The sequence below is a fragment of the Halobaculum sp. P14 genome (assembly GCF_051195155.1).
In the GTDB taxonomy this organism is placed as follows: domain Archaea; phylum Halobacteriota; class Halobacteria; order Halobacteriales; family Haloferacaceae; genus JBNTKA01.
Genome location: NZ_JBNTKB010000007.1, coordinates 108,787 through 163,320 on the forward strand (window position 1 = coordinate 108,787; position 54,534 = coordinate 163,320).

58 protein-coding genes (2 of these 58 cut by a window edge) are annotated in these 54,534 nt (G+C 72.3%); 20 read left to right on the plus strand and 38 right to left on the minus strand.

What is annotated here, in order from left to right:
• On the plus strand, nucleotides 1–132 hold the 3' end of the coding sequence (locus tag ACQUS7_RS13500) for a hypothetical protein (RefSeq protein ID WP_435147693.1). It extends 756 nt beyond the left edge of the window; the window shows 132 of its 888 coding nt (coding positions 757–888); its start codon lies beyond the left edge, outside the window; its stop codon occupies nucleotides 130–132.
• Between the two features lie 5 nt (nucleotides 133–137).
• On the opposite strand, the gene ACQUS7_RS13505 is transcribed toward ACQUS7_RS13500, so the two are convergent.
• Nucleotides 138–452 carry a hypothetical protein gene (locus ACQUS7_RS13505; protein ID WP_435147695.1) on the minus strand — a complete coding sequence of 105 codons (315 nt, stop codon included), beginning with the start codon at nucleotides 450–452 and terminating at the stop codon, nucleotides 138–140.
• 114 nt (nucleotides 453–566) lie between these two features.
• On the opposite strand from ACQUS7_RS13505, the gene ACQUS7_RS13510 reads away from it, so the two are divergent.
• Both ACQUS7_RS13510 and ACQUS7_RS13515 read left to right on the plus strand, forming a co-directional pair.
• A complete protein-coding gene (locus tag ACQUS7_RS13510) occupies nucleotides 567–3,146 on the plus strand; it encodes a PAS domain S-box protein (protein ID WP_435147697.1) in 2,580 nt (859 codons plus the stop codon).
• A 77-nt stretch (nucleotides 3,147–3,223) separates the two neighbouring features.
• On the plus strand, nucleotides 3,224–3,778 hold the full coding sequence (locus ACQUS7_RS13515; RefSeq protein WP_435124555.1) for a peptidylprolyl isomerase: 555 nt from the start codon (nucleotides 3,224–3,226) through the stop codon (nucleotides 3,776–3,778).
• Between the two features lie 190 nt (nucleotides 3,779–3,968).
• Here the strand turns inward: ACQUS7_RS13515 and ACQUS7_RS13520 are convergent, their stop codons facing one another.
• The 22 genes from ACQUS7_RS13520 to ACQUS7_RS13625 all read right to left on the minus strand — a co-directional run bounded on the left by ACQUS7_RS13520 (nucleotide 3,969) and on the right by ACQUS7_RS13625 (nucleotide 25,656).
• The gene (locus ACQUS7_RS13520) at nucleotides 3,969–4,856 is read right to left on the minus strand and encodes an ABC transporter permease (protein WP_435124552.1); all 888 of its coding nucleotides are present in this window, start codon (nucleotides 4,854–4,856) and stop codon (nucleotides 3,969–3,971) included.
• A complete protein-coding gene (locus ACQUS7_RS13525; RefSeq protein WP_435147700.1) occupies nucleotides 4,853–5,971 on the minus strand; it encodes an ATP-binding cassette domain-containing protein in 1,119 nt (372 codons plus the stop codon). The genes ACQUS7_RS13520 and ACQUS7_RS13525 overlap by 4 nt, the downstream gene beginning before the upstream one ends.
• A 287-nt stretch (nucleotides 5,972–6,258) precedes the next feature.
• On the minus strand, nucleotides 6,259–6,855 hold the full coding sequence (gene trpG / locus ACQUS7_RS13530; protein WP_435147702.1) for an anthranilate synthase component II: 597 nt from the start codon (nucleotides 6,853–6,855) through the stop codon (nucleotides 6,259–6,261).
• The gene (gene trpE / locus ACQUS7_RS13535) at nucleotides 6,852–8,552 is read right to left on the minus strand and encodes an anthranilate synthase component I (protein ID WP_435147704.1); all 1,701 of its coding nucleotides are present in this window, start codon (nucleotides 8,550–8,552) and stop codon (nucleotides 6,852–6,854) included. Before trpE ends, trpG begins: the two co-directional genes overlap by 4 nt.
• Entirely contained in the window at nucleotides 8,549–9,208 is a 660-nt protein-coding gene (locus tag ACQUS7_RS13540; RefSeq protein WP_435147706.1) for a phosphoribosylanthranilate isomerase, read from the minus strand. Before ACQUS7_RS13540 ends, trpE begins: the two co-directional genes overlap by 4 nt.
• A complete protein-coding gene (trpD, locus tag ACQUS7_RS13545) occupies nucleotides 9,205–10,206 on the minus strand; it encodes an anthranilate phosphoribosyltransferase (RefSeq protein ID WP_435147708.1) in 1,002 nt (333 codons plus the stop codon). The genes ACQUS7_RS13540 and trpD overlap by 4 nt, the downstream gene beginning before the upstream one ends.
• 264 nt (nucleotides 10,207–10,470) lie before the next feature.
• Nucleotides 10,471–10,752 (minus strand): ribbon-helix-helix protein, CopG family, encoded by a 282-nt coding sequence (locus ACQUS7_RS13550; protein WP_435147710.1) that lies wholly within the window; start codon nucleotides 10,750–10,752, stop codon nucleotides 10,471–10,473.
• Between the two features lie 164 nt (nucleotides 10,753–10,916).
• Entirely contained in the window at nucleotides 10,917–11,969 is a 1,053-nt protein-coding gene (locus ACQUS7_RS13555) for a hypothetical protein (protein WP_435147712.1), read from the minus strand.
• The gene (locus tag ACQUS7_RS13560) at nucleotides 11,966–13,195 is read right to left on the minus strand and encodes a Glu/Leu/Phe/Val dehydrogenase dimerization domain-containing protein (protein WP_435147714.1); all 1,230 of its coding nucleotides are present in this window, start codon (nucleotides 13,193–13,195) and stop codon (nucleotides 11,966–11,968) included. The genes ACQUS7_RS13555 and ACQUS7_RS13560 overlap by 4 nt, the downstream gene beginning before the upstream one ends.
• Entirely contained in the window at nucleotides 13,188–13,604 is a 417-nt protein-coding gene (locus tag ACQUS7_RS13565; protein ID WP_435147716.1) for a PadR family transcriptional regulator, read from the minus strand. The genes ACQUS7_RS13560 and ACQUS7_RS13565 overlap by 8 nt, the downstream gene beginning before the upstream one ends.
• Before the next feature lie 204 nt (nucleotides 13,605–13,808).
• A complete protein-coding gene (locus ACQUS7_RS13570) occupies nucleotides 13,809–14,009 on the minus strand; it encodes a hypothetical protein (protein WP_435147718.1) in 201 nt (66 codons plus the stop codon).
• A 269-nt stretch (nucleotides 14,010–14,278) separates the two neighbouring features.
• The gene (locus ACQUS7_RS13575) at nucleotides 14,279–14,452 is read right to left on the minus strand and encodes a hypothetical protein (protein WP_435124522.1); all 174 of its coding nucleotides are present in this window, start codon (nucleotides 14,450–14,452) and stop codon (nucleotides 14,279–14,281) included.
• The gene (locus ACQUS7_RS13580; protein WP_435147720.1) at nucleotides 14,449–14,763 is read right to left on the minus strand and encodes a hypothetical protein; all 315 of its coding nucleotides are present in this window, start codon (nucleotides 14,761–14,763) and stop codon (nucleotides 14,449–14,451) included. The genes ACQUS7_RS13575 and ACQUS7_RS13580 overlap by 4 nt, the downstream gene beginning before the upstream one ends.
• Nucleotides 14,764–14,871: 108 nt before the next feature.
• On the minus strand, nucleotides 14,872–16,662 hold the full coding sequence (locus tag ACQUS7_RS13585; protein ID WP_435147722.1) for a cbb3-type cytochrome c oxidase subunit I: 1,791 nt from the start codon (nucleotides 16,660–16,662) through the stop codon (nucleotides 14,872–14,874).
• Between the two features lie 108 nt (nucleotides 16,663–16,770).
• Complete coding sequence (locus ACQUS7_RS13590; RefSeq protein WP_435147724.1) at nucleotides 16,771–17,991, minus strand: hypothetical protein; 1,221 nt, start codon at nucleotides 17,989–17,991, stop codon at nucleotides 16,771–16,773.
• Between the two features lie 59 nt (nucleotides 17,992–18,050).
• Nucleotides 18,051–19,718 (minus strand): permease, encoded by a 1,668-nt coding sequence (locus ACQUS7_RS13595; RefSeq protein WP_435147726.1) that lies wholly within the window; start codon nucleotides 19,716–19,718, stop codon nucleotides 18,051–18,053.
• A gap of 330 nt (nucleotides 19,719–20,048) precedes the next feature.
• A complete protein-coding gene (locus ACQUS7_RS13600; RefSeq protein WP_435147728.1) occupies nucleotides 20,049–21,191 on the minus strand; it encodes a WD40/YVTN/BNR-like repeat-containing protein in 1,143 nt (380 codons plus the stop codon).
• Nucleotides 21,192–21,296: 105 nt separating this feature from the next.
• Nucleotides 21,297–22,238, minus strand: coding sequence for a DUF2182 domain-containing protein (locus ACQUS7_RS13605; protein WP_435147730.1), 942 nt, complete (start codon nucleotides 22,236–22,238; stop codon nucleotides 21,297–21,299).
• A gap of 215 nt (nucleotides 22,239–22,453) precedes the next feature.
• Nucleotides 22,454–23,737, minus strand: coding sequence for a hypothetical protein (locus tag ACQUS7_RS13610; protein WP_435147732.1), 1,284 nt, complete (start codon nucleotides 23,735–23,737; stop codon nucleotides 22,454–22,456).
• Nucleotides 23,734–24,804, minus strand: a complete 1,071-nt coding sequence (locus tag ACQUS7_RS13615) for a TIGR00341 family protein (protein ID WP_435124502.1) — start codon at nucleotides 24,802–24,804, stop codon at nucleotides 23,734–23,736. The genes ACQUS7_RS13610 and ACQUS7_RS13615 overlap by 4 nt, the downstream gene beginning before the upstream one ends.
• 147 nt (nucleotides 24,805–24,951) lie before the next feature.
• Nucleotides 24,952–25,155: a heavy-metal-associated domain-containing protein gene (locus tag ACQUS7_RS13620; RefSeq protein ID WP_435124499.1), complete on the minus strand. Its 204-nt coding sequence runs from the start codon at nucleotides 25,153–25,155 to the stop codon at nucleotides 24,952–24,954.
• Nucleotides 25,156–25,437: 282 nt separating this feature from the next.
• A complete protein-coding gene (locus ACQUS7_RS13625) occupies nucleotides 25,438–25,656 on the minus strand; it encodes a heavy-metal-associated domain-containing protein (protein WP_435124496.1) in 219 nt (72 codons plus the stop codon).
• A 170-nt stretch (nucleotides 25,657–25,826) separates the two neighbouring features.
• Between ACQUS7_RS13625 and ACQUS7_RS13630 the strand changes: the two genes are divergently transcribed.
• Entirely contained in the window at nucleotides 25,827–26,264 is a 438-nt protein-coding gene (locus ACQUS7_RS13630) for a hypothetical protein (RefSeq protein ID WP_435124494.1), read from the plus strand.
• Nucleotides 26,265–26,271: 7 nt separating this feature from the next.
• On the opposite strand, the gene ACQUS7_RS13635 is transcribed toward ACQUS7_RS13630, so the two are convergent.
• The gene (locus tag ACQUS7_RS13635; RefSeq protein WP_435147735.1) at nucleotides 26,272–26,676 is read right to left on the minus strand and encodes a hypothetical protein; all 405 of its coding nucleotides are present in this window, start codon (nucleotides 26,674–26,676) and stop codon (nucleotides 26,272–26,274) included.
• Between the two features lie 62 nt (nucleotides 26,677–26,738).
• The gene (locus tag ACQUS7_RS13640; protein ID WP_435124489.1) at nucleotides 26,739–27,638 is read right to left on the minus strand and encodes a ubiquinol-cytochrome c reductase iron-sulfur subunit; all 900 of its coding nucleotides are present in this window, start codon (nucleotides 27,636–27,638) and stop codon (nucleotides 26,739–26,741) included.
• 417 nt (nucleotides 27,639–28,055) lie between these two features.
• Here ACQUS7_RS13640 and ACQUS7_RS13645 point away from each other — a divergent pair, with 417 nt between their 5' ends.
• Both ACQUS7_RS13645 and ppc read left to right on the plus strand, forming a co-directional pair.
• Nucleotides 28,056–29,327, plus strand: a complete 1,272-nt coding sequence (locus ACQUS7_RS13645; protein ID WP_435147737.1) for an MFS transporter — start codon at nucleotides 28,056–28,058, stop codon at nucleotides 29,325–29,327.
• Nucleotides 29,328–29,519: 192 nt separating this feature from the next.
• A complete protein-coding gene (gene ppc, locus ACQUS7_RS13650) occupies nucleotides 29,520–32,213 on the plus strand; it encodes a phosphoenolpyruvate carboxylase (RefSeq protein ID WP_435147739.1) in 2,694 nt (897 codons plus the stop codon).
• Between the two features lie 440 nt (nucleotides 32,214–32,653).
• Here the strand turns inward: ppc and ACQUS7_RS13655 are convergent, their stop codons facing one another.
• Complete coding sequence (locus tag ACQUS7_RS13655) at nucleotides 32,654–33,457, minus strand: aldo/keto reductase (RefSeq protein ID WP_435124480.1); 804 nt, start codon at nucleotides 33,455–33,457, stop codon at nucleotides 32,654–32,656.
• Nucleotides 33,458–33,623: 166 nt separating this feature from the next.
• Between ACQUS7_RS13655 and ACQUS7_RS13660 the strand changes: the two genes are divergently transcribed.
• Together ACQUS7_RS13660 and ACQUS7_RS13665 are read left to right on the plus strand one after the other, a co-directional pair.
• Nucleotides 33,624–33,980 (plus strand): DUF5802 family protein, encoded by a 357-nt coding sequence (locus ACQUS7_RS13660; RefSeq protein WP_435126087.1) that lies wholly within the window; start codon nucleotides 33,624–33,626, stop codon nucleotides 33,978–33,980.
• 147 nt (nucleotides 33,981–34,127) lie between these two features.
• Nucleotides 34,128–35,030 (plus strand): Vms1/Ankzf1 family peptidyl-tRNA hydrolase, encoded by a 903-nt coding sequence (locus ACQUS7_RS13665; RefSeq protein WP_435147742.1) that lies wholly within the window; start codon nucleotides 34,128–34,130, stop codon nucleotides 35,028–35,030.
• A gap of 24 nt (nucleotides 35,031–35,054) precedes the next feature.
• Here the strand turns inward: ACQUS7_RS13665 and ACQUS7_RS13670 are convergent, their stop codons facing one another.
• Both ACQUS7_RS13670 and ACQUS7_RS13675 read right to left on the minus strand, forming a co-directional pair.
• Nucleotides 35,055–36,320: a carboxylate--amine ligase gene (locus ACQUS7_RS13670; RefSeq protein WP_435147744.1), complete on the minus strand. Its 1,266-nt coding sequence runs from the start codon at nucleotides 36,318–36,320 to the stop codon at nucleotides 35,055–35,057.
• Between the two features lie 102 nt (nucleotides 36,321–36,422).
• Nucleotides 36,423–36,707, minus strand: a complete 285-nt coding sequence (locus tag ACQUS7_RS13675) for a hypothetical protein (RefSeq protein ID WP_435147746.1) — start codon at nucleotides 36,705–36,707, stop codon at nucleotides 36,423–36,425.
• Nucleotides 36,708–37,244: 537 nt separating this feature from the next.
• Between ACQUS7_RS13675 and ddh the strand changes: the two genes are divergently transcribed.
• Together ddh and ACQUS7_RS13685 are read left to right on the plus strand one after the other, a co-directional pair.
• On the plus strand, nucleotides 37,245–38,165 hold the full coding sequence (ddh, locus tag ACQUS7_RS13680) for a D-2-hydroxyacid dehydrogenase (protein ID WP_435147748.1): 921 nt from the start codon (nucleotides 37,245–37,247) through the stop codon (nucleotides 38,163–38,165).
• A gap of 96 nt (nucleotides 38,166–38,261) precedes the next feature.
• A complete protein-coding gene (locus ACQUS7_RS13685) occupies nucleotides 38,262–38,450 on the plus strand; it encodes a hypothetical protein (protein ID WP_435124465.1) in 189 nt (62 codons plus the stop codon).
• A 454-nt stretch (nucleotides 38,451–38,904) separates the two neighbouring features.
• Here the strand turns inward: ACQUS7_RS13685 and ACQUS7_RS13690 are convergent, their stop codons facing one another.
• The gene (locus ACQUS7_RS13690; protein WP_435147750.1) at nucleotides 38,905–40,266 is read right to left on the minus strand and encodes an LLM class flavin-dependent oxidoreductase; all 1,362 of its coding nucleotides are present in this window, start codon (nucleotides 40,264–40,266) and stop codon (nucleotides 38,905–38,907) included.
• Nucleotides 40,267–40,366: 100 nt separating this feature from the next.
• Complete coding sequence (locus ACQUS7_RS13695) at nucleotides 40,367–40,561, minus strand: hypothetical protein (RefSeq protein WP_435147752.1); 195 nt, start codon at nucleotides 40,559–40,561, stop codon at nucleotides 40,367–40,369.
• A gap of 185 nt (nucleotides 40,562–40,746) precedes the next feature.
• Here ACQUS7_RS13695 and ACQUS7_RS13700 point away from each other — a divergent pair, with 185 nt between their 5' ends.
• On the plus strand, nucleotides 40,747–41,769 hold the full coding sequence (locus ACQUS7_RS13700) for a DUF1611 domain-containing protein (RefSeq protein WP_435147754.1): 1,023 nt from the start codon (nucleotides 40,747–40,749) through the stop codon (nucleotides 41,767–41,769).
• Nucleotides 41,766–42,806 (plus strand): dipeptide epimerase, encoded by a 1,041-nt coding sequence (locus ACQUS7_RS13705; RefSeq protein WP_435124453.1) that lies wholly within the window; start codon nucleotides 41,766–41,768, stop codon nucleotides 42,804–42,806. Before ACQUS7_RS13700 ends, ACQUS7_RS13705 begins: the two co-directional genes overlap by 4 nt.
• Nucleotides 42,807–42,867: 61 nt before the next feature.
• Here the strand turns inward: ACQUS7_RS13705 and ahbB (ACQUS7_RS13710) are convergent, their stop codons facing one another.
• Nucleotides 42,868–43,941 (minus strand): siroheme decarboxylase subunit beta, encoded by a 1,074-nt coding sequence (gene ahbB / locus ACQUS7_RS13710; protein ID WP_435147757.1) that lies wholly within the window; start codon nucleotides 43,939–43,941, stop codon nucleotides 42,868–42,870.
• Nucleotides 43,942–44,128: 187 nt separating this feature from the next.
• Between ahbB (ACQUS7_RS13710) and ACQUS7_RS13715 the strand changes: the two genes are divergently transcribed.
• Nucleotides 44,129–45,190 (plus strand): anthranilate phosphoribosyltransferase, encoded by a 1,062-nt coding sequence (locus ACQUS7_RS13715; protein ID WP_435124447.1) that lies wholly within the window; start codon nucleotides 44,129–44,131, stop codon nucleotides 45,188–45,190.
• Between the two features lie 73 nt (nucleotides 45,191–45,263).
• A complete protein-coding gene (locus tag ACQUS7_RS13720; protein ID WP_435124444.1) occupies nucleotides 45,264–45,800 on the plus strand; it encodes a hypothetical protein in 537 nt (178 codons plus the stop codon).
• A 43-nt stretch (nucleotides 45,801–45,843) separates the two neighbouring features.
• On the opposite strand, the gene ACQUS7_RS13725 is transcribed toward ACQUS7_RS13720, so the two are convergent.
• Nucleotides 45,844–46,824: a succinylglutamate desuccinylase/aspartoacylase family protein gene (locus tag ACQUS7_RS13725; RefSeq protein WP_435124441.1), complete on the minus strand. Its 981-nt coding sequence runs from the start codon at nucleotides 46,822–46,824 to the stop codon at nucleotides 45,844–45,846.
• 162 nt (nucleotides 46,825–46,986) lie between these two features.
• Here ACQUS7_RS13725 and ACQUS7_RS13730 point away from each other — a divergent pair, with 162 nt between their 5' ends.
• Nucleotides 46,987–48,033, plus strand: coding sequence for a thiamine pyrophosphate-dependent enzyme (locus ACQUS7_RS13730; protein WP_435147762.1), 1,047 nt, complete (start codon nucleotides 46,987–46,989; stop codon nucleotides 48,031–48,033).
• A gap of 80 nt (nucleotides 48,034–48,113) precedes the next feature.
• Here ACQUS7_RS13730 and ACQUS7_RS13735 read toward each other — a convergent pair whose 3' ends face one another.
• On the minus strand, nucleotides 48,114–48,347 hold the full coding sequence (locus ACQUS7_RS13735) for an Lrp/AsnC ligand binding domain-containing protein (protein ID WP_435124435.1): 234 nt from the start codon (nucleotides 48,345–48,347) through the stop codon (nucleotides 48,114–48,116).
• 84 nt (nucleotides 48,348–48,431) lie between these two features.
• On the opposite strand from ACQUS7_RS13735, the gene ACQUS7_RS13740 reads away from it, so the two are divergent.
• Entirely contained in the window at nucleotides 48,432–49,163 is a 732-nt protein-coding gene (locus ACQUS7_RS13740; protein ID WP_435147765.1) for a potassium channel family protein, read from the plus strand.
• The gene (locus ACQUS7_RS13745) at nucleotides 49,160–49,393 is read left to right on the plus strand and encodes an Lrp/AsnC family transcriptional regulator (protein WP_435124429.1); all 234 of its coding nucleotides are present in this window, start codon (nucleotides 49,160–49,162) and stop codon (nucleotides 49,391–49,393) included. The genes ACQUS7_RS13740 and ACQUS7_RS13745 overlap by 4 nt, the downstream gene beginning before the upstream one ends.
• 93 nt (nucleotides 49,394–49,486) lie before the next feature.
• Here ACQUS7_RS13745 and ACQUS7_RS13750 read toward each other — a convergent pair whose 3' ends face one another.
• The 3 genes from ACQUS7_RS13750 to ACQUS7_RS13760 all read right to left on the minus strand — a co-directional run bounded on the left by ACQUS7_RS13750 (nucleotide 49,487) and on the right by ACQUS7_RS13760 (nucleotide 51,597).
• Nucleotides 49,487–49,987 carry a DUF5813 family protein gene (locus tag ACQUS7_RS13750; protein WP_435147767.1) on the minus strand — a complete coding sequence of 167 codons (501 nt, stop codon included), beginning with the start codon at nucleotides 49,985–49,987 and terminating at the stop codon, nucleotides 49,487–49,489.
• Between the two features lie 105 nt (nucleotides 49,988–50,092).
• Nucleotides 50,093–51,169, minus strand: a complete 1,077-nt coding sequence (locus ACQUS7_RS13755; RefSeq protein ID WP_435147769.1) for an archaeosine biosynthesis radical SAM protein RaSEA — start codon at nucleotides 51,167–51,169, stop codon at nucleotides 50,093–50,095.
• A 44-nt stretch (nucleotides 51,170–51,213) separates the two neighbouring features.
• The gene (locus ACQUS7_RS13760) at nucleotides 51,214–51,597 is read right to left on the minus strand and encodes a VanZ family protein (protein ID WP_435147771.1); all 384 of its coding nucleotides are present in this window, start codon (nucleotides 51,595–51,597) and stop codon (nucleotides 51,214–51,216) included.
• 483 nt (nucleotides 51,598–52,080) lie between these two features.
• Here ACQUS7_RS13760 and ACQUS7_RS13765 point away from each other — a divergent pair, with 483 nt between their 5' ends.
• On the plus strand, nucleotides 52,081–52,467 hold the full coding sequence (locus ACQUS7_RS13765; RefSeq protein ID WP_435147773.1) for a hypothetical protein: 387 nt from the start codon (nucleotides 52,081–52,083) through the stop codon (nucleotides 52,465–52,467).
• Between the two features lie 12 nt (nucleotides 52,468–52,479).
• Here ACQUS7_RS13765 and ACQUS7_RS13770 read toward each other — a convergent pair whose 3' ends face one another.
• On the minus strand, nucleotides 52,480–52,815 hold the full coding sequence (locus ACQUS7_RS13770) for an AzlD domain-containing protein (protein WP_435124415.1): 336 nt from the start codon (nucleotides 52,813–52,815) through the stop codon (nucleotides 52,480–52,482).
• On the minus strand, nucleotides 52,812–53,543 hold the full coding sequence (locus ACQUS7_RS13775; RefSeq protein WP_435124412.1) for an AzlC family ABC transporter permease: 732 nt from the start codon (nucleotides 53,541–53,543) through the stop codon (nucleotides 52,812–52,814). The genes ACQUS7_RS13770 and ACQUS7_RS13775 overlap by 4 nt, the downstream gene beginning before the upstream one ends.
• Nucleotides 53,544–53,669: 126 nt before the next feature.
• Here ACQUS7_RS13775 and ACQUS7_RS13780 point away from each other — a divergent pair, with 126 nt between their 5' ends.
• Entirely contained in the window at nucleotides 53,670–54,083 is a 414-nt protein-coding gene (locus ACQUS7_RS13780; protein WP_435124409.1) for a DUF5778 family protein, read from the plus strand.
• 94 nt (nucleotides 54,084–54,177) lie between these two features.
• Nucleotides 54,178–54,534: the beginning of a siroheme decarboxylase subunit beta gene (gene ahbB, locus ACQUS7_RS13785; RefSeq protein WP_435147776.1), read on the plus strand. 768 nt of this gene lie beyond the right edge of the window; the window shows 357 of its 1,125 coding nt (coding positions 1–357); it begins with the start codon at nucleotides 54,178–54,180; the stop codon falls past the right edge of the window.

Below are 54,534 nucleotides of genomic sequence, written 5' to 3' on the forward strand. Positions count from 1 at the left end.
GGGGTTCGGGCGACGTCGACGGCCCGGTTCCGCGTGACCGGCGTCGGGACGACGACGGTCGACCGGCCGGCGTGGGTGGCCGACGCCGTGGCTGCGGCGGCGAACGGCTCGCAGAACGTGACCGCCGACTGAACCGCTCAGTCCGCGGGTTCGGGGAGTTCGTACTCCTCCGGCGGCGGCACGTACAGCACGTCGATGGTGAACCCGAGCGCGAGCGGGACGCCGACCATGACCGCGAGCAGCAGCGGCGCGCTCGTGAACACCGGCGGAATCACCATCCCGGAGACGATGGTCAGGAACACGAGCACCAGCGGCGTAATCATGAACGAGTACGCCACCCAGCCCCACCGGGTGTTCAGCCGGATGCGGAAGAACCGTGCGAGCACCGCGGCGACCAGCGTGTGAACCGCGACGGCGACCACGAGCAGCCCGAACGCGAGGAGCGACGCCATACCGGACGGTCGGGCCGCGGCGCCTTTCACGTTGTCGGGTAGCGCGGCGGAGGCGGTGGCCGTGCGGCGGGAACGGCGAAAACCTTGATTGGGCTCTCTCCTGTGTCTCGCCGCATGACAGTTCGGGGGCGCGTCAGTCGGCTGTTCGGTCCGTGGGTCGTGAGCGCCCTCGGCGTGGCGCTGCTCGGCGTCCCGCTGTACGACATGTACGAGGACGCCTACGTGCCGCCGCAGAAGTCGCTGCACTCCACCGTCGTCGAGAACAGCGTGCTGATACTGCTCGCGCTCTGTATCGTCGCGGCCGGCGTCTGGCTGGCCCGGCAGCCGTGGAGCGACGACCGGAAGCGCAGCGTCGTCCGCTGGACGGTCGCCGGCGCCGCCGCGGTCGGCCTCGTGTTCGGCTGGATTCTCGGCGTCCAGTACTTCGCCCAGCACGACCTGAAGCCGGTCATCATCGCGATGGACGCCGTCGTCGTCGGGTCGCTGGCGACGTTCGGCGTCGGCGTCTACCACAGCCGCGAGCAGCAGCGCCGCGAGGAGCTCGCCGAGAGCGAGCAGCGCTACCGGTCGCTCATCGAGGACGTCCTCGACTCCCAGGAGGTCGCCCAGCTCATCGTCGGCGACGACGGCCGCGTCGTCTGGGCGAACGCCGCCATCGAGGAGTACTTCGGGCTTGACCGCGACGCCGTCGTCGGCCGCGACCGGCTGGACCTGCTCGGCGAGCGCGCCGACCTGTTCACGGTTCCCGGCGACGGCGACATCGGGCGCCTGCTTCGGGACGCCTACGACGAGGACGAGGTCTGCGAGTTCGAGTTCCGGATGGACCCCGGCGTCCGCGGCGACGCCGGCGGCGACGCGGTCGCCGACGGCGGCGTCGACCTCGCGGACGCGCCGTCGGACGCCAAGTGGTTCGAACACTGGAGCAAACCCATCGAGACCGGGCTGTACGCCGGCGGCCGCGTGGAGCGGTACGTCGACATCACCGACCAGAAGCGGCGGGAACGGGAGCTGGAGCGCCGCGAGTCGATGCTGCGGGAGCTGTACGACGTCATCTCCGCGAAGGACCGCGAGTTCGACTGGAAGGTCAGGGAGCTGCTCGAAATCGGCGAGCGGCTGCTCGACACCGAGGTGTCGGCGTTCGCCACCGTCGACGGCGACGACTTCCGGTTCGAGGTGGTGCGCGCCGGCGGCGACGTCGACGAGGACGCCGTGTTGCCGCTCGCGGAGACGCACTGCGCCGAGACGGTCGCCGCCGACGGCGCGATGCGGTTCGACGCGCCGGCGAAACTCTCCGAACACGACGGCGGCGACATCGAGTCGTACCTCGGCGCGCCCGTGACGGTCAGCGGCGAGCTGTACGGCACCGTCTGCTTCATCGCGCCCGGCGAGCGCCGCGACTTCGAGAACTGGGAGCTGACGATGGTGGAGCTGATGGCGAGCTGGCTCGGCTACGAGCTGGAGCGCCGGCAGCGCGAACAGCAGCGGGAGGCGGAGCTGCGCGAGCAGCGCAGCGTCTACACGTCCGTCGTCGAGGCCGTCACGGAGTACGCCATCTTCACGCTCGACGAGGACGGCCGCGTCACGAGCTGGAACGAGGGCGCGCGCCGCCTCAAGGGCTACGACGAGGAGGAGGTGCTCGGCGAGCACCTGTCGACGTTCTACCCGCCCGAGTACCGCGAACAGGGCCGCGCGGAGACGCTGCTGGAGACGGCCGCCGAGAACGGCCACGCCGAAGACGAGGGGTGGCGGGTCCGGAAGGACGGCTCGCGGTTCTGGGCGAACGTCGACCTGACCGCGCGGTACGACGACGACGGCGACCTCGTCGGCTACACGAAAATCACGCGCGACATGACCGAGCGCCGCGAACGCGAACAGGCGCTCACCGAGCAGCGCGAACAACTCGAGTTCATGAACCGCATCCTGCGGCACAACCTCCTGAACGGGCTGAACGTCGTGAACGCCCGCGCCGACATCCTCGGCGGCCACGTCGACGACGACTACGAGGAGCACCTCGACACCGTGACCCAGCGCGTCGACGACATGGCGGACCTCATCGAGACGATGCGGTCGTTCGTCGAGACCGTCGTGGAGGGCGACGAGCGCGAACTCGAAGCGGTCGGCCTCCGCGACGTGCTCGCGTCAGAGGTCGAAAAGACCCGGACCGGCTACGACGACGTCGACGTGTCGTTCGACGAGCCGCCGGACGTCGCGGTGCTGGCGGACGACCTGCTCGGCGAGGTGTTCGAGAACGTCCTGACGAACGCCGTCGTCCACAACGACGCCGACGTCGCCGAAATCGACGTCTCCGTCGACGTCGACCCGGAGACGGTCCGGGTCCACGTCGCCGACAACGGCCCCGGCATCCCGGACGACGAGAAACGCGAGGTCGTCGAGAAGGGCGTGAAGGGGCTGCAGAGCCCCGGCAGCGGCTTCGGCCTCTACCTCGTGAAGGAGCTGCTGGAGGCGTACGGCGGCGACGTCGACATCGCCGACAACGACCCGCGCGGCACCGTCGTGACCGTGACGCTCCGGCGCGCCGACGAGGAGCCGACGGAGGAGTCGGAAGACGGCTCGGCCGCCGGCGGCAGCCCCGACGCGGACGCGGATGCGGACCCGGACGGCGACGGCGACCCCGACGCGGCCGGCGAGTCCACCGCGGGCTCCGCACCCGAATCCGGGGCCGAGTCGGCCTGAGCGGCGTTCGAGGCGGCGGGGCGGCGGCGGCGACGCGGACGGAACGACTTTTCCGCGTCGGCCGCCGAGACGGAGCCATGAGTGACGACCTGCCGACGGCGACGCTGCACACGAACCACGGCGACATCACCGTGGAGCTGTACGCCGACCGCGCGCCCCGCACCGTCGAGAACTTCATCGGCCTCGCGGAGGGCGCCGACGACTACGAGAACACGGAGGTCGCGCCCGGGACCGGCGCCTGGGAGGACCCCGACTCCGGCGAGAAGCGCATCGACCCGCTGTACAGCGACGTCGAGTTCCACCGCATCATCAGCGACTTCATGATTCAGGGCGGCGACCCGACCGGCACCGGCCGCGGCGGCCCCGGCTACGAGTTCGACGACGAGTTCCACGACGAACTCCGCCACGACGACGCCGGCGTACTCAGCATGGCGAACTCCGGCCCGGACACGAACGGCTCGCAGTTCTTCATCACGCTCGGCGCCCAGCCGCACCTCGACGACCGCCACGCGGTGTTCGGGAAGGTCGTCGACGGCATGGACGTCGTCGAGGAAATCGGCTCCGTCCCGACGGGCCGCAACGACGAGCCCCGCGACGAGGTCGTCCTCGAATCCGTCGACGTCGACCGGTAACCAAGGACGCGACGCCGACGTCGACTCGGCGACTCAGCAGCGACTCGGCCACTGGGCGACCCGGCGACCCGACGGCGGACGGCCGGCGGCGAGCACGGCCGCGACTCGGCGCTGTTCTTCGGACCCGCAGCGAAGCCAGCGGCGGCGCCGGGACGCCTCGACGCGGAACGAATCGCGCGCCGCGCCGCGGTCAGCGCGCCTCGGCGCTGGTGGCGCGGGCCATGAAGTAGACGGCGACGCCGCCGAGCGCGAGGTCGAGCGCGCCGAGGACGGCGACCGCGGGGACGAGCGTGTTCCAGACGCCGCCGAACGCCGTGACGTCGATGACGGTCATGACGTCCTGCCCGAACATCAGGGCGCGGGCGGCGTCGACGCCGTACGTGATGGGGTTGAGCGCGGCGACGGTCTGCACCCAGCCGGGGAGAATCTCCAGCGGCAGGAACGCGCTGGAGAGGAACAGCAGCGGGAACTGGAGGATGTTCACCGAAATCATCGTGGACTCCTGGTCGCGCGTGACGAGCGCCATGATGTTCGAGAACGCCGTGAACCAGACGGCGAACAGGATGCCGACGAGGACGATGCCGACGCCGCCGAGGAGGCCGGTGGCGACGTACTCGCCGGGGTTGCCGCCGGTGTCGAACCACAGCAGCACGTAGCCGAACGTCAGGATGATGCAGATCTGGACGACGATGCGGAGCACCTCCGAGAGCGACTTGCCGAGGAAGACGGCGCCGCGGTGCATCGGCGAGACGAGCGCCTTCTCGAACATCCCGGACTCGATGTCCTCGACGAGGCCGATACCGGAGGTGGTGGCGGCGATGAGCGACACCTGAATCGCGATGGCGGGGACGAGGTAGGTGACGTAGCTGACGTCCGCGCCGAGGCTCTGCCCGATGGCGCCGCCCGTGATCTGCCCGAACACCTCGGTGAACAGCACGAGGAACATGACAGGGTTCAGCAGCGAGAACGTCATCACGAACGGGTTCCGGACGGTCTTGAGAATCCACCGGCGGAGGTTCACCCAGGTGTCCGTCAGGAACCCGTTCCCCGCCGACTTCCGCCCGCGTTCGGCGCTCATCGGGACACCTCCGTCTCCGCTGCGTCGCGGTCGGCGTCAGCGGTATCGGTGCCGGCGGTACCGGTGTCGGCGGCGCCGTCAGTGGCCGCGTCCCGGGCCGCGTCGCGGTCGGAGGTGCCGCCGGCGTCCGAATCCGCGTCGTCCGCGTCGGCGTCCGGGTCGGCGTCGTACTCCTCGCCGGTCACCGCGAGGAACACGTCGTCCAGCGTCGGGCTTCGGACGTTGAAGCCGACGATGGTGAGGCCGGCGTCCCGGAGCGCGACGAGCAGGTCGGTGCCGTGTCGCCGCGCCTCCGAGGACGTGACGAGGACGCCGGTATCGGTCGGTTCGACGGCCTCAGGGCCGTCGACGAGCCGCGAGTCGACGGCGATGTCGCGGGCGCGTTCGACGTGCTCGTCGGTCGGGTCGTCGAGTTCGACTTCGAGCACGTCGCCGCCGACGCGGGACTTGAGTTCGGCCGGCGAGCCGGTGACGGCGATTTCGCCGTCCCTGATGACGGCGATGCGTTCACAGAGCTGGTCGGCCTCCTCGAGGTACTGGGTCGTGAGGAAGATGGTGGTGCCGCGGTCGTTGATGCGCTCGAAGTAGTCCCACAGCCGGTTCCGGGCCTTCGGGTCGAGCCCGGTGGTCGGCTCGTCGAGGAACACGATCGGGGGCTCGTGGACGAGCGCGGTCGCGACGTCGAGCCGCTTTTTCATGCCGCCGGAGAAGTCCTTCGCCTGCTTGTCGGCGACGTCCGCGAGGTCGACGAGCGCGAGCAGGTCGTCGATGCGGTCGCCGCGTTCGCTGCGGGGGACGCCGTAGGCGCCGCAGGCGTACTGGACGTTTTCGCGCGCCGTGAGTTCGGGGTCGATGCTGGTCTCCTGGGCCATGTAGCCGATGGATTCGCGGACCTTCCGCGGCTCCGACTCCACGTCGAAGCCGTTGACGGCGACGCTGCCGCTCGTCGGCTTCAACAGCGTCGTCAGCATCTTGATGGTCGTCGTCTTCCCGGCGCCGTTCGCACCGAGAAACCCGAAGAACTCGCCCTCCGGGATGTCGAACGAGACGTCCGTGACGGCCTCCGTCCCGTCGGAGTACGTCAGTTCGAGGTGCTGTGCGTCGATTGCGTTCACGGTCGCCGGAACGACACTCGGACACCTAAACCTTTTGAATGAACGTTCAATCAGCACGCCGTCCGGCGATTATCCACCGACGCGTCCACCGTCGATCCCGGTACCGCGGCGGCGACCGGGACGACGGTCCCGGAGGCGACCGCGACCGCGACGACGCCGATGAGACCGCGACTGCAGCAACCAGAGAGACGATGACCGCAGCAGCGACGACGGCGGAAGGAACCGCAGTTACTGGTGGCGAAGAGAACAGCGGAAGAACCGGGCGGGCGGCGGGCGACGGCCGCGGCTCAGACGCACTCGACGAGGAAGTTCCGGATGACGTCGTGGCCGACGGCGGTCAGCACGGACTCGGGGTGGAACTGGACGGCCTCGATCGGGTGCTCGCGGTGGCGGACGCCCATCACGAGTTCGGTGCCGTCGTGGTCGGTGGTCGCGGTCACGTCGAAGCAGTCCGGCACCGCGGTGGCGACGAGCGAGTGGTACCGGCCGGCCTGAAACCCCTGCTCCAGGCCGGTGTAGACGCCGCGGCCGTCGTGTTCGACCGGGTACGCCTTCCCGTGAATCGGCTCGGGTGCGTGGCCGACGTCGCCGCCGTACTCGTAGACGGCGGCCTCCAGTCCGAGGCAGACGCCGAGCGTCGGGACGTCCGGCGAGAGTTCGCGCAACACCGGCATCGTGACGCCGACGTCGCGGTCGTTCCGCGGGTGGCCGGGGCCGGGGCTGACGAGGATTGCGTCCGGGTCGGTCGCGGCGACGTCGTCGAGCGACGCCGCGTTCTTCAGCACCGAGACGGTCGGCGCGCCGTCGTCGAGCCGGAGGTCGGAGACGTACTCGACGAGGTTGTAGGTGAACGAGTCGTAGTTGTCGACGACGGTGACGTTCATCCGTCCACCTCCGGGTCGCCGCCGTCGGTCGCGGCGTCGCCGGCGAGCGACTCCGCGTCGACGGCGACGCGGTCGACCGCGTCGAGCACGCCGCCCATCTTCTGTTCGGTCTCGGCGTACTCGCTCGCCGGGTCCGAGTCCGCGACGATGCCGGCGCCGGCCTGCACCGTGAGTTCGTCGCGGACGGCCGCGTCCTCGCGGGCCGCGTCGTCGGCGGCGGCGTCTCCGCCGGCCGCGACGTCGACGCCGTGGTCGACCGTCGCGGTCCGGATGACGATGGCGAAGTCGGCGTCGCCGCTCCACGAGTAGTAGCCGACGCCGCCGCCGTAGACGCCGCGCGGCGACAGCTCCAGGTCGTCGATTATCTCCATGGCGCGGACCTTCGGCGCGCCGGTGAGCGTCCCGGCGGGGAACGTCGCGCGCGTCGCGTCGAAGGCGTCGGCGTCCGCGGCGAGCGTCCCGGTCACCGTGGACTCGATGTGCTGGACGTGGCTGTACTTCAGGACGTTCATGAACTCCTCGACGCGGACGGAGCCGGCCTCGGAGACGCGGCGGACGTCGTTGCGCGCGAGGTCGACCAGCATCGTGTGCTCGGCGCGCTCCTTCCCGTCGGCCAGCATCTCGCCGGCGAGCCGGCGGTCCTCGACCGGCGACGCGCCGCGCGGGCAGGTGCCGGCGATGGGGTTCGAGACGACCCGGTCGCCCTGCACCGACACCAGCGTCTCCGGCGACGCGCCGACGACCGACCGGTCGCCGTGCCGCAGCAGATACATGTACGGCGAGGGGTTGACGTCGCGCAGCGACTCGTACAGCGCGAGGTCGTCCACGTCGCCCTCGACGGTCCGGGTCCGCGAAATCACGCCCTGGTAGATGTCGCCGTCGAGGACGTGCGACTTCGCCTCCCGGACCGCCGCCTCGTACTCCGGTTGCGGGCCGGCGGTCTCGGCGGTCCGCCGGATGCCGTCCGGGTCGGGCGGCGACGCCGACGCGAGCGTCCCCGCGACGTCTGCGGCCTCCGCGGCGAGTTCGTCGTAGACGGCGCCGGCGTCGGCGTCCGGCGCGACGACCGGCGTACACACCAGCGTCACCGTCCCCTCCCGGTCGTCGAACGCGACGGTCTTCGTGGTGAGGACGAACTCGGCGTCGGGCACCACCGGGTCGGGCCGGTCGACGCCGACCTCCTCCAGCCAGAGGTCGTAGACGGCGTCGTACGCGAGGAAGCCGACGAGGCCGCCGTCGAGGAACTGCCGGTCGGCGTCCGGGAAGCCGACGCGCTCGACGTCCGGGAGCGCGGCGCGTACGCGGTCGACCACGTCGCCGTCCGCGACGTCGACGTAGTCCGCGGCGGGGCCGAGCCGTTCGACCTCGGTGCGGTCCGGGTGGACCGTCACGACCGCCTCGGGGTCGTAGCCGACGAACGAGAACCGGGCGTGGCGGTCCGCGCCGGTGTCGGCGTCGCCGGCGTCGCGGCCGCCGTCCGTGGACGCCGAGAAGGCGCCGGCGGGGTCGCTGGAGGCGACTTTCTCGGCGCTCTCCAGCAGGAACGAGTGCGTCGAGCGGTCGGCGAGCGCGGCGTAGGCGGTGAGCGGCGCGACGTCGACGTCGAGGTCGGCGGTGAGGTGGGCGACCGCGGCGCCGTCGGCGTCGTCGACGAGCGCGACGAACTCCTCGCGGTCGGGGCGCAATGACGGCGTCACTCGTACACCTCCTCGGCCTCGCCGAGCGACCGGCCGGCGTTCCGGACGAACCGGGCGACAGCGGTGTGGTCTTTCACGCCGCCGTCGCGCTCGACGCCGGTGGCGACGTCGACGGCGAACGGCTCGACGGCCTCCGCAGCGCTCGCGACGTTCTCCGGGGTGAGGCCGCCGGCGAGCACGACCGGCGAGACGAGGTCGCGCGCGAGGTCAGCGGTCGCCGCCCAGTCGTGCGTCTCGCCGGTGCCGCCGGCGCCGGATTCGTCGGTGGAGTCGACGAGGATGGTGTCGGCGGCCTCGTCGAGTTCGTGTGCCCGGTCGGGGTCGTCGGCGTCGACCACCGGGACGACCTTCGTGTCCGTCTCGGCGCGCAGGTAGCCGATGTCGGTCTCGTCGACGTCGCCGTGAATCTGCACCACGTCGGGCGTGACGAGCCGGACGGCGTCGACGGCCTCCCCGACGGAGTCCGGCATCGTCACGAGCGTCGTCGTCAGGAACGGCGGCGCCGCGGCGGTCAGGGTCGCGGCGTTCGACAGCGACACCTCCCGCGGCGAGTCGACCGGGACGTCCGCGATGACGCCGACCGCGTCGGCGCCGGCGTCGGCGACCGCGCGGAGGTCGGTCTGGTTCGTGACGCCGCAGATCTTGACGCGCGTCATGCCTCCCGCATCGCGTCGAACGTCTCGGCGGCGTCGCCGTCGTCGATGGCGGCGGCGGCGCGCTCGACGCCCTCGGCGATGCTGTCGGCCTCGCCGGCGACGTAGACGGCGGCGCCGGCGTTCGCGAGGATGACGTCGCGTTTCGGCCCGATGACGTCGCCGCGGACGATGCCTTCGAGGTCCTCGGCGTTCTCCTCGGGCGTCCCGCCGGCGATGGCCGAGACGGGCGCCTGCTCCAGCCCGAGGTCGTCGGGGGTGAGCGTGAACTCGGTGACGTCGTCGCCGTCGACCTCCGCGGCCGTGGTCGGGCCGTGCAGCGCGATTTCGTCGGCGCCGTCGCCGTGGACGACGAGCGCGTGCTCGACCGGCATGTGCGTGAGCGCCTCGGCGATGACCGGGACGAGGTCGGGGTCGTAGACGCCGAGCACCTGCGCGTCGGCGCCCGCCGGGTTCGTCAGCGGCCCGAGGACGTTGAACAGCGTCCGCATCCCGAGTTCCTTCCGCGGGCCGATGACGGCCTTCATCGCGGGGTGGAACACCGGCGCGAGCATGAAGCCGATGCCGTCGCGCTCGATGGCCGCCTCGACCGCCGGCGGTTCGGCGTCGACCTCGACGCCGGCGACCTCGAGGACGTCCGCGCTCCCGGACGAGGAAGAGACGGAGTAGTTGCCGTGTTTCGCGACCGTGACGCCGGCGCCGGCCGCGACGATGGCGGACGTCGTGGAGACGTTGATGGTGTTGTAGTCGTCGCCGCCGGTGCCGCAGGTGTCGACGAGCGGGTCGCGGTCCGGGTCGATGGTGCGGGCCGCCTCGCGCATCCCCTGGGCGAACCCCGCGATTTCGGCCTCGGTTTCGCCTTTCGCGCGGAGCGCCGCGAGCAGCGCGCCGATCTGTGCCTCGGTCGCGTCCTCGAAGACGAGCGTCGACGCCTCCCGCGCCTCCGCGACGCTCAGGTCCTCGCCGTCCGTCACCCGCCGGATGTAGTCTTGTATCGTCATGAGTGGAACACTGGTAGACGAGTTCGTCGTACGATGTACAAGTGTGTTCATCAACTTAACCCTGTCGCGACCGTGCGGATCCGTGCCAGTCGGACGGCGGCACCAGGTCGAAAATTGGTGGAGTCGCCGGCGACGACGCCGGAACGAGCCCCGCCGTCCGGTTCGGTCGGCGAGGGACGCACCGCGTCCCGCCGGTCAGCGACAGGGGAACCGGTTTGGGAAAGTCGCATCGGCGCCCGAGTCGGGACGCACGCAGCCGTGGCGTCACCGGCCGGAGTCGAAGCCCGCATCGGCGTCGATGCCGGCGTCGGCGTCCGTGCCCGTGTCGGCTCCGGCGGTCGTGTCCGCGTCCGCGCGGGTCCTCGCGTCGCCGTCGCGTTCGCGCGCGAGGAGCAGCCGTATCGCCGCTCGGATGGCGGCCGCCCGGTTCGGGTAGACGCCGTCGTCGACCAGCGCCTGGAGCGCCTCGGTCGTGGACCGAGGGAGCCTGACCGTGACGCGGTCGACACAGGGCTCGTCAGATTCGGGGGGAACGTCGACAGACATGTGAAACCAGCCCGCTGCTGAGCGGGCGCGGACTTCTCTACAGCGGCTGCGAGGGTAAATACCCGCCTCAAGGTGGAAGTAATCAAACCCCGGAAGCGGCCGGCGGACGTCGCCCGAAACCGTGACCGTGCCGCGGTTCTCGCCACCGGTTTCCGTTCCGGTGGCTACGTCCCGTCGGCCGCGTCGCCGGCGGCGTCGCGTTCGAGGATGACGCCGCTGGCGCCGACGGCGACGTCGAGGCCGTCGGAGACGGCGACGTCGAGGAGGTTCTGCTCGGTCATCGTCGCCTGCGGCCGCCAGCCGACGACGGGCGCCCGCTCGTAGATTCGGCCGTCGTCGGCCGCGACGGTGAGGTCGTCGCCGGCGGCGTCGACGGCGTTCAGGTCCGCCTCGCCGACGCGCACCGGCGTCCAGTTGTCGCGGCCGCGGTCGTAGCGGTGCGCGAGGCCGTCGCCGCCGACGACGAACAGTCGGCCGTCGGTGCCGACGACGTCCGCGAAGTCCGTCTGCGCGCCGTCGACGCCGATTTCGACCCAGTCGTCGCGCCGCGCGTACGCCTTCCCGTTCGTGTCGATGGCGTACGCGACCGCCGCGTCGCCGCCGCGGCCGCCGGAGTCGTCGGAGGCGCCGGAGACGTCGGCGCCGCCGGGGCCGTACGTGACCGCGTAGATGGAGGAGCCGCCGCCGGCTTTCACGACGTCGCGCCACTCCGGGGCGTCGTCGTCGCCGATTTCGGCCTCCAGGAGTTCGCCGGAGCCGTTCGCCGCGACGACGCGCTCGTCGCCGCGGACGCCCGCGACGGCGACGTCCTCCCACGTCGACGTCTTCTCGCCGGGCGCGGAGTAGTCGATGGTTCGGCCCTCGACGAGGTCGTACGCGCCGAGTGCGCCCGAACTCCCGGCGAACCAGACGCGCCGCCCGTCGTCCGTCACGTCCATCCCGAACAGGGTGTCCCGCTTCGCGTTCACGCCGGCGTCGAGCACGACGACCCACTCGCCGCGGTGCCTGAACAGCACCTGCCCGTCGCCGCCGGACACCATCGGCCCCTCGGCGGTGACCACAACGCCGTACAGCGTCTCCTCCGTCGGCGACTCCACGCGCCGCCAGTCCCCGTCGAAGTCGGCGTACTCCTCGCGCCAGTCCGGCGGGTCGGCGTCGCCACCGGCGGCGTCTGCGGTTCCGGCTGCGGGTCCGTCTGCGTCGCCTGCGGCGGTCATCGGGCGCCTCCGCGGGCCTGCCGCGCGGCGGCGACCCGTTCGAGCGCGAGCGCGCCGGCCGCCTCGCGGTACCGGAGGTCGTCCGCCTCGGCGCGGGCGTGGACGGCGTCGAAGGCGGTCCGCAGCCGCTCGTCGAGCTCGTCGACGACGCGCTCGCGCGACCAGTAGTTCCGGGTGCGGTTCTGCACCCACTCGAAGTAGGAGACGGTGACGCCGCCGCTGTTCGCGAGCACGTCCGGGACGACCGCGACGCCGCGCTCGGCGAGCACGTCGTCGGCGTCGGGCGTCGTCGGTCCGTTCGCGCCCTCGACGACGACGTCCGCGCGGACCGCCTCGGCGACGTCGTCGGTGATGACGCCGCCGAGCGCCGCCGGAATCAGGACGTCGACGTCCAGCCGCAGCAGGTCGGCGTTGCTGATGCGGTCGGCGTCGTGGTCCGTGACGGCGGTCGGCCGCTCGGCGAAACTCGGGACGGCGTGCGCGTCGAGCCCGTGCGGGTCGAAGACGCCGCCGCCGGCGTCCGAGACGGCGACGACATCCGCGCCCCAGTCGTCGAGGAGCCGCGCGGCGTTCGCGCCGACCGCGCCGTACCCCTGCACGGCGATCCGGGCGCCGTCGACGGAGCGGCCGCGTTCGCGGAGCGCGTGCCGGGTCGCGAGCGCGGTCGACCGGCCGGGTGCGCTCGCGCGGCCCTCCGAGCCGCCGGCGACCGGCGGCTTCCCGGTGACGACGGCCGGCTCGTACGGGTCGGCGTACTGGTCCGCGAACCAGCCCATCTCGCGGGCCGTCGTCCCGACGTCGGGCGCCGGGACGTCGCGGTCCGGGCCGACGACCGGCGTGAAGGCGTCGGCGACGGCGCGGGTGAGCCGCTCGGACTCGGCGGCCGAGAGCCCCTCGGCGTCGACGGCGACGCCGCCTTTGCCGCCGCCGAACGGGACGCCGGCGATGGCGCACTTCCACGTCATCCACGTCGCCAGCCCGACGCACTCGCCGCGGTCCACCGCGGGGTGGAACCGGATGCCGCCCTTGTACGGGCCGCGAGCGTCGTCGTGCTGCGCGCGGAACGCCGGCAGGTGCTCGATTCGGCCGTCGTCGCGCTCCAGCGGCACCGTCGTCTCGAACACCCGGTCCGGGCGGCGCAGGCCGCGCAGCACCGCCGGGTCGACGTCGACGTGGCGGGCCGCCCGGTCGAGCCGTCGACGCGCCGCGCCGGCGGCGTCACTCATCGGTCTCCTCCGGCGGGTTCGCGGCGCCGACGGTTCCGCCGGCCGCCTCCTCGGCGCCGGCGGCGAGCAGGCACTCGGCCTCCCACTGGTGGTGAGCGGCGAGCGCGCGCCGGCCGTCGTCGGTGACGCTGTACGCGTTCGTCCGGCCGTCCACGGGGCGCTTGTCGACGAGGCCGGCGTCGACCAGTTCGCCGAGGTTCTGGTACAGCCGGCCGTGGTTGATGGCGTCGTCGTAGTGCGCCTCCAGCGCCGCCTTGAGGTCGAGGCCGTGCGGTCGTTCGCCGTCGAGGCGGGCGACGCCGCGGAGGAGGTTCCGCTTGAAGCCGGTCATGTCGGTGAGCGGCGCCGGGTCAAGGCGCTCCTCGCGGGGCGAGACGTCGATGGGCGTGCGGGTGTCGTGGGTGTCCATGGATGGAGGGGCGGGACGGCGGCGGGTCGCCGTCGAAGCCGCGGCCGGGGGTCGAACCCGGCGTCGGGCCTGCGTACCCGGCGCGGCGTCGCGGAGCACGGCGGGAAGGCGCGGGAGGGGCGAAGCGGATAGCGCGGAGCGGACGGAGGGCGGAGCGGACGGAGGGCGGAGCGGATGGCGTGGAGCGGACGAGCGGCGGGTGCGTCAGCGGGGGTCACCGACGAGCGCGGCCGCGAACGTCGCCGCCGCGAATACGCCGGCGTCGAAGCCGGCTCCCCAGAGCGCTGCGGCGGCGGCGACTGCGGCCAGCCCGGACGCGCCGGCCACGCCGGCGGCGACGACCAGCGCGGCGCGAGCGGCGCGTGGGTTCGACGTCGGTGGGGATGGAGCGGGGTGTCGAGTCACGGCGAGTCGGTCAGAGGCGGTGAGCGGGCGGAGCGACGGAACGGCGGAGCGGCGGGGTGGCGAGGTGGTGGAGCGGCGGGGCGGCGGGACAGCGATGTGGTGGAGCGGTGGAACGCTCCACGCGGATAGACAACCGGAGGGGAAAAAGCGGTTCAGAATCCCGCTTCTGCCGCCTTTCGAGCAGTACGGTCGGCGGCGGCCGACGTCTGCCGCCGGCGTCCGAGCGCGTCACGGCGACGCGGGCCGTGGCCCGTCAGCCACCGACGGAGTCATCGGAGCGTCAGCGGGTCGTGGTGCAGGCTGTACGCGGCGCCGACGCCGGCGACCACGAGGAACGCGCCGCGCACCGACGCAGGGACGCGTCCGACGACCGTCAGTCCGACCGCGGCGGCGAGCGTCACGCCGGCGACCGCGGCCGCGACCCGGCGCCTGTACGCCCTCATCGGTCGTCGCTCCCCGGATTCGACGCGTCACCGCGACGAGCCGCGTCGCCGCGGTCGCCGAAGTCGGGCGCGGCGCCGTACAGCCCCGCGAGGGCGACGCCGAACCGTGTCGCGTCGCGCTCGTCGAGGACGGCGACTCGCTCGGCGGCGTCGTCGCGGCATCGGTACAGTTCCCGACGGCCGTCGCGGCGGACGACGGCGACGAGTGACTCCGCGGCCGGCGTGCCGTCTGTCGCGTCGGCGGCGTCCCCGACTCCGTCGAGCGTGAATCGTCGGCCGACGCCGGGGACCGTGGTGGAGGTGAACGTCATGGAGGGCTCTCGTCCGTCCGTTCGGCCCGGCGGCCGGTCGGCGTCCGGATTTCGCGAGTGTCCCGGGGACGCCGACGGCGACACCCCGGCGCCGTCCGCGGTGGCCGGTCATCGACGTGAGTCGCCGTCGCCGGTGTCCTCGTCGGTGTCGTCGCTGTCGTCGGCGGAGCGGTCGGCGTTCTCCGGCGTCGACGTGGTCGGATGCGTCGCCCGCGGCGGCTCGGCGGCGGCGTCGTCGTCCGTGGCGTCGGCCGCGGCGTCGGCCCGCGCCCGTCGTCGTTCGGCGAACCACGCCCACTCGCGGCTGTACTGGCCGTGCTCCGCGAGGTCCCACGGGTCGGCGCTCGTCACCGGGTCGCCCGCGACGGCCGACCGAAGCACGTTCCACAGCCACAGGAGCTGGGCGACTCCGAGGACGAACGCGAACACGGTGACGAGCTGGTGCAGCGGCGCGAACCGCGGGAGGTACGTCGCGTACCGGCGCGGCCCGCCCATGGCGCCGACGACGAACATGGCGTCGAAGGCGACGAACACGCCGACCGACGTCGTCCAGAAGTGGAGTTTCGCGAGCCCGCGGTCGTACCAGCGGCCGGTGAGCAGCGGGAACCAGTAGTACGACGCGGCGAAGGCGGCGTACACCGTGACGCCGACGAGCAGCAGGTGGAAGTGGCCGACGACGACGTAGGTGTCGTGGTAGAGTCGGTCGACGGGGACGGCGGCGAGCAGGACGCCGGAGACGCCGCCGAGCACGAAGAAGAAGACGGCGCCGACGCAGAACAGCATCGGCGCGGTGAGCCGAATCCGGCCGTTCCACATCGTCGCGATCCAGTTGAACGTCTTCACCGCGGACGGGACGGCGATGGCGAGCGACACCGCCATGAACGATGCCTGCAGCCGCGGGTCGATACCGGTCGCGAACATGTGGTGCGCCCAGACGCCGAACGACAGCACGCCGATGGCCAGCGTCGAGTAGACCACGAACGTGAACCCGAACAGCTTCCGCCCCGAAAACCGCGGAATCAGGGTGCTCAGCACGCCCATCGCCGGCAGCACGAGGATGTAGACTTCGGGGTGGCCGAAGAACCAGAACAGGTGCTGCCACAGAATCGGTCCGCCGCCGCCGACGGCGAAGAACGTCGTCCCGAAGTTCCGGTCGAGCAGCAGCATCAGCAGCGACGACCCGAGCATCGGGAACGCGAACAGCGCGATGCCGGCGGTGGTCAACATCGTCCACGAGAAGATGTCGAGGCTCGCCCACGGCACGTCGTCGCCGCGCTCCTCGACGACGGTGACGACGAAGTTGATGGCGGCGGCGACGGTGGAGACGCCCGAGAGGTGGATGCCGAGCAGGAGCAGGTCGACCTCGACGTTCGGCATCCGGACGCTCAGCGGCGGGTAGAGCGTCCAGCCGACCGCCGGCGGGTGGAATGCCGTGTCGGGCGCGACGACCGCGCCGGCCAACTCGGCAATCAGGCCGGCGCGCATCAGCAGCGCCGCGGGCGGCAGCAGCCAGAAGGCGACGGCGTTCACCCGCGGGAACGCCATGTCGTCGGCGCCGACGAGCGGCGGGACGACGACGTTCGCGAACCCGAACAGCGCCGGTGTCGCGAACAGGAACAGCATCGTGAGGCCGTGCGTCGTGAACAGCGCGTTGTACGTGGCGGCGCCCCAGACGTCGGCCTGCGGCGTCACCAGTTCGGCGCGGAGCAGCATCGCGTCGAGCGCGCCCCACAGCCCCATCGTCGCCGCGAACGCGAGGTACAGCACGCCGATGTCGCGGTGGTGCAGCGTCGTCAGCCACCGCGTCGGGTTCGACGGCACCGCGTCTGGCGCGTAGTGGTACGCGTCCCGGGCGGCGCGCCGGGCGCGCTCGACCAGCCGCTCCGCCCGACTGCTCATATCCGGGCCACGGCGGACGGCCACTTCACGGCTCGCAATCCGTGAACCGCCCACCCGGCCGGTGTTCAGCCGTCGGCGACCGGCAATCCGCAGCCAGCCCCGCGGCGACTACTCGGCTCGGACGAACCGGACGTACAGCCAGAGGCCGGCGGCGCCGACCAGCGACGCGAGTCCGAACGCGGCGAGGGGGCTGGCGCCGTACAGGACGCCGGCGGCGAACGCGGCCGGGACGGCGGCGCCGCGCCGAACCAGCCGGGAGGCGCGGAGCGCGTCGCGCACGGATTCGTCGTCGCCGAGCGCGGCGCGGAGCCGGCCCGCGAAGAGCGCGTCGCGCGCGGGCCGGCCGACGAACCGGGCGCCGTAGGCGGTGAACAGCGCGAGCAGCAGCGGCGGGTTCGACGGAGCGAGCACGAGCGCGGCGGGGAACGCCGCGGTCGCGGCGGCGCCGGCGGCGACGACCGGGACGGTGCCGGCGGCGCGGACGAGCCGCGACCCGAACGCGAGCGATGCGAGCGCCGCGGTCGTCTCGGCGGCGACGAGGACGCCGAAGAAGGCCGTCGGCGGCACGTCGACCAGCGGCGTCGCGAGGCCGACCGCGTGGTACTCGACGACGACGATGACGAGGAACGCGGACACCATCCCTTCGGCGGCGGCGACGAGGCCGCCGGCGGCGACGCCGCGCCACAGCGGGACGGTGAGGTCGTCGAGCGCGGCGCGGACCCCGCCGAGTTCGGGGCGCGGCCGGTCGACGGCGGGAGTCTCGACGTCGCCGGAGCCGCCGAGCACCGCGAGCGCGACCGTGGCCGTCGCGCCGAGCGCGGCGACGACCGCGGCGTAAACGCTGAACGCCGTGACGAACGGCGACACCGCGGTGAACAGCGCGGCCGTCGGCGCCAGCACGGCGAGCAGCCCGGCCTGCTTCAGCGCGCCGACCTCGGTGAGCGTCTCGGTGACCCGGGCGTGTTCCGCGTCGACGAGGGCGTCGTCGAACAGCGCGCCGGGGCCGTGGGTGCCCCAGGTGCGGGCGAGCAGCGACCCGGCGGTCGCGACGACGACCCCGGAGACGCCGAGTACCGCGCCTGCCGCCCCGGCGAACAGCCAGAGGAACGCGCCGAGCGTCGCGGCACAGCCTGCCGCGAGCAGCGCCGCGACCGAGTCGACGCCGCGGCGCTCCGCCGACAGCGACGGCACCGCCTCGACGAGCAGCGCGAGCGCCGCGTAGCCGCCGAGGGAGGCGGCGGAGGCGCCGAGCAGATTCAGGTACTGCGGGACGTACAGCTCCGCGACCCGGACGGCGACCGTGAACAGCAGCGTCAGTCCGCCGAGCACCGTGACGGCGGGCGAGCGGTCGCGAAAATCGCCGACCGACGCCGGCCACCGCTCCACGGCTACGCACCGTCCGTCGCGCCGCCGGAGTCGGTGTCGGCGTCGGCGTCGCCGGAGTCAGTGTCGGCGTCGGTGGCAGCTGAGTCACCGGATTCGGCGTCGGTGGCAGCTGAGTCACCGGATTCGGCGTCGGCGCCGGCGGTGCGCACGTCGAGGTCGACCGAGCGGTCCGAGTCCGGCTCCGGGTCCGACCCCGCACCCGGGTCCGGGTTCGCGTCGCCGGGTGCGGCGCCGGTAGTCGCGGCCGGCCCGCCGTCGTCACCGGCTGCGTGGGGTTCGGCGTCGACCGCGGCGTCGGTCACTGCGTCGCCGACGAGGTCCGCGGCGGCCGCGGCGCCGGTCGCGACGACGCCGGCGGCCGTTCGGAGCGCGGCGGCGAGCAGCAGCAGGAGTTCGCCGACCGGGCCGACGACCCGCTCGACGCGGTAGTACCACGTGCCGAAGCGGCCGATGGCGTCGAGGAGCCAGTTTCCGACGGTTTCGCGGCCGTAGGCGGCGGTGAGCTGCGCGACGAACACGGCCGTGAACAGCAGATTCAACACGACCGTGTACTCGCCGGGCGCGGTGCCGCCGGTGACGCCGTGCGGCGGAATCAGCCCGAGCAGGCCGAAGACGTAGTGGACGACGACGCCGGCGACGACCGCGGCGCCGGCCATCGCGCCGAACAGCACGGCGGCGATGCGGCCGCCGTAGTACGTCCGGTAGGCGTTGACGATGGGCGGGATGACGAGGTCGGCGAAGACGAACGACAGCACGGCGCCGAACGGGACGCCGTTCGCCCACAGCACGAGCGCGAACGGGACGTTTCCGACCGAGCAGATGAACGTGACGACGCCGACGAGCGTCGCCATCAGCGCGCCCCAGAGCACCCAGAGGAACCCCTCGTTCGTCGTGAAGACGACGGCCCAGGCGCTCCGCGGGACGACGCCGGCGATGAGCCCGGCGAGCAGGAAGCCGACGGCGATGTCGTCCCACAGCATGTCCCACTCGCGCATCGACGCCGAGGCGGCGCGGACCCAGCCGTCCCGCGACAGCCAGCTCGGCGACTCGTCGTCGCGGACGGCGGCGTCGGCGTCGTGCATCGCCTCCCAGGCGTTCAGGCAGCCGCCACAGCAGAAGTACAGCGTCTCGTCGCGGTGGGCCGCGACGACGGTTTCCTCCTCCTCGGGCGGCGCCGCCATGCGGCACGCTTCGCACTCGTGCTGTTCGAGTTCGAGGACGTTCCGGTAGGCGACGTCCCACCACTCGTCGGGGACGCGCCGGTAGGCGAGCGTGAGGACCGCGATGGCGACGAGGCCGCCGAGGAAGTCGGCGGCGACGAACTGCCAGCCGAGCAGCACCCACATCACGAGGCCGAGTTCGACGACGAGGTCGGTCGCGGCGAACATGAACGCGCCGAGCGCCGCGACCGGCGAGGCGCCCTTCTTGAACAGCTTCCGCGCCATCGCGATGGCGGAGTAGCTGCACGACGACGAGGCGACGCCGAAGGCGGTGCCGTAGCCGACTTCGCGCCAGCCGTCGCCGCCGAGGTAGTCGGTCATGGCGTCCTCGGAGACGAACACCTCGACGGCGCCCGTGATGGCGAAGCCGAGCACGAGCGCCCACCAGGAGTCGAACGCCATGTCGAACGCGAGCGTGAGGCCGTGGAAGACGGAGCCGATGAGTCCCATGGAGTTGTCGTGAGAGATTCGTCGCCGACCGTGCGGGTCGGTCCGCCGCGCCCCTCCGGCCGGACCGGTCGGGCTACCGCGAGAGACGGCCGGGAGTGAAAAGGCGGTTCATAATCCGGCGGCTCGAGCGGTCGTCCGTCCCGCGTTCGCGGCGTTCGGGGAACACCGCGCGTCCCCGTCTCCCACCGAGGGCTCCCGACGAGGTCCGACGGCGAAGCGGACGCCGACGGAGTGGACGCCGGCGGAGTGGACGTCGATGAAGCGGGCGGCGGCGGCGACGGGCGCGGCGACGGGCGCGGCGACTGGCGCAGCGACCGGCGCGCCAGCGGGTCAGCCGTCGTCGGTGGCGCCGAACCGCTCGACGATGGTCCCGTCGTCGCCGACGGCGACCTGCGGGGAGGACGCGGTGCCGAACGCGACTCCCTCCAGGGCGTCCGTGGCGGGCCGGGCGTGTTCGTCCCACTCGCCGGCAGCGTAGACGTAGACCGCGCCGGCGGCGTCGACGGCGTAGCCGCCGCGGTCGGCGTCGAACACGAGGGCGTTCACGTCGGCGTCGCCGGCGCTGAGCGTCGTCCACGTCCGGCCGTTGTACCGGTAGATGTCGCCGCCCGCGCCCGCGACGTGGACGTGCCCCGGGCCAGCGGCCGCGACGTCGAACAGCGCGCCGCCGGCGCCGTGGATCCCGATTCGCCGCCAGTTGCGGCCGCCGTCGGCCGTCGCGAACACGGTGCCGGCGCCGGTGGCGAGGAAGCCGGTGTCGGCGTCGACGAACTCGGCGGCCGTGAACGAGGAGCCGGCGCCGGGCTTCCGGACGTCGAACCAGTCGACGGCGACGCCGTCGAGGCGGCCGCGCAGCACCTGCCCGGAGCCGTTGGCGACCCAGACGGACTCCCCGCCGGCGGCGCCGGCGGCGGCGACGTCCGCCCACGAGGAGGTCATCCCCATCGGCGCCGAGTAGTCCCGGAGCGTCAGCGTGTCGAGGTCGAACACGCCGAGCGCGCCGGCGTCCCCGGCGAACCAGACGTGCCGACGGTCCGCGGTGAGGGCGGCGCCGTACAGCGCGTTGCTCGTCGCCGCGACGTCGCCCTGCCCGACGAGCTCCCACAGGCCGTTCGCGCGGGCGAGCAGCGCGCCGCCCTCGCCGACGACGTACGGGCCTTCCCGCGACAGCACGACGTCGTACAGCGCGGCGTCGGTCGGCGGGTCGGCGCGCGTCCAGCCCTCCTCGGCGCCGTCGGCGAACGACTCGCTGTCGTCCGGCGTCGTCGACCCGACGTCGGTGCGTTTCTCGTCGTCCCGCGTCGCGGCCGCGGTGCCGTCGGCGTCGGCGTCGCCGGCGCCCCCGTCGCCGCCGTCACCGCCGTCGAGACAGCCGGCGAGCCCCGCGAGGCCGGCCGCCGCGCCGCCCGCGGCGACGAGGTAGGACCGGCGAGTCGCGGTGCTCGCGTCACCTGTGGCGTCCGAGTCGCTCATGCTCGGCGCGTCGGCCGCTGCGGCGGTTAGTGTCGTGAAAAAGACGGATGCCGCGGTGAATCGGCGGCGACTGTCGGACGAGGCGGGGAGCCGTTCGCGTCCGCGCTACATCCCCATCGACGTCGCGAAGCGGAGGCCGAGGTCGGGGCGGGCGGCGAGGACGACCAGGCCGGCGAGCAGGCTGACGACGCCGGTCGCGGTCGCGACGTCGTCGCCCCAGACGGGGAGCCGTTCGACGGTGACGACCGCCGTGAGCGCGACCATCCAGAAGAAGTTCATCTCGCCGAAGAACGGCATGAGCAGGAAGAACGGCCCGAAGCAGATGGTGACGCAGCGGACGCCGTGGCCCAGCCCCTCCTCGACCGCCTCGGGGACGGAGTCGGTGTGCGGGGCGACGCGGGCACAGCAACTGCGCAGCAGCGACTGCTTGAACTCGGTGAGCTGGTACAGGCCGGTGAGGACGAGGACGCCGCCGACGACGAGGTGCGTGTGCGCCGCGGTGAATCCGAGGATGCCGCCGGGCAGCAGCGCGTGGAACGTCAGCGGCACGACGCCGGAGAGCAGCCAGACGGCGTGGTAGCCCGTCATGAACGACGCGAGCGACAGCGCCGCGCCGCCGGCGCCGCCGCGGTAGGCGTCGGCGTACTCCCGGGTGAACCGGGTCATCGCCGGGTGCATCATCGCCCACATCATGACGCCCCACACGACGAGGTAGCCGGCGAAGGCCTCGACGGTGCCGACGTGGAACGCCGCGAGCTCCATCGCGCCCGGCGCGGCCATCGGAACCCCGGCCTGCTGCATCAGCCACGACGCCCCGGGCATCGGGACCGCGCCGCGGTACAGCAGCACCCAGAGGACGGCGTCGACGCCGAGCATCGCGACGACGACGGCGGTCGCCCGGTCGACGTCGGGCGCCGACAGCGCGTCGCGCGCGGCGCGGACCGCCGAGTCGACTCGCGTGCTGGAATCGTCGCGTCCGGCGGAGTCAGTTTCGTTGTCGGAGTCGGTTCGTGCGTCTGGTTCGGTGTCGGAGTCGGTGGAGGGCATTCGTGGAGGGCGGTCGGATTCGCGGCTCGCGGCCGCGGGCCGCGCGGTGACCAGCCGGTGCGTCTGTCGGTCGATCGGGGGCGGTGCGGAGATGCTGCGGGGACGATGCGGGAGTCGGCCGAGCAGCGGCGGCGGCCAGTCGCTCACGGCGGCCGCCGGGCGGAACCGCGCCCACACCGGGCCGCAGCACAGCAGCGGATTGCCGCAGCGGCCCGTCACGGTTGCTCACCGTTCGGCGTGAACGCGCCCGGCGCGGAGGTGCGCTTGATGACGGTCGCGATGCGGACGACGTACGCGAACAGGATGGCGAACGGGAGGAACGCGACGGTGAGGCCGACGGCGACGAGCAGCAGCACCGGCGTCGCCGGGCCGCCGGGCGGGAAGCCGCCGGCGAACACCATGATGACCATGACGGAGCCGACGAACGCCGCCATCCCGGAGTAGGCGATGAGCCGCGAGAGGTTCGCGAGCTCCTGCTGGAGGTACATCGTCTTGAAGTAGTGCCGCGTGACGTCGAGCACCGTCAGCAGCTTCTGGAGTTCGGCGACGCCGGCGTCCGCGTCGGCGGGCAGGTCGTGCCGGAGCTTCGCCGACCGCGTCCGGTTGACGTACTCGGCGTAGTCCTGCCGCATCATCGGGACGAGCAGGTCGAACACGGCCGGGTTCCGGCCGTCGAGCGCCTCACGGATGGCGCGGGCGGTGCCGCGGGACCGCGACAGCAACGCCGCCACCTCGCGGTCCGCCGGGTCGTCGAGGTCCGCGGCCGCCGCCTCGACGTCGTCTGCGGCGTCGACGAGCAGCTGCGTCACCACCTCGACGAACGCCGCCGGGTTCGTCGGCGTGACGTGCAGCTCCGGGTCGAGCGCCGCGATCTGTTCGCGGAAGTCGGCGACGTTGTCGATGCGTTCGGTGATGCCCGCCAGCGACTCCGAGAGGCTCGACATCGCGAGGCTGTTCACCGTGATGACGATGGGGACGAACGAGAACAGCCCCGCGATGATGGTGGAGAACATCGTGGAGACGAACCCGGAGTTCTGGACGCCGATGACGTTGACGAACGCCAGCCCGAGCGCCGCGATGAAGAAGGCGACTTCGAGCGCGCCGATGATCGCCCACCGGCTCCCCGACAGCAGGAACCAGTTCGCGAACGGGCCGTCGCGCTCCCCCTCGCTGAGGAAGCCGGCGACGACCGTGACGCCGATGAACACGACCCGCGCGAACACGCGGAGGAACTGGACGGCCACCGACGCCGCGCGGCCGAGCAGCGACAGCGCGTCCCGCGCCGACGCGGACACCTCCGGCGCGTCCGGCGGCGCGTCGCCCGCACCGCCACCGTCGGCAGCGACGTTGCTGCCGCGGTTCGCGTCGCTGTCGGCGTTGCCGCCGCTGTCCGCGTCGCTGTCGCGGCCCGCGTCGTCGCCGTCGGCGGCGCGGTCGGCGGAGCCGGTTCGTCTCCGTTCGATGCGGTCGCGTCTGCGGTCGGGTGTGTCGTCGGTCATAGCAGTGGGAGGACGTCGAAGAACGGCCGGAGCGTGCTGCCGCGTTCGACCCGGGAGAGCACCATCGCGGTGACGGCGATGAGGGTGAGCAGGGCGACGGCGCGGCGCAGCAGGACGCCGCGGGCGCGCTTCAGTTCCTGCCACTCGGTCGGCCGGTAGCCGAGGTACCACAGCGACGTGATGCCGGCGAGGTTGATGGCGGCGATGTTCGCGGTGATGACGGCGAGCGAGCCGACGATGACCACCGGCTCCATCCAGGCGACGCCGACGCCGAGGACGCCGATGGGCGGCATCAGCGCCGCGGCGACCATGACGCCGACCAGTTCGGTGGAGCCGCTCGTCGACAGCGCGATGGCGCCGGCGACGCCGGAGCCGACCGCGATGGTGACGAGCAGGAACGCCGGCGAGGTGTGCTGGCTGATGCTCAGCACCGACCGGACGTCGACGGTGATGTCGCCGACGGTCTTGGCGGTCCACGCGAAGATGACGGCGACCAGCACCGACACGGCGAGCCCCTTCAACTGGAAGTCGATGCCGCGCCGGAACAGGCCGCGGTCGTCGATGACGGTGGAGACGGACGTCGCCATCGCCGGGCCGAGCAGCGGCGCGATGACCATCGACCCGATGAGCACCGACGTCGACTCGAGCAGCACCCCCGAGGTCGCGACGACGGAGCTGATGGCGGTCATCAGCACGTAGATGACGAAGTCCGGGATGAGGTCGGCCGCCTTCGAGTGGAGTTCGCGGCGGGAGATGCGGCCCGGGGCGAGCGCGCCGACGTGCTCCGGGCCGGTCTCGTTGACGAACCGGTCGGAGACGATGGCCTCCGGGTTGTAGACGACCGTGTAGATGGAGTCGCGGATGCCGATTTCGGTGAACCGCTCCTGTATCGGCTCGACGCCGTGAGCGGGGAGCGGAAACGAGATTTTCGCGGACGCCTCCGGCTTGTCCGAGCGGTCGTTGAGGCTGTAATCGAGCCCCTCGTCGTCGAGAACGCCGAGCACGGCCTCCCGCGCCTCGGGGCTCAGGATCATGACCTCCACCAGCCGCATGTCCTGCCGAGCCATGCTAGTCTCCACGGGGGGAGCGCGCTTCGGCCGGCTGTGTGTGTGCGTGAATCATCGTCGGTCGACTGACGCCAGCGCAGCGCAGACGGTTCGGCGTCACCGAATCGCGGCGACGCGAGCGAGCGGGCGGCAGACGGACGCCGGCGGTCACTCGCCGACGCCGTACCCGGTTTCGATGACGACCTGTTCCACGCGGCCCCGGTCGACGTCGTCGCCGGCGACGCGGACGGTCCCGGCGACGTGGTCGGCGTCGACGGACGTGACGCCCTCGACGGCGCCGACGCGGTCTTCGAGGAGCTGTTCGCAGCTGCCGCACGACAGTCCGGTCACGGGAACGACGAACGACGTCATACCCGAACCGACGCGCCGCCGCCACCTCAAGGCCGGAAAACCGTGGGCCTCCCGGCGAACCCGGCGACCGAACGGACGGCCCGTCGGCGACCGGTCGACGGCCAGCATCGCCCGACTGCGACCGCCCCCGACCGAACCGGGGAGCGAGTCGCGGCGCGGAGGCTGCGCGGTCGTGCGGGAACCCAGGCCGTCGCCGACGCGGTCGCTGCGGGGTTGCAGCGGTAGAAATCGGAGGGCGTGGCTGACGGGAGCCGGTCGGCGTCGTCGCCGACGCGGAGCGGGTCAGCCGTCGACCGTGTAGCCGGTTTCGGTGATGGCCTGCTCGACGCGGTCGCGGAGCGAATCGTCGGCTCGCTCGTCGTCCGCGCGGACGACGACGCGGTCGCGGGCGGCGTCCGATTCGACGGCCGCGACGCCGTCGAGGCCCGTGACGGCCTGCGTCACGAGGGCTTCACAGCTCGCACACTGCATGCCGGTGACGGTGAGTTCGTGCGTTTCCATCGCACCTGCGACGTGCGTCGCCGCGACAATCAATCGCGGAAATCCGCCGCGGCCCGGCGGCGGCGGTCGGACTCCGCCACGGCAGGGTCGTTCCGGGCGGCGCTCGGCGGCGACGGGCGGTGTTCGGCGGTTCTGCGGCCTATACCCGGCGAGGCGGCGTACCGGGAGCCATGTCGCCGTCGCTGTCCCGTTCGGCCGACGCGGACCGACCCGGTAACCGCTACTGGCTGGCGCTCGTCGGCTACCTGGCCGTGACGGTCGTCGGCGCGGCGCTGCTCGTCGCCGTCGTCGTCGAAACCGGCTCCGTCACCGACTTCGGCGTCGCGCTGGTCGCGGTCGCCGGCGTCGTGGTCGTCGCGGCCGCCGCGTCCGTCCCGGCGCTCGTCGCCGACGCGGTCGGGCTGGCGCGCGACGGCGCGTGGGTGCCGCGGTGGTACCTGTACGTCGCCGCCGAGACGGCGCTCCCCGTCGGGACGTACCTCGTCGCCGACGCCGCCGTTCCGTCGACGGTCGCCGCGCTCGCCGCCGCCGCGGCGCTCGTCGCGGTCACGGTCGTCGGCTCCGGCCAGTATCTCGCTCACCGCCGCCGCAACGTCGGGCTTCGCTGAGCCTCGGCTACTCCTCGCCCGGCAGCGTCGACAGCGACTCCACCTGGCTCGCGAGCGCCGCCGCGTCCGCCGCGACGGCGTCGTAGTCGGCGCCCGCGTCGTCCGCGACGACCCGGAGGTGCGTCGCCAGAAGCGTCAGCGCCTCCAGTTCGGGGCGGTCGTCGTCGCCGCCGCCGACCCGTGCGGCCGCCGTGTCGACCTCGCCGCCGCGGACGACGCCGAGGTGGAACGCCGTGACGTCGTCGCCGGTGAGGGTCCGCCGGGCCGCCGCGCGCGCCGCATCGAACTCGGCGGTGCCGGAAGTATCGAGAGTGTCGTCGGTATCGTCGGCGTCCGTGGATTCGGCGGCCGCGGCCGGGTCGTCGCCGGAGGAGTCGGTGCTGGCGCTGTCGGCGGGGGAGCCGTCGCTCATGGGTGGCGGTGGTGAGCGGCGCGAGAAAAGCCCGGCGGCGCTGCGGCGGGCGGCGAGCGGCGTTACTCGTCGGGCCGCGGCCGGGAGGTGAACAGCGTCGTGACGATGCTGAACGGCTCGTACACCGACTGGTGGCACGGGCAGTACACTTCGTCCGCGGCCGCGAACTTCGCGGAGCCGGCGTTCTGCTTGAAGCCGGGGACACAGCAGAAGTGCGTGCACTTGTTGAGCCACGCGATGAACCCTTTACTGGTCGACGCCTGCAGCCACTTCTGGACGTCCGAGGGGACCTCATACGTCTCGCCGTCGGCGCCCTGCGCGGAGCCGGTCGCGGCGAGTTTCTCGATGATGGGCGAGCGGAGAATCTGGACCGGGATGGTGTCCTCCGCGCCCTTCGACCGCCAGTTCGCGGTCGCCGGCTTCCCGAGGCCGCTGACGCCGATGCCGTTCCCCCACGTCTCGTAGTCGGAGAACATGTCGACGGTGAACTGGTCGCCCTGGCTCATCACTTCGGACTGCCACTCGTAGCCCGGGTTCGCTCCGACGTAGAAGTAGTTCCCGCCCTCCGGCTCGTACCCCGGCTGAATCCCGGTGTACGTCTCGACGCCGCAGTACTGGAACCACTCCGAGGAGTACGTCTTCCCGCCGAGTTCGGTCTGTGCGACCTTGATGGAGACGCCGCCCTGCTCGACGGTCTTGACGTCCGGCCAGACGCCGCGGATGAAGCCGTCGCTGTCGATTTCGATGGGGATCTGCGGCATCCCGCGCGGCGCCGGGCCGTCGGTGTTCTCGATGGCCATCGCCTCGGTCGCGCCGCCGCCTTTCCCGGGCGAGGTGGTGACGCTGTTGACGGAGGCCGACCCTACCACGCTGACTCCCGCGAGGGCCGCGCCGCCGACGACGCCCTTCACGAACCGGCGACGCCCCGAGTCGCCGGGGTACTTGTCGTCGTCTACGCTCATACGTCGGAGTCGGAAGCCGCCACGCAAAAGCCTGACGAAAGGCCGAACACGGCCGCAGACGCCGGGTTTCCACCGGCACGTACCGCTCCATAGCCGTCCGGACGGCTCATAGCGAACTACTTCCGTCCGTCCGACCGTCGCTGAACCGGCGCGAGCCCCTGGGAGTCCGCGCCAGTCTGCGCGAGTCTGCACCGATTCCGTGTCCATCGCGGCCGCACCCCTGCGGCCGCACCGTTCATCGCCCGCACAGCGCCGGCTCTCGTCGGTTCCGTCGTCGACCGCTGGCCGCGTCGCCGCGCCGCCACCGCCGCCACTGCCGCCACCGCCGCCGCGTTGCCACCGCCGCTACCGCCGCCACCGCCGCCGGTCGTTCCGGATTCGGACCGCTCTTGTCGTCGGCGCCCGTTCCTCTCGGCAGTGAGACTGTCCCGCGTCCCGCGTCGGCTCGGCGGCGGCGAGCGGCGCGGCATCCTCGCGTCGGTCGCGTTCGGGTGGTTCCTGACGCTCGGCCTGCGGTTCCTGCTGCCCGCGCTGCTCCCGCAGATTCAGGGCGCGTTCCGCATCGACGACAGCACCGCCGGCGTCGCCATCACGGTCGTCTGGGCCGGCTACGGCGTCATGCAGTTCCCCGCGGGGCTGCTCGTCGACCGGCTGGACGAGCGGACGCTGCTGAGCCTGAGCCTCGCGCTCGCCGCCGGCAGCCTCTGTGTCATCGCCGCGGCGCCGGTGTTCGCGGTGTTCCTCGTCGCCTGCGGGCTGTTCGGGCTCGCGACCGGGCTGTACGGGACGACGCGCGGCATCGCGCTCTCGCGGTTCTTCCGGTCGAACAGCGGCCGGGCGTTCGGCATCACGCTCGCCGCCGGCAGCCTCGGCTCGGCGGCGCTCCCCGTCTTCGGCAGCACCGCGACCGACCACGTCGGCTGGCGGGCCGCCGTCGGGCTGACCGTCCCGCTGTTCGCCGTCACCGCGGTCGGCGCCTGGCTGACCATCCCCGGCGGCGACGCCGACGACGCAGACGCCGCCGACGACGCAGCCAGTGTCGGCAACGACGAGGACGGCGATGGCGACGAGGACGGCGATGGTGACGAGGACGGCGAAAGCGGGAACGGCGAGGTGAGCGTTCGGCGGACGCTTCACACTGTGTTCACGGACCGGACCATCGTGGTCGCGTTCGTCGGGATGACGCTGATGCTGTTCACGTTTCAGGCGCTGACGGCGTTCCTGCCGACGTACCTGCTGGAGGAGAAGACGCTCGCGGAGGGCGCGCCGAGCGCGCTGTTCGCGCTGCTGTTCGTCGGCGGCGCCGGGTTCCAACTCGCCGGCGGCGCGGCCGTCGACCGGGTCGGGACGCGCCGGGTCATCCTCGTCGTCGCCGCGGTCGGCGTCGCGACGCTCGCGCTGCTCCCGCACGTCTCCGGCCTCGTACCGCTCGCGCTGCTCGTCGTCGCGCTGTCGTCGCGAATCGCGGTCTCGTCGGTGCTGAATCCGTACATCATCGACGCGCTGCCGGACGAGGCCACCGGGTCGACGTGGGGGCTGCTCCGCACGCTGTTCTTCCTCATCGGCGCCACCGGCTCCACGATCGTCGGCGTCATGTCCGACCTCGGCCTGTTCGACGAGGCGTTCTACCTGCTGGCGGGCGTCACCGCCGTCGCCGCGGTGCTGTTCGTGCTGCTCCCGAAGCGCTGACCCGCCGCAGCCGACCGGCGTCTTCACGCTGAAAACGGCTCGCCGGGACGGCTCGACCGAGAATCGTCCGACAGCCGTCGATTCGCGCCGGATTGGCCGCGAAGTCACGTTCGTTTTCTGAAAAATTCGGTTCCGAGGAAATTCTTCGTCGAACCGGAACTACTGTGGCCCCCGGGGCAGTCTTGGTAGCGTATGACGAGCCACGAGCGGGACGTCCGGCAGGACGTCCGCGAACTCGGCGCACTGCTCGGCGACGTCCTCGAACGGCAGACGTCGACGGCGGCGTTCGACACCGTCGAGGACGTCCGCACCGCCTCCATCGACTACCGGCGCGGGGAGACCGACAGCCGCGACCCGGTCAGGGAGCGACTCGACGGCCTCGACCCGGAGACGACCCGCACCGTCGCGCGGGCGTTCGCGGCCTACTTCGAACTGGTGAACGTCGCCGAGGAGCGCGAACGGGTCCGCGCGATTCGCCGGCGACGCGAGAAGGGCGCGCTCGAAGACGGCGTGCAGGCCGCCGCCGCGGCGCTCGCCGAAGCCGACCCGGAGGACGCCGCGCAGGCGCTCGCTGACACGCGCGTCGTCCCGACGTTCACGGCGCACCCGACGGAGGCGCGCCGCAAGACCGTGAAGGCGAAGCTGCGCCGCGTCGCCGAGGACCTCGCCGACCTCGACGAGCGCCGCCTCATCGACGAGGAGGAAGACGACCTGGTCGACGACGTCGAAGCCGAGGTCGAGTCGCTGTGGGCGACCCGGCAGGTCCGGCCGCACCGGCCGACGCCGACCGACGAGGCGCGCGACGTCCGCTGGTACCTCGAAGAGACGCTGTTCGACGTCGTCTCTGACGCCTACGAGTCGCTGGAGGACGGCCTCGACGCCGCCGACGCCGACGTCGACGGGGACGTCCCGCAGCTGCTGGAGTTCCGGTCGTGGGCGGGCAGCGACCGCGACGGCAACCCGTTCGTGACGCCCGACGTCACCACCGACACGCTCGACGCCCAGCGCGACGCCGTCCTCGACCGGTACGACGGCGAACTGCAGGCGCTGCTCGGCGACGTCAGCCAGGAGGGCGACCGGCTCACCCACACCGACGAGTTCGAGGCGCGGCTCGCCGCCGAGCGCGACGCGGTGCCGTCGGCCGCCGAGACCGCCGACGAGCGCTACCCGGCGGAGCCGTACCGGCGCTACGTCGAACTGGTCCGCGAGCGCGTCGCCCGCGTCGACGACCTCCGGTCGGGCGAGTACGGCGACCCGGACGAGTTCGTTTCGGCGCTCGAAACGCTCGCCGCCGACCTCCGCGCGAACGGCCACGACGCGGTCGCCGCAGAGCGCGTCGACCCGCTGGTCCGCCGCGTCGAGACGTTCGGGTTCACGCTCGCCGCGCTCGACCTCCGCGACCACCAGGAGAACCACACGGAGGCCGTCTCGGCGCTGCTCGACCGCGAGGGCGTCGACTACGCCGACATGGACGAGGACGACCGCGTTGACGTGCTGACGCGGTCCATCCTCGACGACGACGGCGTCGGCAGCCTCGACGTCGACGACGACCTCTCTGACACCGCTGCGCGGGTGTGCCGCCGGTTCGACGCGCTCGGCGACTGGCACCGCGAGTACGGCGCCGACGCCATCGACACGTACTGCATCTCGATGACCGAAGCGCCGTCGCACGTCCTCGAAGTGCTGTACCTCGCGGACCTCGCCGGCGTCGTCTCGCTCCCCGAACACTGCGGGCTGGACGTCGTTCCGCTGCTCGAAACGGCGTCGGCGCTCGCGAACGCCCGCGACATCCTCGGGACGCTCGTCGACAACGACGCCTACGGCGCCGCCCTCGACGCCCGCGGCGACGTCCAGGAAGTGATGCTCGGCTACTCCGACTCGAACAAGGAGAACGGGCCGTTCGCGGCGGCGTGGGACCTCCACCAGAACGCCCGGCGGCTCGCGGAGGTCGCCGACGACGTCGGTGTGGAACTCCGGCTGTTCCACGGCCGCGGCGGCTCCATCTCCCGCGGCGGCGGCCCGATGAACGAGGCGCTGCTCGCGCTGCCGCCCGAGACCGCCACGGGCGAAGTGAAGTTCACCGAGCAGGGCGAAGCCATCGCCGAGAAGTACGCGAACCCGCGGGTCGCAGAGCGCGAGCTGGAGCAGATGCTGGACGCGCAGATCCGCGCGCGGCTCCGCCGCATCCAGGGCGACACGCCGGCGGTCCACGACGAGTGGGAGGCGGCCATGGACGTCGCCGGCGAGGCCGCCCGCGACGCCTACCGCGACCTGCTCGACACCGACGGCTTCGTCGAGTTCTTCGAGGCCGCGACGCCCATCACGGTCATCGAGGACCTCAACATGGGGTCGCGGCCGGCGTCCCGGTCCAGCGACCGCACCGTCGAGGACCTCCGCGCGATTCCGTGGGTGTTCTCGTGGACGCAGAGCCGCGCCATCCTCCCCGGCTGGTTCTCCACCGCCGCCGGGCTGGACGCCTACCTGGACGACGGCGGCGACGTCGAGACGCTCCGGGAGATGTACCGGCAGTGGCCGTTCTTCCGGACGACCATCGACCACATCGCGCTGTCGCTCGCCCGCACCGAACTCGACATCGCCGCCGAGTACGCCGACCTGGCCCCGGAGGACCTCCGCGCGGAGTTCTTCCCGCGCATCGAAGCGGAGTACGACCGCGCCGTCGAACTGGTGAAGCAGGTCACCCAGCGCGACTCGCTGCTTCGCCGCGAGTGGCTCGCCGAGAGCCTCGAACGCCGGAACCCCTACGTCGACCCGCTGAACCTCCTACAGATAGACCTGCTCGGCCGCAGCCACCGCACCGACGCCGAAGAGCGCGCGCTCCGACTCACCGTGAAAGGAATCGCCGCCGGCATGAAGAACACCGGGTAGCCGCTGCGGACGTGCTCGACGGCGGCTCGACGGCCTACGCGAAGTCGGCTTCGAGACGCCGGCGCATTCTGTCGCGACCGTTCAAAAGAAGCCTCGATACCAAGCCATCAGCGGTAAGCGGGTCGTGGACGAAGGGACGACGCAGTCCGGACCGGTTCTCGGACTGCGATTCGGGGGAACGCCTCGCATTCCGGCACTCCTGACAGGAGGCACGCGGGCGGCGCACCCGAGCCGCCCGTTTCCGCTGCGCCGACTTTCTGCGGCTCCGCGCCATCGAGTCAGGAGCCGTTGCCGTCGCAGTTTGCGGCCCCGTTCGCGCTGTTCCCGTCCGGTTCGCGTGGTCCGTCCGGTCTCAGCGACAGCGCAGCGTCGCCGCCGCGGATGGGCGAGCGGTTGGTCGCCGAGAAAGCACGGGTGCCGACGCAGCCCGCTCGGTGCAGTCAGTCGACCTGGTTCCAGGGCGCTTCCTCGAAGTCGACGAGGCGGCGCTCCTCGTCGATGTCGTCGATTCGGGCGACGTCTTCGGCGTCGAGTTCGAGGGCGGCGCCAGCGAGGTTGTCGCGGATGTGCTCCTCGCTGGTCGCTTTCGGGATGGCGGCGACGTTGTCCTTCGCGAGCAGCCACGCGATGGAGACCTGCGCGGGGGTCGCGTCGTGCTTGTCGGCGACGTCACGGACGACGTCGACGTCGGCGACGTCGTTGCGGGCGATGGGGCAGTACGCGACGAGCCAGTGGTCGTGTTCGACGGCGTACTCGCGGAGTTCGTCCTGCTGGAGCAGCGGGTGGCACTCGACCTGGTGGGCGAACAGCGGGACGTCGAGCGCGTCGCGGGCGGCGTCGAGCTGGTCGACGCGGAAGTTCGAGAGGCCGACGCGGTCGACGACGCCGTCGGCGACGAGTTCGTTCAGCGCGCGCGTCGTCTCCTCTACGTCGTAGGTGTTGATGGGCCAGTGGACGTACAGCAGGTCGATGCTGTCGACGCCGAGGCGCGCGCGGCTCTCGTGGGCCGTGGCGACGGCGTCCTCGTAGCCGAGGTTGTCGGTCTGCAGCTTCGTCGCGACGAACAGGTCGTTCGGGTCGGCGCCGGCGCGCTCGATGCCCTCGCGGACGAGCGCCTCGTTCTGGTAGCCCTGCGCCGTGTCGATGGCGTCGTAGCCGGCGTCGACCGCGGTGGCGACGCTCTCGGCGCACTGTTCGCCGCGGAGCTGGTACGTCCCCTGACCGAACCGCTGGAACTCGGACATGCGTGTCGCGTCCGCGGCGCGGCCCGTGAAGCCGTCGGTGTGCCGCGGTCGACGTACCGCCGCCGGTTCTCGTCGCTGAGAGCCGGCGCGTCGCGGCGGGCGCGTCTATAAAACGGTTGTCGGTAACGCTTAACACGGTAACGTCCCGCATGGTCGAGTGCGCAGCATGTTCGAACGGTTCTCCACCGGCTACTACCTGGGGCGGCTGTACGTCCAGCCCCGCGACACCGACAGCGCGGCCATCAAGCGGGCCGACCACGAACGGGTGAACGAGCAACTGTACGCCACCGGCGAAGGCGTCGAGCGGCTCGACAGCCCGCTGGTGATGAAGCTCGGCACGAAACACTTCCCGGTCGTCGGCGACGACGACGTCCCGACCGGGACGCTCACCGTCCCGCGAGAGACGGTGCCGGAGGACCTCGCGTACGAGCTTCCGGGGCGCCGCGAGGTGTTCCTCGCGAACCCGGACCGCGCCGACGAACTGCTGCAGTACGCCGGCTGGGAGCCGGCCGACGCCGCCTGAACGCCGGCCGTCGGCAGCCCACGGCGTCGCCGCCCGCGGACCGCCGCGTCGCCGTCGGCAGACCGCGGCTCGTCGACCGGAACGACCGGCGGCTTCGGCCGGAGCGCCGACGCGACCCTTTTTAGTTCGGCACGTCACCGGTGCGGTATGCTCGACCGACTGCTCGGCCGCGCGAGCCTGAAAGAGCGCGTCGCCGAGCTCGAATCGGAGCGCGACTCGCTGCGCGCCCAGCTCGACGCCGAGGAGGAGCGCCGCAGCGAGGCCGCGCGGAAGCGGCAGGAGGCCGAAGAGCGCGTGAACCGGCTCGAAGACCGAATCGAGGAGCTGGAAGACCGCGTCGGCCGCGCGGAAGCGGACGTCCACCGGGAGGCGACGGTTCGCGGCACGGAGGAGCTCCGCCGCGACCGCCGGGACGCCGTGCTCGACCGGCTCCGCAGCGTCGACGCCGGCGTCGAAGGCGCGCTGTCGGCGTACGTCGACGACGCGGACTCGCTGCCGGACGCCGTCGCGGACGCGTTCGGCGACCGGGCGCCGCTGGTCCGGCGCGCCGCGCCGACGCTGGTGTACCGCGACGACGCCGGCATCGTCGCCTGCGCCGTCGACCCGCCGGTGGCGCCTGCGCCGTTCTGCGAGTGGCGCGACGGCTTCCGCGTCCGGGACGAGTGGTTCCGGCCGACCGGCCGGTTCGCGTTCGGGCTCGCCCGGTCGGACACATTCGCCGTCGGGGTGTACGAGGGCGACGAGCGCGTCGACCTCCAGACGGTGGAGACGGACGTGATGGACGAACACGACAAGGGCGGCTTCTCGCAGGGCCGGTTCGAGCGGCAGCGCGACGCCCAGATCGACGCGCACCTGGAGGAGTGTGAGGCGGCGCTGGCGTCGCTGCCGGACGACCTCGACCGCGTCGTCCTCGTCGGCGAACGCACCGTCCTTCCGGAGCTCCGGGAGTACGCGGACGTCACCGCCGGCAGCGACGCGACCGGCCGGGCGGCGGACGCGCTCGACGACGCCTTCGACGACTTCTGGACCGCGACGCTCCGGCTGCTCTAGCCGGCCGGTCGATGCCCGGCGCGGTCAACAGGAGCAGTAGTAGTCGCGGTCGGTGAACTCGCCGTCGAGCAGTTTCGCGGCCGGCGCCGGGTCGGACGGCCGGTACAGCCCGGTGGTCAGCCGGTCGTCCGCCTCGAAGTCGCCGGACAGCAGCGCGGTCCAGTCGTCGCGGGAGAGGACGTCCCAGAACGCCGAGTCGGTGAGGCACAGTTCGAGGTAGTCGCGGAGGTACACCCAGCGCGCCTCGCCCGGCTCGCCGGGGTCGTACTGGACGTCGGCGGCGTCGAGGTCGGCGACGGCGTCGCGGTACGCGGCGAGCGGGAGGTTCGCGCCGGCCTGCACCGGCATCGAGACCCACTTCCACGGCCGCGTGTTGATGTCGAGCAGCACGTACTCCTCGCGGTCGACGTCGTAGACGAACTCGGACTCGCTGATGCCGTGGTAGTCCGTCGCCTCCAGGACGGCGAGGGCCCGGTCGCGGACCGCCGGTTCGTCGACCGTTTCGACGAGGCACGACGTCCCGAACTCGCGCGGGAACCGGACGGCCGCGTTGGCGACGACGCCGAGCGCGTCGCCGTCCGGCGACACGTAGCTGCCGAACGAGGTGTCCGCGCCGACTTCGACGTTCACCTTCTCCTGGAGGAGCACGGTCGCGTCGGCCGCGGCGGCGTCGGCGACGACCCGGTCCAGTTCGTCGCGGCCGTCCACCTCGATGACGTTCGTGCCGAACGCCTCCTCGAACTTCCGCTTGTGCGCCGGCTTCACGACGAGCGGGAAGCCGAGCGCGTCGACCGCGGCGTCGACCGCGGCGTCGCGGTCGTCGTGGCCGTCGAGGCGGTGCGTCTCCGGGTACGGGACGCCGAGCTCCTCACAGCGCCGGTAGAGGTTGTCCTTGTCGAGCACGCGCTCGATGCCGTCGTGGTCCGAGAAGGGCAGGACGACGCTGTCCGGTTCGGTCTCGGCGAAGCCGCGCACCCAGTCGTCCATGCACGGGAAGGCGACGCAGGCGACGCCGGCGGCGTCGGCGACGCGCTCCACGTCGCGTCGGAAGCCGTCGAGGTCGTCGAGCGGATACGTGACTTCGCCGGCGAACGCCACCGCGTCGGACGGCGGCGCGTAGCCGTCGCCGTTCCGGTCGAGCGCGATGACCGGGACGTCGCGTGCGGCGAGCGCGCGAGCGACGCTGACGCCCGTGATGTGGGCGTTCGCGACGAGCGCGGGCGGCCGGTCGAAGTCGGCCGCCTCCACCGCCGCGACGAGGCTGTCGGTGTCGAGGAACGAATCTGCCATGCCGACGCAAACGGCGTCCCGGCCTAAAGTGTCGCGTTCGGCGGCGCGCTCTGCCGTCGACTGCGACGTTCCCAGCGGCGTCGGGTCGCGCTGTCCCCCGCGTCAGTCGCCGGGGTTCGCTGACGCGTCCGCGTCAGCGCGGTACACCGTCGGGTCGTTCAGGCGCCAGTGCATCCCCAGCCCCGTCGTCGCGGCGAGCGCGACGACCAGCAGGAACGTCCCCGACGAGTGCGCCGTCCACGCGTCGGCGGCGCCGAGCAGGGCTGCGGCGGCCTGCAGGAGCCACGGCGTGACGACCGCGACGAACGACGCGACGACGAGATACGGCGACGTGACGGCGTCGGCGGACGCGACCGCGTCCCGCCAACTGTCGCTGTGGGCGTACATCGCGTACAGCCGGCTGACCAGCCCCGCGAGGCCGAGGAGCTGCGCGGCCGTGAGTTTCCCGGCCAGCCGCGCCAGCGCGCCCTCGACGGCGAACCCGAAGCCGATGGCGCAGAGCCCGGACAGGACGAGCGCGAACTGCTCCGTGTTCGGCGTGCCGGCCTGCTCTTCGGGGAGGGAGACGGCGAGTTCGACGAGCGACGTTTGACATCCTCCCCGCGCTAAAGCGCGAGGATTCCTCCGTTGGGGGTTCGGCTACCGACCCACGGAGCCAACTTGCGGGTTTGTGCGCACTTCTTTGGGACCCGGGACGAGAATCATCGGGTCGACGGTCGGCCGCCGCCGGGAAAACGGCGCGCGAACCGTTCGACTCCGGCGGCTCCCGTCTCCTGTTCCAGCGGCGACCTGTGCAGTTCCAACGGCACCGTGGGTGTTCCAGCGGCGCCCGTGTACCGCTGCGTCGACGCTGCGGAGCCGGTGAGCGGTGGTGCGCGCGCGGCGGACCACGACTCATTTGTCCGTTCACCGGGAACGCCGGGTATGGAGCTCCCCGAACGCATCGTCGTTGCCGAGTCGGCGTCGCCGCCGCCCGAGTACCTCCGCGAGTCCATGTCGGACCTGCCGGTGCCGGTCGTCGTCGGGGCGCCGGCGGACGTCCGCGACGGCGACGCGGTCGTCACGTTCAGCCACGACGACACCTTCCTGCGGGCGGACTGGGTGCACTGCGTCCGCGCGGGCTACGACGAGTTCCCGGTCGACGACTACGAGGCGGCCGGGACGGCGCTGACGAACAGCACCGGCATTCACGGCACCGCAATCGGCGAGACCGTCGCCGGCTACATGCTGTCGTTCGCGCGGCGCCTCCACCGCTACCGCGACGCGCAGGCGGACGCCGAGTGGTCGCCGCCGGCGTACGACGCGCCGTTCACGCTGGAAGGCGAGCGGCTCTGCGTCGTCGGCCTCGGCACGCTCGGCCGCGGCATCGCGACTCGGGCGAACGCGCTCGGCATGGACGTCGTCGGCGTCAGGCGCTCGGCGGAACCGGTCGACGGCGTCGAGACAGTGTACGAACCGGACGACCTGCAGACCGCCGTGGCGGACGCCCGGTTCGTCGCGCTCGCGGTGCCGCTCACCGACGAGACGGAGGGGATGGTCGGCGCCGCCGAACTCGACGCGATGCGGACGGACGCGTACCTCGTGAACGTCGCCCGCGGCCCCGTCGTCGACACCGATGCGCTCGTCGACGCGCTCGACAGCGGCGGCGTCGCCGGCGCCGCGCTCGACGCGTTCGACGAGGAGCCGCTCCCCGCGGAGTCGCCGCTGTGGGGGTACGACGAGGTCATCGTGACGCCGCACTGCGGGGCGTTCACGCGCGACTACCACGAGGACATCGCGGCGCTGGTCCGCGAGAACGTCGACCGCATCCGGCGCGGCGACCCGCTGCACAACCGCGTCGCCTGAGACGCGGACGCCGCGTCAGCGGCCGCCGACGGCCGTCCCGGCCGCGTCGCCGTCGGTTCCACAAGATACACAAGCCCCTAATTACATGTTATTACCGTGCTGCCGAGCGACTCCATCGACCGCGCCGACGCGCTGCTGACGGTGATTCCGGCCGCGTTCGTCGTCGCCGCCGCGGTGACCGCGGCGACCGCGCTGCCGTTCGTCGCCGCCGCCGTCCTCGGCTCGACGGTCGCCGGCGCCGCGATGGTCGACGGCCTGCTCGTGAATCCGCCGACCTCGGAGTGAGCCGCGCCGCGCGGCGACGCCGCGCGCAGTGGAATCAGTTCTCTCGTCGCCTCCGCCGCCGCCAGCACCGTCGCCGCTGACAGCCGCCGGCCCACAGCACCGCGACCGTTGCAAGCACCGTTACCGCGACCACTGCAAGCACCGTCACCGCGGCCGCGACGCTGCCGTCGCCGTTCTGGTCACGAAACCGCGCCGGTCAGAGCCGGTCGAGTCCGGCGTCGAAACGGTGCGGAGCGGCGTCGCTGCCGAATGTAAGCGAAAAAGCGGGGTGCGAGCCGCGGAAAGAGAGCGGCTCGCACCCCGCTCGAATTGGTCCCCGCTGACGCTTCGGCCCTCCAGACGAAGCGTCACCAGAGAACAGTGGCTACTCTCACTTAACGATGACGCCAACGGCGGGAAGCCCCGGCTCGAATCCGTCCGCGGTTGTGCGGTTCCGTCGCCGAACCGTCGCGGGCTACCGGCGCGCCGGGTGGTCCGCGGGGAGCCGCGGCCCCTCGCCGAACAGCCGTTCGCGCAGCGTCTCGTCCGGGTCGGCGTCGCGGAGCAGGCCGCGCCGCCGGAGTTCCGGGCAGACCAGGTCGACGAAGTCGTCGAGGCACCCGGTCCGCACCACCTCCTTGACGTTGAAGCCGTCGACGCCGACCTCGCGGTACCAGTACTCCAGTTCGTCCGCGACCTGCTCGGGCGTCCCGACGACGACCGGCGACGTCGTTCCGAGCCCGGAGAACTCCGCCACCTCGCGGACGGTCCACTCGCGGTCCGGGTCCGACTGCGTGAACGCGTTCATCGTCCCCTGAATCGCGTCGGTCTCGATGTGCTCGATGCGCTGGTCCGGGTCGAGCGCCGAGAGGTCCATGTCGAGGAAGCCGGAGAGCAGCGCGAGCGTCGCCTCCACGTCGACGCCGTCTTTCAGCCGCTCGTGTTTCGCCTCCGCGGCCGCCTCGGTTTCGCCGACGACCGGGACGACGCCCGGGAAGAACGCCAGCGAGTCCGGGTCGCGGCCGCGGTCGGCGGCGCGGCCGCGCAGGTCCTCCATGTACTCGCGGACGCCGTGTTCGGTCGGCTGCGAACAGAACACGGCCTCGGCGTTCGCCGCCGCGAACGCGCGGCCGCGGTCGGACGACCCCGCCTGGAAGACGACGGGGGTGCGCTGGGGCGACGGCTCACAGCCGTGCGGCCCGGGCACCGAGAAGAACTCGCCGTCGTGGTCGATGTCGTGGACGCCGTCGGGGTCGGTGAAGACGCCGCTGTCGGCGTCGCGCACCACGGCGTCGTCGTCCCACGACTCCTCCCAGAGCTGGTAGCAGACGTCGAGGAACTCCGCGGCGCGGTCGTACCGCGTCTCCTTGTCCATCCGCTCGTCGAGCCCGAGGTTCCGCGCCGCCGACGCCAGATACGACGTGACGACGTTGAACGCGACGCGGCCGTCCGTCAGGTGGTCGAGCGTCGAGAACTCCCGCGCGAGCTGGTACGGATGGGTGTACGTCGTCGACTTCGTCACGGCGAACCCGAGCGTCTCCGTCACCTCCGCCATCGCCGGCACCAGGTAGCTCGGGTCGTTCGACGGCGTCTGCACCGCCTTCTCGACGGCGACGTCGCGGTCGTCGCCGTACACGTCGTAGATGCCGCGGACGTCCGCGAAGAACACGGCGTCGAAGCCGCCGCGCTCCGCCGTCCGCGCCACGTCGGTCCAGTACTCCCGGTCGGTGTACGCCGCCGACCGGTCGCCCGGGTGCCGCCACGACCCCGGCGACACGTGCTCGACGGAGTTCATCGTGAACAGATTGAGGCGCATCCCGCCCTCGTCGTCGCTCATACCGCACCGTCGTCGCCCCGGGCCGTAAGCCCCGGCGGAATCGGCCGTCTGTGCCGGCAGTGGGCCGCGCCGACGTCACTCCCCGCGGACCGAATGGACGTCACTCTCCGCGGACCGCGGGGGCGACCAGCCCGACGAGCGCGAACAGCAGCCCGAGGCCGACGGCCACGGCGCCGACGTTCACGGAGTGCGGGTCGATTATCGAGCCGGACGCAGCGACGACGAGGTCGCGGAGGCCGCCGGCGAGGACGAGCGCGATACCGAACAGTTGGAGCCGCGTCGCTGTGGAGGGCACGCGCCACGGTACGGCGAGTCGTCACGTATGCTTTGGGCCGACGGATGCCGTGCTCGAATCGGCGCGGATCGGCGCCGCCGGCAGGCACGAATCAGCGCGACCGACTCGCGCGGGTCTCGGCGCCGGTCTCGGCGGGACCGGCCGGCTGGGAGCGATTTAAGCCGCGGGTCGCCGTTGGCGGAGCCGTGAACGAACGGGTCGTCATCCTCGCACACGAGAAGTTCCCCGGGCGGTCGAAGACCGCGAACGGCGTCCTGCGGTACGGCGACCGCGACGTCGCCGCGGTGCTCGACCGCGACCACGCCGGCGAGCGCGTCACCGACCACCTCCCCGACGTCCAGGACGCGCCCATCGTGGCGTCGTTCGGCGACGTCGACGGCGACGTCGACGCGCTCGTCATCGGCGTCGCGCCAATCGGCGGCGGCTTCGACGAGTCGTGGCGGCCGGACGTCCGCGCGGCGCTCGAAGCCGGCTGCGACGTCGTCTCCGGGCTGCACTACTTCCTCCGCGACGACGAGGAGTTCGCGACGCTCGCCGCCGAACACGGCGCGGAGCTCCGCGACGTCCGGCGGCCGCACGAGGGGCTCACGGTCGCGGAGGGCCGCGCCGACGAGGTCGACGCCGACGTCGTCTGCACGGTCGGGACGGACTGCTCGGTCGGGAAGATGACGGCGACGATGGAGCTCGCGGAGGCGGCCGCGGACGCCGGCGTCGACGCCTGCGTCATCCCGACCGGCCAGACCGGCATCATGGTCGAAGGCTGGGGGAACCCGGTCGACCGCGTCGTCGCCGACTTCGCCGCCGGCGCCGTCGAGGAGATGGTGCTGGAGAAGGGCGACGACCACGACCTCCTCATCGTCGAGGGGCAGGGGAGCGTCGTCCACCCGGCGTACTCCCCGGTCACGCTCGGCATCCTCCACGGCGCGATGCCGGACCGGCTCGTGCTGTGCCACGAGGCCGGCCGCGACGCGATTCACGGCTACGAAGACACCGCGATTCCGCCGATTCCGGAGTACGTCGACCTGTACGAGTCGCTCGCCGCGCCGGTGCACGACGCCGACGTCGTCGCCGGCGCGCTCAACACGTCCGGCATCGACGACGACGCGGCGGCCCGCGACGCCGTCGACGACTTCGCGGCGACGCTCGACGCGCCCGCGACCGACCTGCTCCGGTTCGGGCCGGGCGGGCTCGTGGAGGCGATTCGGTGAGCATCGACGCCGCGTTCGAGCGCGTGTCGCTGCCGCTCGAACACGACTTCACCATCGCCCGCGGCACCACGACGACCGCCGAGAACGTCGTCGTCCGGCTCACCGACGAGGGCGGCATGACCGGCGTCGGCGCCGCCGCGCCGTCGGCGCACTACGGCGAAACCGCGGCCACCGTCGAAGCAGTCATGCCGGACCTGCTCGCGGAGGTCGAGGCCGTCGGCGACCCGCACGCGTTCGCCGAAATCGAGTCGCGGCTCCGCGGCGTCGTCGCGGACAACCCGGCGGCCCGCTGCGCCGTCAGCGTCGCGCTGCACGACCTCGCGGCGAAGCGGCTCGGCGTCCCGCTGTACCGGCTGTGGGGGCTCAACCCCACGGCGGCGCCGGAGACGTCGTTCACGGTCGGGCTCGACGACATCGACGCGATGCGCGAGAAGACCCGCGACGCCGTCGACGCCGGCTACGGCACCCTGAAACTGAAACTCGGGACGGACCGCGACCGCGACGTCGTCGACGCGGTCCGCGAGGAGGCGCCCGACGCGACCATCCGCGTCGACGCGAACGAGGCGTGGACGCCGCGGGAGACCGTCGAGAACAGCGAGTGGCTCGCCGACCACGGCGTCGAGTTCATCGAACAGCCCGTGCCGGCCTCGGACCCCGACGGGCTGCGGTTCGCCTACGAGCGCTCTGCGCTCCCCATCGCCGCCGACGAGTCGTGCGTCACGCTCGCGGACGTCCCGGCGGTCGCGGACCGCTGTGACATCGCGAACCTGAAACTGATGAAGTGCGGCGGGCTGCTGGAGGCGAAACGGATGATTCACGCCGCGCGCGCCGAGGGGCTCGACGTCATGCTCGGCTGCATGGTCGAGACGAACGCCGCCATCGCCGCCGCCCACCACCTCGCGCCGCTGCTCGACTACGCCGACCTGGACGGTAGCCTGCTGCTCGCCGACGACCCGTTCGACGGCGTCCCGCTCCCGAACGGCGAAATCCGGCTCGGCGAACTGGACCGGCCGGGGACGGGCGCCGTCGAACGCTGAGTGAAGGCGAACGGGGGCCGGCCAGCGCCGCGTCGGTCGTCCGGAAAAGCGAGCGCAGGCGTCAGTCGTCGCCGACCAGGTCCTCGTACTGCGCGCCGGTCTGTTTGAGGGTCTCGGTGGAGTAGAGCCGTTCGTGGTCGAACGGGAGGTAGTCGGCGGCGAGCTCGTCGATTTTGGCGTCGACGACGTCGGCTTCGCGGCCGTGCACCATCGTGAACAGGCTGTAGTTCCAGCCCTGCTCGGGGCGGCGCGGCCGGTGGTAACACAGCGTCACGTACGGGAGTTCGCCGACGCGTTCGCCGAGTTCGTCGAGGCGGTCGTCGGGGACGTCCCACACGACCATGCAGTTGTTCCGGAAGCCGGTGACGACGTGGTTGACGACGCAGCCGATTCGCTTGATGCAGCCGGTGTCGGCGAGCCGTTCGACGGCGGCGAGCACGTCCGCGACGTCGGCGTCGACGGCGTCGGCGACGTCGCGGTACGGCGTCGCGGTGAGCGGGAAGCCGTCCTGGATTTCGAGCAGCAGCCGCGCCTCCAGCGCCGAGAGGTCGCCGACGGCGTCCTCCGAAATCCGGGTCGCCGACGCCTCCGTCGCCGCGTCCGCGGCGGTTCCGGCGCCGCTGCGCGCGACGCCCTCCCGGGCGAACGCGTCGTCGTTGAACACCGGGAACTCCAGGTCGATGTAGTAGTCCGTCAGCATCGGGAGGTTCAGCACGTCGCAGCCGGTCCGCTCTTCGACGTCCGCGAGGATTTCGTCGCGACGGCCGCGGGTGCCGGCGGTGACGACGAACCACATGTTCCACTCGTGGTCGCGGCGGTAGTTGTGGTTCACCTGCCGGTAGCCGTTGACGACGGCGGCCACCTCGTCGAAGCGGTCTTCGGGGGCGCGGACGGCGGCGAGCGTGGACGACCCGATGACCGGCGGATTCAACACGGCGCCGAACCGGCGGAAGACGCCGCGGTCGCGGAGCCGCCGGACGCGGTCGAGGACGGCGGACTCGTCGACGCCGAGGTCGGCGGCGACCGCGCGGAACGGCCGCTGTTCGACCGGGAAGCCGCTCTGGTACTCGTCGACGAGTCGCGCGTCGACGCCGTCGAGGCCCTCGCGCCAGTCGTCGACCGCCGGGGAACGCATCACCCTGAGTTCGTCGTCGTCGTACCTACGGTTTTCGTTCCCGGCGTTCCGGCCGGCCGGGCGAAGCGCGGCGGGGCGCGCCGCGTCGCATCGGGCCGCACCGGGACCCGCCGCGCCGCACTGGGCGGCCGTCCAGTTCCGCGCCGCGAACGGGACGTTTTTGCGCCGACAGGTCGAAGCCTCGCGTATGGCTCACGCGACGCAGGAGCTCGGCGACTGGCCGCTGAAACGGCTGATGACGGAGGTCTGCGGCTCCGGGCCGAAGTCGGCCGACGACATGACTCGCGCGCAGGCGACGGAGGCGCTCCGGCGCATCTTCGCCGACGAACCCGACCGCACGACGCTCGGCGCGTTCTGGCTCGCGAACCGCTGGAAGCGCAACAACCCGGAGGAGCTGGCGGCGTACGTCGACGAGATGTGTTCGCGCGTCGAGTACGCCGAGCCGGACGCCGACCCCGTCGACTGCGGCGCGAACTACGACGGGAAGGGCGAGACCGCCATCCTCGGCGTCGCCGCCGGCATCGTCGCCGCCGGTGCCGGCACCCCGGTCGTCGCTCACTCCGGCGACCGCGTCCCGACGCAGAAACAGGACGCCTACAAGCACGTCCTGGACGAACTCGGCGTCGCGACCGAGTTGACGCCGAGCGACTCCGCCAACATGGTCGACGAGACCGGGTTCGGCTTCTACTACCAGCCGACGTTCAACCCCGACGTCCACGCGCTGGCCGAGCGGCGCGACGCGATGGGCGTCCGGACGTTCGTGAACACCGTCGAGACGCTCGCGAACCCCGCGAACGCCGACGTCCACCTCGGCTCCTTCTACCACCTCGCGTTCGCGAAGAAGGTGGTCGACACCTTCGAGCGGAGCGAGCACCACGACCTCCACCGCGTCATCATGTTCCAGGGGATGGAGGGGTACGACGACATCCGCCCCGGCTACACGAAGGTGGCCGAGTGGACCGACGGCGACTTCGACGACTACGAAATCGAGACGCCGGAGTACGGCATGGACTTCGAGGAGGCCGACCTCGAAGTCGACGACGTCGCCGCCGACTCCGCCCGCATCGCCGAGGAGGTCGTCGCCGGCGACCGCGACGACCACTGGCGGGACGCCGTCGCGCTGAACGCCGCGTTCCGCATCTACGCCCGCGAGGACGCCGACGACCTGCAGGACGGCCTCGACCAGGCGCGCGCCGCCATCGACGACGGCGCCGCCGAAGCCGTCCTCGACGACCTCCGCGCGTTCTGACCGCGACCCCCGATTTCTCGGCGCTGATAGCCGGCACGAGACAGTTATGTAGGAGGTCGGGCGAGACGCACGCGTGACGGTCGGCCCAGAGAGCTGGTACGGGCTGTTCTTCCTGGCGGCCAGCGCCGTCGTCGTCCTGCTGGCGCTGTCCACGCACGTGCTCGGCCGGATGGTCGGCCACGAGCGCGCGCTCCCCGCCGTGCTCGGGCTCGTCGGCGGCTTCACGCTCGTCGGCGCGCTCGGCGGCCTCCCGGCGAGCGCCGCGACGCATCCGCTGCTGCTCGGGTTCGCGTTCCTGTACGTCCCGGTCGGCGTCGGCGCGGTCGTCGCGAAAGGCGTGACTGCGCGGCGCTGGCGGGCGGTGTGCCGGCTGCTGCTCGGCGGCTGGATGGCGGCGCTGGTGTTCGCGCTGGTGACGCAGGCCGCCGGCGCCTCCCTCGACGTCGTCATCGGCTGGACGCCGGCGCTGTTCGGCGTCGACTGGTACGTCGGCTTCCTCGGCTACATGACGCTGCTCGGCGTCGTCGCCGGCGCCGCCACCGTCGGCCTCTTACGGCGCACCGACGGCTCGTCGCCGCCCCCCGTCTCCGCCGGGCAGCTCGACTCGTGACGGCGCAGCCGGAGCCGGATTCGTCTCGTTGTGCGCCCCGGATTCAGTCGTCGAGCCGGAGCGCGACGCCGACGAGCGTCTCGCCGGCCGTGACCGTCGCCTCCCGCGTCACGGAGTAGACGACGCCGGCGCGGTCCGCGGTCGCCTCCTGCAGCGTCTCGTACGTCGTCGGGTCGAACACCTCGCCGACGACGTCGCCGTCGCTCACCTCGTCGCCGATTTCGAGCCCGTCTGCGGCGCGGAACAGCCCGGAGTCTGCGGCTTTCACGCGGCCAAGGTGGTTGCGGGCGCGGACGCCGTCCCACGGCGGCACCGACTCCGGCGCGCCGTCCGCGTCGGCGGCGAGCACGCCGGTGTGCCGGAGGACGCGCCGCAGCCCGGAGACGCCGGCGTCGATGGCGTCCTCGACGAGCTCCTTGTTGTGCGCCAGTTCGGGCGTGATGGACGGGATGCCTTCGCGGGTCGCGGCGACGCGGAGCTTCCCGCCGAAGCTGCGCTGCTCCCACTCCTCGTCGGCGTCCTCGCCGGCGGGTTCGGCGAGCAGCAGGTCCGTGCCGAACGCCTCCGCGAGCCCGCGGCTCGCCTCGTCGCCTTTCAGGTACACCGTGTGGGTCAGCATGTCGCGGCTCCCGGTGTGCAGGTCGACGATGAAGTCGGCGTCGCCGGCGTACTCCCACAGCGCCGCCGCCATCCGCTCGTGCAGCGTGCCGTCCGGGTCGCCCGGCCAGCACCGGTTCATGTTCGCGTTCACCGAGTCGTACGCCTCCGGCGTCGTGTACGACACGAAGTCGAAGGTGAGCGGGTCCGCCACCGGCACCGCGACCAGCGTCCCGTCGAACGGCGCGTCCACGAGGTCGTCGTGGAGCCGCCGCAGCACCGCCGCGCCGTTGATTTCCCGGCCGTGCTGGGCCGCCTGCGCGTACACCACCGGGTCGCCCGACCCGTACACGTGAACGGTGGTTTCGACGGCGACGCCGGACGGCAGTCGCGCGAGCGTCACCCGCTCGCGTCGGTAGTCGGCCATGCCGCGAACCAGGTGACGTGGCGGCTTGTAGCTACTCCCCGCGGCTCCAACAGCCCCCCACACCCCAACAGTCTCCGCAGGCGCAGCCGCGCGTCCCGGCGCCGAGTGTGTGCGTCGCAGCGAGTTGCCGCAATTTATGCCGGCCGGGGCTGTCCTGCCGATATGAACCGCATCGTCGGCGAACGCGACATCGAGGATTCGCCGTTCGACGCGGCGGACGCGCGAGCGGCGCTCACCGACATGGTCCGGACCCGCCGGTTCGACGAGCGCGCCGTCGCGCTCCAGCGCCGCGGCTGGATGAGCGGCTACCCGCCGTACGAGGGGCAGGAGGCGGCGCAGGTCGGCGCGGCGCACGCGATGCGTAGCGACGACTGGCTGTTCCCGACCTACCGGTCGAACGCGCTCCAGATCGCGCGCGGCGTCCCGATGAGCGACATCCTGCTGTTCCGCCGCGGCTTCCCCGAGTACCACTCCGACCACGACGTCCCGGTGTTCCCGCAGGCCGTCCCCATCGCGAGCCAGCTCCCGCACGCCGTCGGCGCCGGCATGGCCGCGAACTACGCCGACGAGGACTACGCGTCGCTGGTGTGTTTCGGCGACGGCGCCACCTCCGAAGGCGACTTCCACGAGGCGATGAACTTCGCCGGCGTCTTCGAGACGCCGACGGTGTTCCTCTGTGAGAACAACGGCTGGGCCATCTCGCTCCCCCGGGAGCGGCAGACCGCCAGCGACTCCATCGCCGTGAAAGCCGAGGCGTACGGCTTCGACGGCGTCCAGGTCGACGGCAACGACCCGCTCGCCGTCCGGGAGACCGTGGAGGCCGCCCTCGACGCCGCCCGCGCCGGCGACCCGGTGCTGGTGGAGGCGCTGACGTACCGCCGCGGCGCACACACCACCGCCGACGACCCGTCGGCGTACCGCGACGAGGAGCCGGACCTGCCGGAGTGGCGCCGCCGCGACCCGCTCGACCGCTTCACCGAGTGGTGCCGCGAACAGGGCGTCATCGACGAAGGGTTCGTCGACGACGCGACCGCCTCCGCGAACGAGGAACTCGCCGAGGCGGTCGCCGTCGCCGAGGACGTTCCGCGGCCCGAGCCGGCGGACATGTTCGAGCACGCCTACGGGTCGCTGCCGCCCGAAATCGAGCGACAGCGGGACGAGGCGGAGGCGTTCGCGGAGACGCACGACACATACGAACTCGACCGGTAGCGACCGCTCGCTGCGTCCGCGTCGCCGCGGCGGATCCGGTGCCGCGGCGGATGCGGTGCTGCGGCGAACGGAGTTCTGCGTCAGTCGCTCATCGCGACGTACGTCCGGGTGTCGGTGACGCCGTCGACGCCGCCGATGGCCGTCGCCGCGGTGTCGAGCACCTCCCACACCTCGTCGGCCGCGACTTCGGCGACGAGGTCGTAGTCGCCGGCGACGACGTGCGCCTCCGTCACCGTCGGGAGGCTCCGGATGGCTGCGGCGGCGGCCTCGGCGCCGCCGGCCCCCGTTTTCACCATGACGAACGCCTGAACCATACGTATGCTAACTTCTACCACGACCTAAAGCCTTCCGAGGGTTCGGGGGCAACGTTAATTCCGTGGGTCGCCATAGCACACCACATGCGTTTCGTCATCATCGGCGCCGGCCGGGTCGGCCTCCGCACCGCACGCGTCCTCCACGAGGAAGGCCACGACGTCGTCATCGTCGAGCGGGACGAGGACCGCGCCGCCCGCGCCCGCACCGAGTCGTTCGAGGTCGTCGAAGGCGACGGCTCCCACGAGGCGACGCTCGTCGACGCCGGCGTCGACGACGCCGACGCGCTCGGCGCGCTCTCGGGCGACCTGAACGCGAACTTCGCGGCGTGCATGATCGCGAAACACCACGGCTGCCGCACCGTGATGCGCATCGACGAGGACTACCGCGAAGAGATCTACCAGAGGTACGCCGACGAGGTCGACGAGGTCGTCTACCCGGAGCGGCTCGGCGCCATCGGCGCGAAGAACGCGCTGCTCGGCGGGAACATCCAGGCCATCGCCGACATCGCCGAGCACCTCCAGGTGCTGCTGTTCACGGTGACGGAGTCGTCGCCGATGCGCGGCTACACGCTCAGCGAGGTCGCGCTACCGAGCCAGGCGCGGCTGCTCGCGTTCGGGAAGGAGGGCGAACCGATGGGGCTGCCGTTCCCCGACGACTCGCTGGAGGTCGGCGACCGCGTCGCCGTACTCGCCGACTTCGAAGTGCTCGGCGACGTGAGGCAGTTGCTCGTCGGCGACGACGCCGGCGAGACGCTCGCGTCGGCCGCCGGCGGAGCGCCCGGCCCGGGCGGCGCCGACGGAGGTGACGCCCGATGACGGTGACCGCGTACGTGATGGTGAAGGCGTCGAGCGGCGACGCCGACCGCATCCGGACGGCCATCGCCGACCTCGACGGCGTCGAGGAGGTCCACATCGTCGCCGGCGACATGGACCTCATCGCGAAGGTCCGCGTCGACGGCCCCGGCGACGTCAAAACCGTCGCTGCGACCGGGATTCAGGGCATCGACGGCGTCGAGGACACGCAGACGTACATCGCGATGGACTGACCCGGAGAACGCGAGGCGAGCGAAGGACGGGTCGTCCGCGACCGCGGCCGCGACGTTCCGCGCTCCGATTGTGGTTCCTCTACCGTTCTCCGGTCAGATGCCGTCGCTGTTGGCGGCGGCGCGGGCGGTGTCGATGAGGCCGCTGACGGGCTCCTCGTAGTCGTAGCCGGGGATGACGCCCTGCACGTAGGTCCCTTCGACGTAGTCGACGACGGCGGCGGCGTCGTTGACGCCGCGGCGCTCGTCGAGGTCCGTGAACGCGGCGGTCACGGTCGCGTCGCCGTCGCCGCGGACGGTCGACGGCGAGAGGTCGCGGTCGGCCTCGGTGACGGCGCCGATGTCGGCGACGCGGCGCTCGAACGTCTCGTACCAGCCGTCCGCGACGACGTCCGCGACGTCGCCGTCCGTGACCGCCTGCAGCGTCGGCACCGTGACGGTGACGTCGAACGCGACGCGGCCGTCGTCGCGCTCGGCGGCCGTCACCACCGCGTCGAACGCCGTGCTCGTCGACTCGTAGGCGCCGTCGACCGGTTCGTCCGCGAACGCGTCGTGGTCCCGGAAGGCGCGTCCCACGCGCCCCGAACTGTCGCTCATACCCGTTCGTGAGGCGGTCCCGGCGGATAAGCGGCGCGGCATCGCGGCGTCGCGGCGTCGCGGCATCGACGACGGAGCGGCAGAAGCAGCGGCGACAGGTCCGACTTACCGGGTGAGCGGCGCGCCGAACGACGGCTCCTCGGAGACGACGAGCTCCCAGGTGCGTTCGCAGTCGCACGACACCTGCTCGAACACCGACGGGTCCTGCCGGAGGTCGAAGTCCTTGATGGCCTTCTGGACGCGGTCGTCGCAGTCGCCGCAGTTGTGCGGGCCGCGGTCGGAGCCGTGGCCGACCGGGTCGGAGACGACGATGGCGTCGGCGTCGGCGGTGCGTTCGAGCACCGCGGCGACCGACCAGAGCCACGGCGGCCGGTAGCCGCCCCGGAAGTGGAGTTCGTCGACCATCGTGTACCGCTGGACGTTACACGGGTTCATCGAGACGGTGTGGCAGTTGTCGACGGCGGCGCAGCGCTCGACCGACGACACCATGTCGTCGACGGCTTCGCCCTCGGTGAGGAACGGCGGCTTCATCAGCAGGTACGCCTTCACGCCGGCGCCGGCGTCTCCGGCCTCCGCGCAGGCGGCTTCGAAGTCCGCGAAGTCGAAGTACTTGTTCACGCAGTCGTGCCGGACGCGGTCGGTCGCGGTTTCGAGGCCGACGGCGACGTCGGCGTCGAGGCCGCGGTCCGTGAAGTCGCGGAGCTTGTCGGCGTCGACGAAGTCCGGCAGCGACTCCAGCACGACGCGTTCGCGGTCCGCGAACGTCTCGGCGACGGCGTCGCGAGTCTCCGCGGCGACCTCGCGCTCGTCGAGGAACGACCCGGAGGTGTATATCTTGACGAGCGGCGCCGGCTCGTCGGCCTCCTCGGCCTCGTGGTCGAGACACGCCTGAATCTGGTCCATCATGGCGTCGTGCGGCACCGACCCGCCCTCGACGGACTCGGCGACGTAGCCGCACATGGTGCAGCCGCCGGCGCGCGCCCACCGGCAGCCGCCGGTGTTGAGGATGATGGTGAGACTCCGCTTCACGCCGCCCGGCGTGTTGTCCTCGTCGAGCCACACCCGCGTCGGCTCGTGCGGGTCGTATTCGGCCTCCTTCTCCGACCGGATGTCGCGCATCACCTGGTTGTGCGCGTCCATCCCGCGTCCCCGCTCGTACACTTCGGGGCTCGGCTTACTCATTGCTGAGACGTGGGCGGCACCAGCGGAAAACGGCTTCGTTCGGCTCACGCGCCCGGACGCGGCCCCGCCCGCCCGCCGCGGAGCCGCAGCCACGCAGCCCGGCCGACCGCACCGACGACGGCGCCGGCGCAGTTCACGGCGGCGTCGACGGCCGACGGGTGCCGCGTCGGCACCGCGAACTGGAGCAGTTCCACGGCGCCGCCGAGCAGCGCCGCGGCGGCGACGACGACCGCCAGCCCGGCCGCAGTTCGGACGCGGGCCGCCCACGCGACCGACGACGCGACGGCCGCGTAGCCCGCCGCGTGCAGCAGTTCGTCGCCGCCGCCCGCGAGCAGCGACGACGCGCCGCTCCCGCCGCCGACCGGCGCCAGCGACGCCCCGACGACGGCCCCGCAGACCGCTCCCGCGACCATCAGCCGACGATTCACACCGACCGTCGACCCCCGACCACCGAAAACTGTTCGGTGCGACCGAACCCAGACGGCGACCGCTCGCACGGCCGCACAGCGATGACTGCTCGTCCAACCGCAAGCGACGACCGCCCGTCCAACCGCAAGCGACGACCGCCCGTCCGGGCATCGGGTGGGACTGGAAGGGGCCGAGCGGTCGCGCGGCGAGCCCCCGCAAGCACCGCAGCCGCCGAGCGAAGCGAGGCAGCGAGGCGCGCAGCGCGGGGCGCAGCCCGCGAGCGCGAGGGGGCTTCCGCGGTCGGTGTCGCCGCCGGATTCGCCGTCGTCGCGTCGCCGCCGGATTCGGGTCGGCGCCGTCGCCCGCCTGCCAGTCACGGAATCGCTCGAAAATCGCTCGAAACTGCCCAGTCGCGTCGGTACAGCCCGCCCAGCCACGGAGCCACCGATACCAGACCTCTCAAACCGCAGGGATTTATGCGGGCGGCCGAGACAGGTCGCCGCATGAGCGAGTCCCCGCAGTCCCTCCGAGAGACGCTCGGCGGCGGCGTCGGCTTCGCCGCGGCCGCACTGTTCGTGCTGCTCGTGTTGTACTCGTTGCTCGTCGCCGGGAACGTCTTGCTGCCGTTTTCGCTGCTGTTACCGGCGCTGTTCCTGTATCTCGCCTACCGGTTCGTGCTCGCGCACGAGCGCGTCGCGGCGGCGCAGGAGCGCCGCGCCGACGCCGCAGAACACCGCGCAGGGCTGGCCGACGACGAGGAGGAAGCGGACGAGACGGAAGCGGACGAGGAAGCGGACGGCGACGGCCTCGCGGCCGACCGCGGCGCAGACGCCGGCGAACACGATGACGACGCAGACGTCGACCGCGGCGCCGACGAGAAGACGGACTGACGGTTCGACGAATTACAGCAGGAACCGGGTGACGTGGAGCGCGGCCATGCCGGCGGCGACGGTCCACAGCACGTCCTCGGTGTACCACGCCGCGACGACCGCGGCGGCGCCGCCGACGATTCGCGGGTCGAGCACCGCGGCGACGGTCGGCGCGGCCGGGACGAACGACGGCGCGACGAGCGCCGCGAGCACGGCCGGCGGGACGTACCGGAGCGCCAGTTGCAGCCGCGGCGGGACGGCGTCGATGTCGCCGAACAGGTGGATGAACGACAGCCGAATCAGGTATGTGGCGACGCCGGCGGCGACGATGACCGCCCAGATTTCGGCGGCGCCGTACGTCGTCGTCACTCCCCCACCTCCGCGTCGTCAGTTCCGCCGCGGTCGCCGGGCGCGCCCCACGCCCACTCGGCGACCAGTCCGGCGGCGACGCCGGCGACGGCGCCGACGAGCAGCCCCGCCTGGAACGGGAGGCCGGCGCCGACGACCGCGACCGCGGCCGCGACCGCGCCGGCGACGAGGCTGTTCCGGTCGCCGACCGCCGGGACGAGCAGCGCGAGGAACACCAGCGGGACGGCGAAGCCGAGCCGCCACGAGTCGGGGACGCCGGCGCCGAACACGACGCCGACGACCGTGCCGAGCTGCCAGACGACCCAGAGCGTGCCGCCGACGGCGAGGTAGTACAGCGGCCGGCGGCCGTCGACGTCGTCGTCGGTGTAGCGGGCGAGCGACAGCGCGTACGCCTGGTCCGTGAGCAGGTAGGCGCAGCCGGCGCGGAGCCGCGCGGACAGGCCGCGGAAGTGCGGCGCGATGCTCGCCGAGTACATCAGCATCCGGAGGTTGATGACGACGGCCGTCAGCACCACCACCCAAAGCGCCGCGTTCTCGCCGAGCAGGTTCATCGCGGCGAGCTGGGAGGCGCCGGCGAACACGACGACCGACATCCCGACGGTCTGCAGCGGCGTCAGCCCGGCGTCGATGCCGGCGACCCCGGCGACGAGCGCGAACGGCACGATGCCGAGCAAAAGTGGGAGCGTGTCCCGGACGCCGTCGCGGACGTCCGGCGGAAGCGGGTCCATACTCGGTCGGCGGGCCGCGGCCGTGAAACGACCGTCGATTCCGCAGCCGTCGTCCGCGCGGGCGCCGCGGCGGCGCTCGCGGCGCGAATCGCCACCGGTAAACCCCCGAGCGCCCCAGTTCCACCGATGAGCGACACCGTCGACCGCGACCTGTACGAGCGGACGAAGGCGCTGTTGGAGCCCGGCGACATCGAGCTCGTCGGCGCCGTCGTCCACACCGACCTCGCGAGCGACCAGGACCTCGAGATGCACGAGCTCACCGTCGACCTGAACGAGGTCGTCGCCGAGCGCGCCGACCGCGGCGAGACGTACATCTACGCCGGCAACGACGACCCGGAGTTCGCGTCGAACCAGTTCCAGGGGCTGACGCTGGAGGGCGAGGAGTTCGTCTGGGAGTGCCAGCAGCTCCTCCGGAACGGGACGTTCGACATCGTGTTCTACTACGAGGCCGACGTCGACCAGGCCGCCGTCGTCGACGCCATCGCGGCGCTCGACCACGTCGACCGCGTCACGCCGGTCCCGGACGATAGCGTCGAATAGCGGCCGGCGACGCCGCGGTACCGCCGGCCGCGAACCCGGCGGCCGCGGTGCCCCGAGCGCGACGCTTATAGGCGACGCGTCCCGACCGACGGGCATGCACGAAGTCGGCGCTGACGCGTCGCTCTCCACGCTGGAGCGCGCCGTCGTCAACGCGTTTCAGGGCGGCTTCCCGGTGGTCGAATCGCCGTGGGAGCCGGCGGCCGCGGCGCTGGCCGACCGCGGAGTCGACGTGGACGGCGACGAGCTGCTCGCGACGGTGCAGTCGCTCGACGACCGCGGCATCCTCTCGCGGTTCGGCGCGCTCGTCAACGCCGAGGAGATCGGCGGCACCGCGACGCTCGTCGCGATGCACGCCCCCGAATCGCGGTTCGACGAGGTCGCGGAGACGGTCAACGGCTTCCGGGAGGTCGCGCACAACTACGAGCGCGAACACCCGCACCTCAACATGTGG

Coding starts and splice junctions, on each gene's coding strand:
- ACQUS7_RS13745 (WP_435124429.1), top strand. CDS start 49,160: ATGACGGTGACCGCGTACGTGATGGTGAAGGCGTCGAGCGGCGACGCC.
- ppc (WP_435147739.1), top strand. CDS start 29,520: ATGACGAGCCACGAGCGGGACGTCCGGCAGGACGTCCGCGAACTCGGC.
- ACQUS7_RS13565 (WP_435147716.1), bottom strand. CDS start 13,604: ATGGACACCCACGACACCCGCACGCCCATCGACGTCTCGCCCCGCGAG.
- ACQUS7_RS13615 (WP_435124502.1), bottom strand. CDS start 24,804: ATGGCTCGGCAGGACATGCGGCTGGTGGAGGTCATGATCCTGAGCCCC.
- ACQUS7_RS13580 (WP_435147720.1), bottom strand. CDS start 14,763: ATGACGTTCACCTCCACCACGGTCCCCGGCGTCGGCCGACGATTCACG.
- ACQUS7_RS13600 (WP_435147728.1), bottom strand. CDS start 21,191: ATGAGCGACTCGGACGCCACAGGTGACGCGAGCACCGCGACTCGCCGG.
- ACQUS7_RS13635 (WP_435147735.1), bottom strand. CDS start 26,676: ATGAGCGACGGCTCCCCCGCCGACAGCGCCAGCACCGACTCCTCCGGC.
- ACQUS7_RS13665 (WP_435147742.1), top strand. CDS start 34,128: ATGCTCGACCGACTGCTCGGCCGCGCGAGCCTGAAAGAGCGCGTCGCC.
- ACQUS7_RS13540 (WP_435147706.1), bottom strand. CDS start 9,208: ATGACGCGCGTCAAGATCTGCGGCGTCACGAACCAGACCGACCTCCGC.
- ACQUS7_RS13620 (WP_435124499.1), bottom strand. CDS start 25,155: ATGACGTCGTTCGTCGTTCCCGTGACCGGACTGTCGTGCGGCAGCTGC.
- ACQUS7_RS13625 (WP_435124496.1), bottom strand. CDS start 25,656: ATGGAAACGCACGAACTCACCGTCACCGGCATGCAGTGTGCGAGCTGT.
- ACQUS7_RS13515 (WP_435124555.1), top strand. CDS start 3,224: ATGAGTGACGACCTGCCGACGGCGACGCTGCACACGAACCACGGCGAC.
- ACQUS7_RS13740 (WP_435147765.1), top strand. CDS start 48,432: ATGCGTTTCGTCATCATCGGCGCCGGCCGGGTCGGCCTCCGCACCGCA.
- ACQUS7_RS13550 (WP_435147710.1), bottom strand. CDS start 10,752: ATGTCTGTCGACGTTCCCCCCGAATCTGACGAGCCCTGTGTCGACCGC.
- ACQUS7_RS13715 (WP_435124447.1), top strand. CDS start 44,129: ATGGCTCACGCGACGCAGGAGCTCGGCGACTGGCCGCTGAAACGGCTG.
- ACQUS7_RS13520 (WP_435124552.1), bottom strand. CDS start 4,856: ATGAGCGCCGAACGCGGGCGGAAGTCGGCGGGGAACGGGTTCCTGACG.
- ACQUS7_RS13505 (WP_435147695.1), bottom strand. CDS start 452: ATGGCGTCGCTCCTCGCGTTCGGGCTGCTCGTGGTCGCCGTCGCGGTT.
- ACQUS7_RS13735 (WP_435124435.1), bottom strand. CDS start 48,347: ATGGTTCAGGCGTTCGTCATGGTGAAAACGGGGGCCGGCGGCGCCGAG.
- ACQUS7_RS13755 (WP_435147769.1), bottom strand. CDS start 51,169: ATGAGTAAGCCGAGCCCCGAAGTGTACGAGCGGGGACGCGGGATGGAC.
- ACQUS7_RS13675 (WP_435147746.1), bottom strand. CDS start 36,707: ATGTACGCCCACAGCGACAGTTGGCGGGACGCGGTCGCGTCCGCCGAC.
- ACQUS7_RS13560 (WP_435147714.1), bottom strand. CDS start 13,195: ATGAGTGACGCCGCCGGCGCGGCGCGTCGACGGCTCGACCGGGCGGCC.
- trpG (WP_435147702.1), bottom strand. CDS start 6,855: ATGAACGTCACCGTCGTCGACAACTACGACTCGTTCACCTACAACCTC.
- ACQUS7_RS13640 (WP_435124489.1), bottom strand. CDS start 27,638: ATGAGCGTAGACGACGACAAGTACCCCGGCGACTCGGGGCGTCGCCGG.
- ACQUS7_RS13630 (WP_435124494.1), top strand. CDS start 25,827: ATGTCGCCGTCGCTGTCCCGTTCGGCCGACGCGGACCGACCCGGTAAC.
- ACQUS7_RS13750 (WP_435147767.1), bottom strand. CDS start 49,987: ATGAGCGACAGTTCGGGGCGCGTGGGACGCGCCTTCCGGGACCACGAC.
- ACQUS7_RS13555 (WP_435147712.1), bottom strand. CDS start 11,969: ATGACCGCCGCAGGCGACGCAGACGGACCCGCAGCCGGAACCGCAGAC.
- ACQUS7_RS13655 (WP_435124480.1), bottom strand. CDS start 33,457: ATGTCCGAGTTCCAGCGGTTCGGTCAGGGGACGTACCAGCTCCGCGGC.
- ACQUS7_RS13595 (WP_435147726.1), bottom strand. CDS start 19,718: ATGGGACTCATCGGCTCCGTCTTCCACGGCCTCACGCTCGCGTTCGAC.
- ACQUS7_RS13510 (WP_435147697.1), top strand. CDS start 567: ATGACAGTTCGGGGGCGCGTCAGTCGGCTGTTCGGTCCGTGGGTCGTG.
- ACQUS7_RS13690 (WP_435147750.1), bottom strand. CDS start 40,266: ATGAGCGACGACGAGGGCGGGATGCGCCTCAATCTGTTCACGATGAAC.
- ACQUS7_RS13585 (WP_435147722.1), bottom strand. CDS start 16,662: ATGAGCAGTCGGGCGGAGCGGCTGGTCGAGCGCGCCCGGCGCGCCGCC.
- ACQUS7_RS13730 (WP_435147762.1), top strand. CDS start 46,987: ATGAACCGCATCGTCGGCGAACGCGACATCGAGGATTCGCCGTTCGAC.
- ACQUS7_RS13575 (WP_435124522.1), bottom strand. CDS start 14,452: ATGAGGGCGTACAGGCGCCGGGTCGCGGCCGCGGTCGCCGGCGTGACG.
- ahbB (WP_435147757.1), bottom strand. CDS start 43,941: ATGCGTTCCCCGGCGGTCGACGACTGGCGCGAGGGCCTCGACGGCGTC.
- ACQUS7_RS13725 (WP_435124441.1), bottom strand. CDS start 46,824: ATGGCCGACTACCGACGCGAGCGGGTGACGCTCGCGCGACTGCCGTCC.
- ACQUS7_RS13610 (WP_435147732.1), bottom strand. CDS start 23,737: ATGACCGACGACACACCCGACCGCAGACGCGACCGCATCGAACGGAGA.
- trpD (WP_435147708.1), bottom strand. CDS start 10,206: ATGACGATACAAGACTACATCCGGCGGGTGACGGACGGCGAGGACCTG.
- ACQUS7_RS13605 (WP_435147730.1), bottom strand. CDS start 22,238: ATGCCCTCCACCGACTCCGACACCGAACCAGACGCACGAACCGACTCC.
- ACQUS7_RS13765 (WP_435147773.1), top strand. CDS start 52,081: ATGAGCGAGTCCCCGCAGTCCCTCCGAGAGACGCTCGGCGGCGGCGTC.
- ACQUS7_RS13780 (WP_435124409.1), top strand. CDS start 53,670: ATGAGCGACACCGTCGACCGCGACCTGTACGAGCGGACGAAGGCGCTG.
- ACQUS7_RS13660 (WP_435126087.1), top strand. CDS start 33,624: ATGTTCGAACGGTTCTCCACCGGCTACTACCTGGGGCGGCTGTACGTC.
- ACQUS7_RS13775 (WP_435124412.1), bottom strand. CDS start 53,543: ATGGACCCGCTTCCGCCGGACGTCCGCGACGGCGTCCGGGACACGCTC.
- ddh (WP_435147748.1), top strand. CDS start 37,245: ATGGAGCTCCCCGAACGCATCGTCGTTGCCGAGTCGGCGTCGCCGCCG.
- ACQUS7_RS13670 (WP_435147744.1), bottom strand. CDS start 36,320: ATGGCAGATTCGTTCCTCGACACCGACAGCCTCGTCGCGGCGGTGGAG.